Below are 56,886 nucleotides of genomic sequence, written 5' to 3'. Positions count from 1 at the left end.
TACGAAGTAAATTTATTTCAGCATCTATTTGTATTAAACATATCATAAAATTAATAAAATTAAAGGTATGGGTCAATCCTCTGTAATCAGCTGACTCACCGGGTTTTTAATTACATGTAAGCCATCGCTGATCAATTTCGTATGATCAAGCTCCCTGCCAGCTTTTATTTCCAGATAGATCTGAATTTCCTTTTCCAACTGATGATAAATCTTTTTATGGTAAATAATCTCCAGAATTTCCAATGCACAAAGCCAGTCCTGCCTGTGGTTCGTTTTAAGTTGTGTAAAGATTTCGGCAAGCTGATCCAAACCTTCGCCACTTTCCCTAATCGCACGAACCGTTTGATATAAACTATGCAGTTTTAAAGTCTTATCGTCATAAATAATGTGATGCGTTTTCTCATTGCTAATTAAAGTAATCTCCTCGTAGGCGTCTTTATCGGCGGCGCCATTAAAAACTGAAACAATCGTTTCACCTATCGCCATATCGTAAATGCCCCATTCGGGTTTAAACAGGATGTTTCCATTACCTTCTGTAACCGTACAATCTTTAAAGGCAATTAAAAGAAGCTTATCTTTTTCTGTAATAATATCTTTAACTATACCGGTTACTTTAATGCCACTTTCAAATATAAGTTCAGCCTTTTCACCTAAAATTACCCCCAGGGTCTGTAAATCAGTGGGATTGTAATCTTCTAATGTCTTTACGGCATCTTTTAACTTACCCACAGGAGACGAAAAACCGTCAGCATGGTAGTGTTTTCCATGGCCTGCTAATTGCTTTCCATTAAATGCCAGTGCCGAAGGACCAGTTGTTTTAATAAAAGTTACTTCATCTTTTGTACCCACACCAATATCGGTAAATACACCGCTTACCTGCAAGCCCGAGCTATAAACGGCTGTGGCCACATTTTTACAGGCAATTGCTTTCATAATGCTTTCTGTGCCCCCTTTTCTAAAGGCCATGGTGTTGGCAAAAGTTTCCAAAACATCAATCAGATTTTGGAATGTTTCGGTTACAAAAAGCTGCGGTTGCGGTTTGGTAATATCGTAAGCGTAGTTAATCGTATCGATGTTGTACCAAAGTTTCTCTACATCATTTTGCATGCAGGTTGCACTTTCACCGATAGAAGAAAGCAAACCGGCACCATAAATTTTTGGATTTTCTAAAGTACCAATCAATCCATACTCAACCGTCCACCAGTGTAAGCGGCCAAGTAATGTCATTTCAGAAGGTTCACCCATGTTTTCGTTGATGTAACGTAGCTCTTTTTCTGCCTTGGCAATCTGAAACTCATCTGCATCTACGGCTTCCTTCAAAATCGATAGTTTCCTAATGGCCTCGTAAAGTTCAAAATCTTTAGCCGAAAACATGGCTTTTGCACCAATCGAACCAAAATAACTTAAATAATTATTGTAATCTGTATCGGCAATAATCGGCGCATGGCCAGCACTTTCGTGTATAATATCTGGTGCAGGTGTATATTCGATGTGATTAATCTGGCGGATATCAGCTGCAATTACCAGTACACGGTAGGCCTGATACTCCATAAAAGCAGCTGGTGGAATAAAGCCATCAACAGTTACGGCGCCCCAACCAATCTTACCCAGGTTATCGTTCATCGTTTGCAGGTCGGGAATGTGTTCGATACTTAAACCAGCTCGTTGTAAACCTTTTATGTAAGGGTAGTAAGCAACATTTTTAAGATAGCTATAATTCTGACGCATCACGTAACGCCACACCGCTTGGTCGATCGGTGTGTATTTTTCGTAATTCTGGTCAACAATAAATTGCTTTAAATGATTGGGCAATTTTGTTACCTGCGCATTATTAAAATCATTAAAATGGCTCATGGTTAATCTGAAAATAAGTTGGTCGGCAGCTAAGTTAGGATGTTGTTTTTATCTTATCAAGAAAGTGATTGGATAAATTAACAGGTGAAAGTAATAAAGGTTTAGGTGTGTGAAAAAGATAACGTTGACCATCTGTTATTGATTAGGAAAGGTGCTGTGGTATTTCATCGGGAAGCTTCGGTCGGGCTGTTCGCTGTATCTTTTGCTACCCTTCTACTCCGCTCAGGCAAACCGCAAAAGGATGTCGCTTCCATCCCGTTTAGTTAAAAAGGCTTATGCTGATGAATTAGGTTTTTTAGGCAGTTCGCTGCAGAACTAAAATAGCAGCGAATATTAGCCACCTAAACCCGACTGGCGCGTAAAGCCCGGAACGAGGCACGAGTGAGGACTTGAAGCAAAGGCGGGGTTGTTGAAACCGAAGTGCTTGTAGACTGCTTTCCAAAAACTATCGAAAATATTAAGGTTTTGGTGGAAAGGTGCTGTGGTATTTTATTATAGAGGTTCTGTCAGGCTGTTCGCTGTATCCCCGATGAAGAATCGGGGGATGCCGCTTCCATCCCGTTTAGTTACAAAGGCTTGTGCTGATGAACTTGGTTTTTTAGGCAGTTCGCTGCAAAACGAAAATAGTAGGAAATATTGGCCAACTAAACCCGACTGGAACGTAAAGCCCGGAATGAGGCACGAGTGAGGACTTGAAGTAAAGGCGGGGCTGTTGAAACCGAAGTGCTTGTAGACTGCTTTCCAAAAACTATCGAAAATATTAAGGTTTTGGTGGAAAGGTGCTGTGGTATTTTATTATAGAGGTTCTGTCAGGCTGTTCGCTGTATCCCCGATGAAGAATCGGGGGATGCCGCTTCCATCCCGTTTAGTTACAAAGGCTTGTGCTGATGAACTTGGTTTTTTAGGCAGTTCGCTGCAAAACGAAAATAGTAGGAAATATTGGCCAACTAAACCCGACTGGAACGTAAAGCCCGGAATGAGGCACGAGTGAGGACTTGAAGTAAAGGCGGGGCTGTTGAAACCGAAGTGCTTGTAGACTGCTTTCCAAAAACTATCGAAAATATTAAGGTTTTGGTGGAAAGGTGCTGTGGTATTTCATTATAGAGGTTCTGTCAGGCTGTTCGCTGTATCTTTTGCTACCCTTCGACTCCGCTCAGGGTGACCGCAAAAGGATGTCGCTTCCATCCCGTTTAGTTAAAAAGGCTTATGCTGATGAATTAGGTTTTTTAGGCAGTTCGCTGCAGAATGAAAATAGTAGCAAATATTGGCCACCTAAACCCGACTGGCGCGTAAAGCCCGGAATGAGGCACGAGTGAGGACTTGAAGTAAAGGCGGGGCTGTTGAAACCGAAGTGCTTGTAGACTGCTTTCCAAAAACTATCGAAAATATTAAGGTTTTGGTGGAAAGGTGCTGTGGTATTTCATTATAGAGGTTCTGTCGGGCTGTTCGCTATATCCCCGATGAAGAATCGGGGGATGCCGCTTCCATCCCGTTTAAGAACAAAGGCTGGTACTGATGAACTTGGTTTTTTAGGCAGTTCGCTGCAAAACAAAAATAGTAGCAAATATTGACCACCTAAACTGCGCTACAAATATTCCTTGCCTCCATGACAAACAATTACTTAGGATTATTAATGTCTTTTTGCTTTTTTTCTCCGATTTTTTTAACGCTAAACGTAAAATAGTGCTGATAGAGGTAACTGAAAAGCGCCATAAAAACTGAAACCAGTATTCTCGACAGCATTGCCAAAGTTGGATAATCTCTTAAAAGTTCCAGCAAAAACTTTAACAAAACATAGTTGGCCAATATGTTTATGAACTGGAGGTTTAAAAACCTGAAAAACTGCACCCTGCCCTTTAATTCGCTATGTGTAAATATGATGTATTTGTTGAGCAAAAAACTGGTTGGGATGGCAACGGCATAATCAACCAATAATGATGCGGTTTCTCTTTGAAGTACAATAACTCCAAAATTTACCTCTTCTGTTTTAAAAATGAAAAAGTAAGCAAAATAATAACTTAAAATGCCCAACAACAAAGTACCGCCACCAGTGGCCAGATACCTGAAATTATGTAGGGAAATGAATTTTTTAAAAGGCGGGTAAAAAAAATCTATTACGGCTAAAATTATTTTGCGCATTACTTAAAACTGTTCGTTGTTGTTATTGGGCATACATCAAATTGCATAAGCGGTCGTCATCCTGTCCCGAAACTTCTGGATCACGATCTTTTCCTGCGATAAAGATGCTGAAACGAGTTCAGCAGGACGTGGTGGCATTGAAATATGCATTTATTGTGCACCCTTTATTGTTGGGCGCAATTTACAATTATATTTTTATTGCCACAGTAATAAGATCATTTATGCAATTACTCGTTATTGGAGTAATATGCAGGTTGCGCAACAAAATCGATTACTGCGCACCAGGTATAAGAGGGGTGGGGCTGTATGCTTACGCCAACGGTATTGAGCTTGTATTTTTGATCGAGTAAATTAAAACGGTGGCCAAGAGAAGGTACACCACAATCTAACAACAAATGGCAAACAATATCTAAACTGTTCGAGTAACCAAAATCGATATTTTCGCTCATGGCCTTATTGGGGAAGTACCTGGATAATCGTTTCGAAAATTTATCCCCGTTACTGCTTTCATGCGTATCTAGATTATTCCTGTTTAAATCCTGCGCATGGCTCCGGCTTAACGAAGTTAATTTATCATCAGGATAAAACATCTGCAGGTTTTTTACACCACGTAAATGTTTAAGTAAAGAAGTGTAGTAGGAATTATTTCGCGTAATCCTGAGTTCATTGTAATTTCTGTACTTCCGAACTTTAGCATTGTAGTTATTGATGTAGTCTTCTAAAAATGTATAATAAAACTTTTCGCCGTCAATGCGGATCAGGTTCATATACATCACAATATTTTTTTCTTCGTTGGTTAAGTAAGAAGCATTAGCTGCGGTATTGGCTTTACGGAATTCGGCATCAGTCCATTTTTGAGCATTAACCTGGCAGGAAAAAATGAAGAGCAAAAGGGTAGGTAGAAGTATTTTAAACATAGGATGATTTTCATGGATAACGTCATTTAATTTTTTTTATTTCTCGGCTGTTAAAAATAATCTCGCGTAAGCAATTAGTTACAGCCTTTATCTGATAAGGCAATGTGAATATTCGTAATTTTAGTTTTAGAAAACGGTGATGAAAAGAATATTGATATTAGGCTGTTTATTAAATTTTGCGGTTTCTTTAAAGGCGCAGGTAGATACCGCAGCTTATAGAGCGGTTTCAAATCAGATAAAGAAAGAATTTGCCCCAGATAAACGGTCTGTTTATTTTAATATTCAGTTTAAAGGAGATACTGTTTTTGCAGAAAGTACCTCGGCGCAAGTACTTGAGGTGCTAAATAACCAAAGCAAAGATTTTAAGGGTTTCGTTAAGATCAATGCACTCCTTCCTTCAGACAAACTGGCCGGAATGGAATACGGATTAGCCAATCTTTCGGTCTGTAACAATAGGGCAGCCCCTCAAAATGCAGCAGAAATGATGACCCAGATGATTTTGGGCACCCCTGTTCAGGTATTAAAAAAACAAGGCGGTTACTATCTGGTGCGCACACCCGATGGTTACTTATCATGGACTGATGCTACCGCTGTGAGTGTTATGAATAAGACGGCTTTTGAGGAATGGAAAAAATCAAAACGGATTATTTTTACTTCCGATTTTGGTCATGCTTTTAGCAAAGCGGATATGAACTCCCCACGTGTTTCCGATTTAGTAAATGGCAATATCTTAGTATTAACTGGCGAAGAAAAAGCTTATTATCAGGTTATTTTTCCCGATAAACGTATAGGCTACATTAAAAAATCTGATGCGAAGTTGTTTTCGAGCTGGATAAATAGGCCTAATCCAAGTGCTGAAGCTATTTTGGCAACGGCAAAAACATTAATTGGCGTGCCCTATCTTTGGGGTGGTACATCGATCAAAGGGGTAGATTGTAGTGGTTTTACCAAAACAAGCTATTTCCTGAATGGAATTATTATTCCGAGAGATGCCTCGCAACAAGCTTTGGTTGGAGAAGATGTAGATATTTTAGAACAAGATTCGATTAGCCTTACTAAATGCCTTAAAAATTTAAAAGCTGGCGATCTATTGTTTTTTGCTGCGTCAAAATTGAAAGGAACACCTGGAGGAAGAATAACACATACCGCTATTTACATGGGTGATGGCGAGTTTATTCAGTCAGCTGGGATGGTTAGGATTAACAGTTTGAAACCAGATGCAGCTAACTTTGATGAACGTGAAAGCAAAACCCTGGTGAGTGCTAAACGTTTTCTGAACCAGATTGGTACTTCCGAAATTACAAGGGTAAATCGACATGCCTGGTATGAAGCCTCACCTTATTAAGGCTAGGTTTAAAGCAGATGTTCAACAAGTTTTAGCGTCATCCTGAGTTCATCTCAGGGTCTTAACAGTAACAGATACTGAAACAAGTTCAGTATGACGCAAGGGTTTTAATTTATTTTATGACCCTTGCGCTTTAGCGGTTAACTAAATTTTATAAAAACATACCACCCGATGCTTCAATACGCTGCGCATTAATCCATCTCGCATCTTCAGTACATAAAAAGGCCACAACGCCACCAATATCATCGGGTAAACCTACGCGGCCCAAGGCTGTGTTCGAAGCGATTCCGGCATTTACTTGATCGTTATCGCGCACTACGCCACCACCAAAATCTGTTTCTATGGCTCCCGGTGCAACAATGTTCGATCTAATTCCCCTTGCACCCAATTCTTTTGCCTGGTATTTTGTTAAGGTTTCCATAGCACCTTTCATCGATGCATAAGCTGCATAGCCAGGGGTAGCAAAACGTGCCAAACCAGTAGAAAGATTTATAATCCCGCTGCCATCATTTAATAATGCTAAAGCTTTTTGGGTTAAAAAGAAGGCTCCTTTGTAGTGGATGTTTACCAAAGTGTCAAACTGTTCTTCAGTAGTTTCTGCAAATGAAGCATGAATGCCAATACCCGCATTATTAACTAAAAAATCAAATTTTTCGGCATTAAAAACAGATTTCAATACTGTAGCAACTTCTGCGAAAAAAGCATCGAAAGTTTTGGTGTCGGCTACATTTAACTGTATCGCGGCAGCTTGTACACCTAGCTGTTTTATTTCGTTAACAGTAGCATCTGCTTCTTCTTTTTTGGATTGATAAGTGACAATTACCCCAATTCCTTTTGCTGCAATTTTTAAAGCAGCATTTTTTCCTAATCCGCGGCTACCACCGGTTACCAGGGCGATTTTATTTTGTGTTTCCATTTTCTTTTAATTTATTAAACAAAGTTAGATGGAAAGCCGCTGTAAAAATGGTGATAGCTTAAGTAAAAATGGTGACTGTTTAAGTTTTATATGGTGACAATTTCCTTATTTGCGGCCAAAGACTGGAAATAAGCCTCTCTGTACTGTTTTGGTGTTTGGCCAGAGAAGTGTTTAAAAAACTTGGTAAAGTTAGATGGATCGTAAGTTAATGTCCTTGCGATTTCGGCAATAGGCATACTTACATTCTGTAACATCGATTTCGAAATTTCCATTAAACGTTCTTCAAAGAAATAACAAGGGGAGTGACCTGTAGCCGATTTAATGGTATTGCTTAAGTGTGTGGGGTGAACGTGAATAAGCTCGGCAAAATCTCTTACTTCGAACATTTCAGTTGCCCTGCCCGATACCACATCGTCTAAATGTTTATCCAGTTCTTTCAAAAAATCGGCTGCGATTTCGTGTTGACGGGCAAAAAACTTTTGTGGGATTTTCATATTAAAGCGATTGCTGTTTAAACAAATATAATATTCGGATAATGAATATGAAATCCGAAACCTATGGTAATGATATTTGTGACCAAAGGATTACGCAGCATAAGGCAGCTTATGGCATTTATTTAGTTTTTTTTCTTCCTAACCACAATAAGCTGTTGATAATCATTTTGTTCTGTATTTCGTTGCCGAAAGTATAAGAAAGTGTGCTATTGGTTTTACCGTACTTGTGCTCGTAATCGATATCGTTATGCCCCATGTTTACATAAACCATTTTAAATTTTTTATTGCTCCAAACCACCGGGTAATATCCACTGTGCCATATTTCGTGTGCTTTTGGTCCTGTGCCCAACGGAAAGCTAGATGAATCAATAGACAGTAAAATCTGGATGTCGGGGTTTTTTCTTAAATCATTCTGCCAACGGTACCACTCATTGGGTTGTGCATTAAAGGTATTGGGCAGGTTTTTAGTTACGGGATGTTTCTTGTTTTCTACCTTAAGTATTGCTGATGTAGGCCGCCAGGTATTACTGCCATATTCACCCGACCCTAAAAAAGTCTGGTGATACCAGTCCCAGTTTTGATCGAAAGCCGATTTTGAAAGGGCAAAGGCAGAAAAATGAAAACCCATCCAACCGCCGCCATTTTCCATATATTTTTCAAAAGCTTTGCGTTGTTCAGGATCTTCCGGACGGGTATCTAAAAACAGAACAACCTGATATTTAGCCAGAAACCTGGCATTTAAGTTATTCCAGTTTGTGGTTGAGTCGTAACTGAAGTGATATTTTTTGGCCACTTTTGGGAACCACTTATTTGCTTCATGAACAAAACTGATATGCGCCTGATCGTTTTTTGCCGTGTAAAAGGCAATTACATTGAATTTAGCTCGGCTTTGTGCCTTTGTAAGGGCAAAGCTGAAAACAATAAATAAAATAGTAAGTATCGATTTTTTGGTGAAGTGCATTTGGCCAGATTATCTTACTAAATTAATTAAACGCTATTGAATTGAATTTGGCTCAAGAGATAATAAAGTCAAATTGTGGTTTTACAAACCGTTCAATCGATTGATAATATTATCCCAGTTTAAACACATGTAGTTTTTTTACAAATTTTTCCCGCTGGTACCAGTCGTTATAAACCAGTTCTACTTGCTTCACTTCAAAGGTGCCAAAATCAAAGTTCCTGTACTTTTCGATAAGAGTAAGCAAAGCGTTTATATGGATTAATTCCGATCTGAAACGGATTACTGTAGCATGTGCGGTTTGGATGGCATAACGTTTATCGATGCTCTGTTGCAGGTCTGAATTTTTAAAGCCAGCCCGCAAATCATCTCTGATTTTGTTTAAGGTATCGGTTAAAAAACCTTGAATTAAAATGCAGGATGCCGATGCCGTAAGTCCTTTAAACTGAATCTTGAAACGCTTATGCCTGGTTAAAACCTGTTGGATGAGTTGAATGTAATCCTCAACATGGATATTCTTTAAGTCGAAGCCCTCATAACAGGAAATGATAGACATTAGGGTAATGTGTATGTCGGCATGCTGATAATAATATTGTTCAGGTTCAATTGCTTTTGCTTCAGTTAAAAACTGCTGGATTTTACCTTTCGTTGCAGCATCTGGTCTGATTACGAGTGTGATTCCGAAACGCTGATCGGTATCCGAATCGATTAAATGATCTGTTTCATAATTTCCGGCAGATATCTTTGCGATTGATTCGGTATAAAGTTTATGGTAATGCTCGGCTAAATTCATTTTTTATACACAAAAAAGTCGCAGGGATAAACCTGCGACTTGATAAAACGGTCGTCATCTCGACTGAAGCGTAGCGAAATGGAGAGATCTACAAAGGCAGATTTAGCTTCGCTGAGCACTTCGTGGTTCTCGACTACGTTGCACTTCGCTCGAAATGACGACTTTACAGATAATAATCGGCATTTCAACATTTTTGAATAATATCTGATTGCTCAGAAGAACGATTCGTTTTATGCCAACAAAGTTTTCCAGCTTACTGCCGAGCCGATAATGTTTCCTAAATCGGCGATGGCTACACGTTCTTGCTCCATGCTATCGCGATGGCGGATGGTAACTGTGTTGTCTTCTAAACTCTGGTGATCAACAGTGATACAGAAAGGCGTACCAACAGCATCCTGACGGCGGTAACGTTTACCAATAGCATCTTTCTCTTCATAAATACAGTTGAAATCAAATTTCAGGGTATCCATAATTTCGCGGGCCTTTTCGGGTAAACCATCTTTTTTGGTTAATGGGAAAATAGCTACTTTATAAGGCGCCAAAGCTGGATGTAAACGCAATAATGTACGGCTATCCTGTTTATCATCGGTGCTTAAATCCTGCTCTTCAAAAGCATTAATCATGGTTAACAAGAACATACGGTCTAAACCGATAGAGGTTTCGATAACATAAGGAACGTAGTTGCCATAAGGTTTACCTTCTTCATTTAAATCGTTATCGAAATATTGCATTTTTTTGCCAGAGTACTCCTGGTGTTGTGTTAAATCGAAATCGGTACGGCTATGGATACCTTCAACCTCTTTAAATCCGAACGGGAATTCGAATTCAATATCAGTTGCTGCATTGGCATAGTGTGCTAATTTAACGTGGTCGTGGTAACGGTATTTTTCGGGCGAAGTACCTAAAGCTTTGTGCCATTTCAAACGCGCTTCTTTCCAGTATTCGAACCATTTTTTGTCTTCACCCGGACGAACAAAAAATTGCATTTCCATTTGCTCAAACTCACGCATACGCATAATAAACTGGCGGGCAATTACCTCATTTCTAAAAGCCTTACCAATCTGCGCAATACCGAAAGGAATTTTCATCCTACCCGATTTTTGAACGTTTAAAAAGTTTACGAAAATACCCTGTGCTGTTTCCGGACGAAGGTAAACTTCATCGCTTCCTTCAGCCATTGCACCAAATTGTGTGCTAAACATCAGGTTAAACTGGCGTACATCAGTCCAGTTAGAAGTTTTAGAAATTGGGCAGATTACTTTGTAATCAACAATTAAATCTTTTAGCTGTGCTAGATTTTCAGATTTAAGTGCTAGGTTCATTTCCACCTCAAGCGTTAAACCCTTTTTAACAAATCTCCAGCTCGCTTCCTCCACAAAAGGATATTTAGCGTGATCTAAAATCGTTTCCTCATCTTTAAATGTGGGCACCCAGCTCGCCTGACCTTCATCACTTAAGCCCAATATTTCTTGTTGAAATTCTTCGAATTTGGCTTTATTTTCTGCGCTGAAATTAGCCAGTTCCGAATATAGTTCATCAATTTTATTCTCCAATAACTGATCGGCTCGGTAACGTTTTTTAGAATCCTTGTTATCGATCATTGGGTCGTTAAAACCATCAACGTGTCCGCTGGCTTTCCAAACTTTAGGGTGCATAAAAATTGCAGAGTCGATCCCTACAATGTTTTCGTGCATTTGCACCATGGCTTTCCACCAGTAGGTTTTAATGTTATTTTTTAATTCAGCACCCAATTGGCCGTAATCGTAAACGGCACTTAAGCCATCATATATTTCGCTGCTCTGAAATACAAAACCGTATTCTTTAGCGTGTGATATTACATTTTTAAATTGTTCGTCGTTATTCTTTTGAGCCATAATGCAGCAAAGATAATAAATAAGGTAAAAGGTAAGAGGTAAAAGGTAAAAGGTTTTTGATCAATGGCAAAGGAACTGCAGATTTTAGAATTTATGCACTTAACTTCGGTACGCTAAGGTGTCTTAGGTGGTCGAAAACGGGCGAAAGGGAGCCTTGCGAGTCAGCTTATTTGCCCTTAAATCTCTTAAATGGTTCAAATAATATGGAAAGCAATAGTCGTGCTGGTCGGTTTCGGAGCTCCTGCTTTACGCTTTAATTTTTTTATTGCAGTGATTTTTGAGAGGAATCGTCATTGCGAGAAGGCTTTTTCAGCCGACGAAGCAATCTTAAAACGATCGTTACTAGTCTGCGCTTTAAGATTGCTTCGTCGTTCCTCCTCGCAATGACGACCTTTCTGTGGATTCTGTTAATGGTAGCGGAGTCGAAGGGTAGCAAAAGATATAGCAACAGCCCAGGCGAACCCTCCCCATAAAATGCTACAGCACCTTTACTAATCATTTGCATTATCTAATCAGGCCTAACTCAACTATAAAAAAAATCGGTGCAACTAAATGTCGCACCGATTTTAAAATTAAGAGAGTGATTAGGTTTTGCTGGCTTAAATGCTGATGTCCCTTTCCTCTTCAACACTTAAAACGCCATCAATTTTTTTGATATCTGCAAGTTTATGATTGCCCGGAACAATTACGATTACACCAATTGAATCTAAAGCCTCGATATCTTTAACACCGATTTCCTTGAGTTCTTTAACTACTAAATCTATCGTGTTATCCTTTACAGATATTAACCATTTTGTTTTCATCTTATAATTTTTTCAATTGGGCCAATTGGATCGATAGGGAATTTCGGATTAACTAAAATTGGGAGTTTATCAATCGGGAATCTATCAATTGGGAACCTATCAATTGGGTATTTTATCAATCTTGTTTTTGTAGGTGCCTGTACCAATCCGGCCCCTACATCTCTACCTGGTAAAGGTAATGCTTTTGCTGTTGAGGTTAATTTTCTCCATAAATTAATTCCTCTCAAACCCGATGCCTGTGCCCATAGTGCGGCAATACCGGCAACATGTGGGGTAGCCATACTGGTTCCGTTCCAGCTTGCATATTTAGTAGGCAGTTTTGTAGAAGAATACACGTTAACACCTGGAGCAGCAATATCTACAGCACCATAAGTTGGGTAAAGGCCTCCGTTAGAAAAAGCCGCTACGTTCATATTTACATCTACAGCACCCACAGCCATTATTGATGGGCAATTTGCAGGATGCATTACCTGTCTTACAGTGCCTGGCCTTGCCGAATCGTTTCCTGCAGCAGCAATAATTAAAGTACCTTGGGCTAAAGCACGGGCAGCAGCGGTTTCAAAAACAGCAGAATAGCCTGCTCCGGTTACAAAACCCCTTAACGACATGCTTACCACATCGCAACGGTTAGCAATTGCCCAGTTAATGCCGGCCAGAATGCCTCCATCTCCACCAGAACCGCCATTGCTTAAAACTTTTCCGATATAAATACTGGCGGCATAAGCAATACCGTATCTTTCTGTTGCAGATGGCGAGCTAGAAGGACCACAGGCAGTACCGGTACAGTGTGTGCCGTGGCCATGTCCATCCTGTGTGCTTTCTCCGCTAATAAAACTTTGATGAACAACAGGGCGGCCGGCAAAATCAGGGTGATGGAAATCGAATCCTGTATCCAATATGGCAACTTTAATACCTGCGCCATTATATGGGTTGTACCTTAAAAAGCTGGTTGGTACCACATTAGTAGCTTTTAATCCCCAGGTAGCACCAACAGATTCTACTTCCGATTCCTGCTCTTCATAGTTGTAATCTTCCGTTTCGGTTCCAACTAATACATTGGTCATTTGGTTTACCGCATCTCTGTAACCCTCTACATAATTTTGGGTACTTTCATCCAGCATTCCGATAGCATAAACTACCCTTTCTTTTTCTACAATCATTTCGCTTTCGCCTAAACTGCTGATTGAATTTTCAATTTTTGGTTTTTCGTTTACGATAGCAATACCCAGCTTGTCTAAGATGATACCATCGGTTTTTGCGAGGTCTTTATCAGTGAAAAACTCGTTTTCAAATTCTAAAGAGCTTTTTAGGTTTAATCCGCTAATAGAATTAATCTGGTTAATAGAATCGGAGGTGTTGGATCCTTCTGGTAGTAGTACCAGGTATCTTCCTGTATACTCTACTTTTTCTTCTTTTTTCAATGTTTTTGACATGGTTTTAATGTTTTAGGTTTTGCCTACTCTATTCAGGATTTTCGGCTTGTTCCTTTGTGTTAAACAATACCCAAAATTGAAATAGTTACAGTGAAAAAATGGCAGGTAAAACACTAAAAACCAGTAGTAAAAGCAACAAAATAAAAAGCGGTAAAAACAACAGTAAAATATGGGGAAAACCCCATCTGTTATCTATAAAAGTTTTATCACATTTGGGAATAAAAGTTAACTTTAATTAAAACTCAAAAATTATGGAAATGCAACATCTACCTGGCTATGCTATCGTATTTTTATGTGGGGTACTGGTATGTTATCTGTTACTAAAACTAATCGATCTTATGAAAACAAATGAAAGGCGGGGACGTCCAAATACAATGGATCCGGCAATAATCCAACAAATGGTAGATAATTACCGCAACAACCATTTAGCAGCAATTAATAAAGTATTGGGAATAAACGATGCCCATTCTGTTTCTTTCGGTTTAAAAACCCTGAAAAAATTCATTGCTGATATCGAATTTTTCAGTAAAAAAGTAGACCCACGCATTGCTGATGGTGCATTGGGTATCCGTTTCTATTACTCGGCTTATCCAAAAGATAATGAATGGAATGGTTTTGAGGATGATAAATCGATAGGAAAAAATTATGCTCAAAAACATACACTTGTTATGATTCCTACTTTAAAAAAGAAGAGCAGTGATGGGAGTTACCAGGATTACGACTTTAATCCTTTAGACCGTACTACTTTCCCTTTAAAAGAAAGAGAAAAAGCGCAACCCATTACCTTAATGGCCATGAGTTCGGATAGTAGTGACCGTCAATCGCGTGAGGTAATGGCTCAAAACCATGGACAAACCATTCCACCAGCCGATTCAGCAATAGAAACTTATTAATATCTTAATGAAATGAGCGACTTCCAGAAATTTCTGAGCGACATTTTTCTCTGGATTGAAGGAGGGACTGCATTGATTGCGTTAGGCTACTTTAAACAATTAAAGGGACAACATTGGAGGTATTTTATCTATTATCTGATCACTATTTTTATATGTGAAGTAATTGGGAAATGGGGAGGAGAATATATCAGCTTTTCAAAAACTAAATATTATAACTATATCGTTATCCCTTTCCAGTTTATCTTTTTTTACTGGCTTTATGCGGTAAAATCATTTAAGGATAAAAGACTATTTTGGATACTCGCTTTGTTGTACATAATTTCATTTATACTGAGTAGGTTATTCTTTAAGGAAAGTAAAGTATATTTTTCTTTTAGCTACACTTTTGGATGTTTACTCTTAATGTTTTTGGTTATCAAAGAATATTATAATCAGGTAAACTCAATCAACATTCTCAACTTTCAAGAAAATAGAATGTTTTATATTAATTTGGGCGTAACCTTATTCTATATCGGTACATTACCTTTTCTTACGTTTTATTCGTTATTAAGGGCTTATATCCAAATCTGGAATATTTATTTCGATTATTTCCTGGTTTCGGGCATTGTAATGTATATATTATTCTCAATTTCATTCATATGGGGAAAACAGAACTCTTAATTACAATTATCCTTTTTAACCTGTTTTTTGTGCTCTTTGTAGTGGCCATTATGGTTTATATCAAAAAATATAAGGAACGTAAAAGAGAATATCTGAATGAAATTAAAATCACCAACGAAATACATCAAAAGGAACTTTTAACTACCCAGTTAGAAATACAACAGGCCACCATGCAGCAAATTGGCCGCGAACTACACGATAATATCGGGCAAAAATTAACATTGGTGAGTCTTTATACCCAACAATTGGTGCACGAAAACAAAGTGCCTCAGGCAAGTAATAGAATTGAGCAGATTTATCATATTATTAATTCATCACTGCAGGACCTGAGAAGTTTGTCGAAAAACTTAACGAACGATAACATAAGTGAAAATGAAATTGTAACTTTAATACAGGAAGAAGTGAACAACCTCAATGCTTTGAAAAAATGTAAGGTAACCTTTCAATACAATTTCGAAAGTATAGATCTGGAGTTTGTGAAAAAGAATGTATTATTAAGGATAACCCAAGAATTTCTTCAAAACAGCTTAAAACATGCACATTGTAGCAATATTAAAATCCAGTTAAACTCTTCTCCTGAAGTTTTTTTAGTATTAAAAATACAGGATGATGGAGTAGGATTTGATTATGGTAAAATTACTTCTAATGGTATAGGATTAAAAAACATGAAAAAAAGAGCCGAGATTATCGGTGGACAATTTAATTTAGAAAGCAAACCCGATTTAGGCACTACACTTACTATTATTTTAAATGGCCCGGCATGAAAAAAACTATAGTTATTGTTGATGATCATATCCTGATTGCAAAGGCACTTCAGGGCATTATAGATAATTTTGCAGCTTTTGAGGTGATGTATGTTTGTGAGAACGGAAAAGAGCTGATTAAAAACTTCGAAAACAGCAATAAAATCCCCGATATTTTACTTTTAGATATCAGTATGCCCATTATGGACGGTTTTGAAACCGTAACCTGGATAACTGCACACCATCCGGAGGTAAAAGTAATGGCCCTGAGTATGCAGGGTGAAGAAAAAAGTGTAATTAAAATGGTTAGCAACGGTGCCAAAGGTTACCTGTTAAAAAATGCGCATCCTGTAGAACTCGAAAACGCGCTTACAAAGTTGAATATTAACGGATTTTTTTATCCTGACTGGGCATCGAAAATTATTTTCTCCAGCCTGAATAAAAGCAAAGATGTTGAGATCAAAATTTCAGATCGGGAGAAAGAGTTTTTAAAATACACCGTTACCGAGCTTAATTATAAAGAAATAGCCGATAAAATGTTCTGTAGCCCAAGAACTGTTGAAAGCTATCGCGATCAGCTCTGCGAAAAACTCGAACTTAAAACCCGGGTTGGATTGGCTGTTTTTGCCATCAAAAATGGATTTGCGTAAAGGTTAATTGTACATGATGTTTAAAATTGTGGATGAAGCAATTAACCGATTTAAAGAATTAACCATTTAAACACCCCGACAATTAACCGATTAACCCGTTTAACAGTTAAGCAATTTGTTTACTTTTGAAGCATGAAATTCCATCATTTGCTATTTTTGGTTATGGTTGCAGTTTTTACCTCATGCAAACCAGAAGAAAAAAGCCATCAATATATTAAGTTTAATACACTAGCAGAGTTATATCAATTCTTAAAATGGTCGCCAGAAAACCGTTTTCCATTAATCAGTGCCCATCGTGGTGGTCCAATGCCTGGTTTTCCCGAAAACTGTATCGAAACATTCGATAATGCCACCACTTACAATCCGGTAATCATCGAGTTCGACATTGCTTACAGTAAAGATTCGGTAATGGTGATTATGCACGATGATAAGCTCGATCGTACTTCGACAGGAAAAGGGCCGATTGGCAATTATACCTATGAAGAATTGAAGGCTTTTAACCTTAAGGATGATGAGGGCAAAGAAACGACGTTTAAAATCCCGACTTTAGATAGTGTATTAAGCTGGAGCAAAGGAAAAGTTTTATTAACCATCGATTTGAAAAAGGGTGTTTCTTATGCCAAAGTGATCGAAAAAGTCAGACAATACAAAGTAGAGAGCAATTCAATAATCATTACCTATACGGCCAATCAGGCCAGGGAGGTGCATCAATTGGCACCCGAACTCATGATTTCAGCCTCTGTTCAAAAGAAAGCAGAATTGAAACGTTTAAATAGCTTGGGTATTCCCAATAACCGTATTGTAGCTTTTGTTGGTGTTTCTGCCCCAGATAAAGAATTGTATCAATACCTGCACAATAAGGGCATTACCACTATTTTAGGTACCATGGGGAACATCGATAAAAGTGCCATGGCCAGTCCGGTAAAAAATGTTTATTATCATTTGGTTAACAATGGTGCAGATATTTTATCGGGCGATAATTTACCGCAGGCATCAGAAGAACTGGATAAGTTTAGGTATAATAAAAAAATAAGTTCAGCGCATATAAACTAACCACAGATGGAAAGGATGAACACAGATCGGTTTAACCAATGATGAAATCTGTGTTTATCTGTGCAAATATGTGGTAAAAAACATAAAATGAGTATTTCAGTTAAAAACCTTTCTAAACATTACGATAAGCAAAAGGCGGTCGATTCGATTAGCTTTGAAGCCAGGCCAGGTCGTATTTTGGGTTTTCTTGGCCCTAATGGAGCTGGTAAATCTACTACCATGCGTATGCTTACCGGTTATTTGGAACCTACATCAGGTGAGGCTGAAATTTCTGGAAAGAACATTCTTTCAGAAGCTATCGAAGCTAAAAAGCATATTGGCTATCTCCCTGAAAATACGCCGCTTTATACGGATATGTACGTAAAGGAATTTTTAAATTTTGTTGGCCAAACGTATAAACTTGGCAATTTACCTGCGCGGATTGACGAAGTCATCAAAATGGTCGGTTTAACACCCGAGCAGCATAAAAAAATCGGTATGTTATCTAAAGGGTACCGTCAAAGGGTAGGCCTGGCCCAGGCGATCATTCATAATCCGGCGGTTTTAATTTTAGATGAGCCCACTTCTGGTTTAGACCCGAACCAACTGGTTGATATCAGGCAATTGATCAAAACATTGGGAGCGGCTAAAACGGTCGTCATCTCCACGCACATTATGCAAGAGGTTGAAGCCATTTGTGATGATATTATCATCATCAGCAAGGGTAAAATTGTAGCTAACAACTCACTTGAAGGTTTGAAAAAAGCTCACCAACATCAATCATTAGAAGATATTTTCAGAAAACTTACCGTTTAATTTCATGTCTGGCTCAAAAATCGCAGTTTTACTCGTTGCCCTTTTATTTTCAAGTCCCATACTATTAAATGCTCAAAATAGTACTAACATTGGCATCGCTGCAGAAATTGGTTTACCATCAGGTAACTTTTCCAATCTTTCAGGAATTGGCCTGGGCGCATCTGTAAAAGCTGATCTTCCTGTTGCAGAAAATTTGGCCTTAACTTTAAATGTAGGTTTTATGAACTTTTTTGGTCGGCGGAATCAACTTTTCAATGTTCAGGATTTAACTTACATACCCGCTAAAGCTGGCTTGAAATATCAGCTGGGAGAAAGCTTTTATGCCGAAGGGCAGTTAGGCGCAGCATTGCCTTTAAATAAAAATCAGGAAACCTTATTTGCCTGGTCGCCCGGCATAGGCAATCAATTCAAACTTTCAGGAGGAAATAAACTCGATTTAGGCATCCGCTATGAAGCGTGGACAGGAAAGAATAATACGATCGGCTTGAACAGATCTGATACAAAAGGATTTGTGGGAATAAGATTTGCCTATGTTTTTGGGCTGTGAAACAATTGTAGTGTTTAATTGTTTGGTTTATTGGTCAAAAAAATACAATACTCCTAAAACTTATAACTTAATACAACGTTTTAGAATAAATTATTTTTTCCTTAACATTCAGTTAGTCAGTGTTTTGTGCTTTAAAATTTCTTTTTCAGGTTTTATTTGTAACGTTTTTGGCATCATGATTGTCTAAAATGGACAAATAATTAACGAACAATAAATAAAAATCACATGAAAAAAGTATTACTTTCTTTATTAATGGTTGCAGGCCTGGGCTTTGCAGCTTCAGCTCAAACAGAAGGAGCAGTTAACAAAATCAGTGTAGGACCAGAGTTCGCATTGCCAATTGGAGATTTTGGGGATGTTTATAACTTAGGCTTTGGCGGTTCAGTTCAAGGTGAGTTAAATGTTGCTAAATCTTTAAATTTAACAGGATCGGCTGGATATTTGTCTTTCTCTTACAAGAAAGAGTATAAAGATGCTTTTAAAGCATTAGGTGTAGACCTTAAGAATGAAGGTGCTATTCCAGTAAAGGTTGGTGCTAAATATTATTTTGGTGGCAATTTTTATGGCGCTGGTGAATTAGGTGCTGCTTTTGGTACTGGAGAGGGATCAAGTACAGCTTTTGCGTATGCGCCAACCTTAGGTGCATCTTTTTCGGTAGCTGATAAATCAAGTATTGATTTAGGAATACGTTATGAAGGTTGGGCGAGAAATGGCTCTACCTCATCGTTTATTGGTATCCGCGCTGCATTCGCATTCGGTTTGTAATAAAAACCATAATTTATTCCAAAGCCTCCAAGAAATTGGGGGCTTTGTTGTTTATCAGCTGATTAAGGTTTCATTGGTTACAAAATAATTTTAACTATCAAGTTAGTTTGTTTATCATTGTACTGTTTTCGCTTGATAGGTGAAGACACGGAAACTAAAAAATAATTTTCAAAAAAACTCTCAAAAAAATCAGATGAAAAAACTAGTATTATCTTTATTAACAGTTGCAGGTTTAAGCTTTGCAGCTTCAGCTCAAACAAACAAACCTGTAATTTTTGGTGTGAAAGCCGGAGTAGCCTTTCCAAACATGACCATATCATCAGGAAACGCATCAGTAAGTTTCGATGCAAAAACATCTTATTATGTTGGCGGTACAGCCGAATTTGTATTATCTGATGTAATTTCAATTCAACCAGGTTTAACTTTTATAAACAAAGGAACAAAACTGGCCAGTGGTGATATTGATTTCGAAGATAACGATATTAACACTACTGAAGAGGCAACATTAAATTTTAAATATCTGGAGTTACCGGTAAACCTATTGGCGAATTTTAAAGTAGGAAGCGCTGGTAAGGTATTCCTAGGTGCAGGACCTTATTTTGCGTATGCATTAAGTGCAAATGGTAAATATGGCTCGATAAAAGAAGATATTAAATTTGGTGAGGCAGAATCAGAATTTAAACGGACGGATTTCGGTCTAAACTTTTTATCTGGTTACCAATTAAACAATGGTTTTAATATTCATGCAGGCTACGGATTGGGGCTAAGCAGTATAGCAGATACAGATCTTTCGGATGATATTACCTTTAAAAATAAAGTTTTCTCAGTTGGTGTAGGTTTTTCTTTCTAAAAGAACCGGGAAATAAAGAAGTGGTTGTATCATAAAGAAGGTTTCTTTTGAGATTTTGTCATGTTGTCCAAAGGACTTCTGCGGAGAGCCTGTCGAAACACATAAAAGATTATTTAACTAAGTCCTTCGACGGGCTCAGGATGACAATTCTATTTATGATACGGCCTCTTTTTAAATTTAAATATTACTGATTTAATAATACACTCATTTAATCAATTCCTTTTAAATTTGCAGGAATAAATGGTTAACTTCGGCGTTTTAATAGCACATGTACGCAGTTTTTAAACGCGAGTTATTCAGTTTCTTAAGTTCGATGGTTGCTTATATTACCATTGGCATTTTTCTATTGGTTTCTGGCCTGTTACTTTGGTTTTTTCCTGATACTTCAATACTTGATTATGGTTATGCCGAACTTGATGGTTTTTTCAGTTTAGTACCTTATCTTTTCATGTTTCTTATTCCCGCTATTACCATGCGTTCTTTTGCCGAAGAGCGGAGAGAGGGAACCTATGAGCTTTTAATTACCCGGCCCATCCAAATCTGGCAGATTGTTGTAGCAAAGTACTTAGCAAGTTTGGTTCTGGTGTTATTTGCCCTAATCCCAACCTTAATTTATTACTACAGCATTTCAAAACTGGGTTTTCCTGAAGGAAATATCGATTCAGGATCGGTTATTGGCTCTTATATCGGTTTGTTTTTATTGGGTGCTGCCTTTACATCCATTGGCATTTTCTCATCTGCGTTGACTAAAAATCAGGTGATTGCTTTTGTGATCAGTGCGGCTTTATGTGCATTCGCTTTTTTAGGTTTTGATTACAGCAGTCAGCTTGCTGCATTTCAAAGTATGGAGCACATCATTAGCAATTTAGGGATTAATCAACATTATACTTCGATAAGCCGTGGTGTTTTAGACACCAGAGACCTGATTTACTTTATTACGTTTTCTGTGCTGTTTTTATTGTTCACCAAAATAATAATAGGAGGGAAACGATAATGAAGCTGAAGAATAAATGGCTTAATGCTATCATCGTTATAGCTGCATTAATTATTTTAAATGTTGTGGGGCAGTACGCTTTTCATCGTTTTGATTTTACTGCTGATAAACGTTTTACGCTGAGTGGAAAAACAAAAAGCTTACTGCAGAAAAATGAAAAACCGGTAATCATTACTGTATTTTTAGCAGGAGAGTTACCTCCTGCTTTTAAACGGCTGCAGGCTGCGGTGTCGGATATCTTATCTGATTATCAGGCTTATGCTAAGACAGAAGTTAAGGTAGTTTTTGTCGACCCTTTAGCAGGTCTTAATCAGGCCGATCAGGATACCGTAATCAATAATTTGTACGAAAGCGGTATAGAAGCAACCAATTTAAGTGTTAAAACTGAAAGTGGATTAACGCAGAAGCTCGTATTTCCGATGGCCATGATGGAAAGCGATGGCAAGGAATTTCCTATTAAACTTTTCCAGAATTTAGATACCCGAGGAAATTACGAAGACAATATAAACCGCTCAATTGAAAACCTGGAGTATCTTTTTACTTCGGGTTTAAAGAAAGTACTTTCGGGTGATAACCCCCGGATTGGCTTTTCAGAATCAAATGGCGAACTTTCCGATTTACAATTGGCTGATGCCATTCATACCCTATCTAGCAGTTATCTGGTTGGCCGTATTGATTTAAACAGTATCGATAAAGCAGGGCTTGATAAATTGAAAATGTTGATTATCGCCAAACCCAAAAAACCTTTTACCGAAACGGAGAAATACAAAATCAATTATTTCGTAATGAACGGGGGGCGAGTACTTTGGAGTATTGACCAGGTAAATGCCGAATTGGATAGTTTGCGTGGAAAAAGCGGGCAGATGGCCGTTAACAGTAATTTGAACCTCGATGATATGCTTTTTATGTACGGCGCAAGGATTAATTATAATATTATTGCCGATCCGGCAAACAGTGCAGAAATTCCGGTTTCTACAGGTGTTGTAGGGGGGCAAAACCAGATGCAATTGGTTCCCTGGATCTATTACCCGATTTTATTGCCCGATACTGCAGAAAGTGTGGTGAAAAAATTGGATGGCGTGAAATCTGAATTTCCAAGCACAGTAGATACTATTGGGGTTAAAGGTGTAAAGAAATCATATATTTTGGCTACATCTCCTTACAATAAGGTGTATAATGTGCCGAAATTGTTTAGCTTGCAGATGGTAAGCGAGCAGTTAGATCCACGGTCTTTTCAAAGTAAAGTACAGCCTGTTGGTTTAATGTTAGAAGGTAATTTTCCGTCAGTTTTTGCCGGGCGGCCCTTACCGGCTACCATTACGCAACCTTATACCCTGGAAAGTATAAGCAAGCCGGCTAAAATGATTGTAATAGGAGATGGTGATATTTTTAAAAACCAGGTATCGGAGCAAAATGGAACGCCCTTTCCGCTAGGTTTCGACCGTTATTCGCAGCGTACTTTTGGTAATAAGGCCTTATTGCTCAATATTGTTGATTATTTTACGGATAACGACAACTTAATTGCGCTACGAAATAAAGAAGTAAAGATTAGATTGTTGGATAAAGCCAAAATTAAGCTCGAAAAAACGAAATGGCAATTTATAAATGTGGTGGCACCCTTGCTATTGTTAATATTCTTTGCGATTTTTCAACATTATCACCGCAAATACAAGTACGCTAAATAATTTTTATATTTTTGAAGAAGACTAAATAATATCATGAGATTTATTGTATCCACATCAACTCTATTAAAACACTTACAAACCGTAAATGGTGCATCAAGCAGCAGTACGGTTTTGCCTATATTAGAAAATTTTCTCTTCGAAATTAAAGATGGAAACTTAACTATCTCTGCTACCGATCTGCAAACCAGCATGACAACTGCTTTGGCTGTAGAATCAAAAGAAGAAGGTAAAGTAGCTGTTCCATCTAAAATTTTATTAGATACGCTTAAAACATTGCCAGATCAGCCCATCGCATTTAATATCGATGATAGTACTTTTGCGATCGAGATCAGTGCCGGAGATGGTAAATATAAATTAAGTGGTGAAAATGGTGATGATTTTCCGAAGATTCCAGTAGTAGAAAACGCGTCTTCTGTAAACTTACCTGCGTCAGTTTTAACTGAAGCCATTACAAAAACTATTTTTGCTGTAAGTAATGATGAGTTGCGCCCGGCTATGACAGGTGTATTCTGTCAGTTATCCCCTCAGCACATTACCTTTGTAGCTACCGATGCACATAAGCTGGTGAGGTACCGTCGCATGGATAGCAAGGCAGATAAAGCAACATCATTTATTCTCCCTAAAAAGGCTTTAACACTTTTGAAGGCTGCTTTACCTTCAACTGATATTAATGTATCAGTAGATTATAATGCAACAAGCGCTTTCTTTAAGTTCGAAAATATCAATTTAGTGTGTCGTTTAATAGACGAGCGCTATCCAGATTATGAGGCAGTAATTCCAACCAATAACCCTAACAAACTAATTATCGACAGAAGTTTGTTTTTAAATACACTTCGCAGGGTTGTAATTTTTGCTAATAAAACGACACATCAGGTAAGGCTGAAAATTAGTGGAAGTGAATTGAATATTTCTTCAGAAGATTTAGATTTTGCTAACGAAGCACACGAGCGTTTAAGTTGCCAGTATGATGGCGAAGACCTTGAAATAGGCTTTAATGCACGCTTTTTGATCGAGATGTTGAGTAATTTAAGCGGTGATGAAGTTACTTTAGAACTTTCAACACCAAACAGGGCAGGGCTTTTAATTCCGCAGACCAATGATGAAAATGAAGACGTTTTAATGTTGGTGATGCCTGTGATGTTAAATAATAGTTATTAAGAAAAAAACTAATTTATTAGTTTTGTTAAGAAAGTGGCTTGGTTTTTGACCGAGCCATTTTTGTTTACAATCAACTAACACAACCAATGACAATCTATAACAATCTCTCGAAATCACTGATTTTGCTCATTGTCTTATTTAGTATGGGCCTATCATCCTGTAAAAAGGACAACCCGGATGAAGTAGTAAAAGGCCAGGCCAAGGTAAAAATGGTCAATGCAGCGCAGGCCAATGTGTATCAGGATGTTTATTTAGATAATGAAAAACTAACTACTGCTGCTTTAGCCTTTGGCGAAACCAGCGATTATGTAAAAATACCTTCAGGCAATAGAAACGTTTCTTATGCCGGCACAAATAACACCACTACAGATACCTCTTTAAACTTTACACCATCTATTACCTACACTACTTTTTTAGTTACCAATAAAAAAGGAGAGATGGAAATAGTAAGTTATGAAGATAACTTAAGTAATACCGAGTCAGATAAAGCTAAAATTAAACTGATTAATCTTACACCTAATTTTGCCACCGGCATAAACGTTATGGTACAGGGTGGTACCCAGTTTGTTAATGGATTGGCGTTCAAAGAAGCGTCAAGCTATTTTACGGTAGATACTGGATTCAATTTAAGATACACGGTAGTGGGTTCTGGTAATGTTAAAACCATTCAAAGTACAGCTTTAGAAGGGGGGAAGATATATACCATTTGGTTTAGTGGTACAACGGCAGCAACCTTAGAAGCACATATCATTACCGATAATTAATTTCAAAGTTTAATATGCTTTCTGCTATCTTTACGTTTTATTAGCATCAGCGATTAATTATGAAAAACAAAGTATTGTTTCCTAAAATATTTCTTCTTCTTATACTTACCGTTTTAATCAGCTCATGCATCAAAAACGACAATTTAATTGAAGGTGATGCTAAAGTTAGATTCTTTCAGGCTGCTTCGACTGATACTACCCAAACTTTCTATTTAAATGGGATACAAATAGGAACACCTGTTGCTCATGGTACAAATACAAGTTATGTGGTTGTTGCAGGCGATGCTGCTTATAATATAACTACAAGAGATATAAACACGGGTGTTGATGTAGCCTCATTAGGAGAACAAACATTTAAAATCGGACAGAATTATTCTGTTTTTTATTATAAAGAAAAAACAGGAGACCCTGCAAAATTGAAGGTTTATGCCGATGATGTAAAACCAGACCTTGATTCAGCTAAACTAACTTTTTTAAACCTTGGTTATACGCTAGGCTCTAGTGTTGTAATTACCGATAGCACAAATACGGCCAAACCTGTAGAATCTACAATTGCGTATGGAGCGATTAAAACTTTCAAGGTTAAAGTTAATAGAAACATGAAATTTGCCTTTAAATTAACTAGTCCTACTGCAACAAACCCACCGCCTGTGGTACCACGCTTAGATTCTCTTAATATTAATAATGGTAGAGTTTACCTGATATTATTGGATGGCGATAAAAAGGGAGAACTTAAAAATCGAATTATTTCTGCCAACTAATTTTATTGCAATATACTAGCATTTAATCCCTTTGATATTCATACTTTTGCCCAAAATTAGATAAATGGAACTACTACAGCAGCTTATAGATTTTATTCTTCATATAGACGTACATTTAGCTGAAATTGTTAACGAATACCGTACCTGGACTTACCTCATTTTATTCCTGATCATTTTTGCCGAAACCGGTTTTGTTGTAACACCGTTCCTTCCTGGCGATTCGTTGCTATTTGCAATGGGCGCTTTAATTGCTGGCGAACATGAAACCGGCTTAAATATCTGGATCATGCTTATTATTCTAATTGTGGCAGCAATTTTAGGAAATACAGTTAACTATAAACTTGGCAGTGTTTTAGGTGCAGGTGTATTTAAAGAAAAAAATAAGATTTTGAAGCTTAAATATTATCATCAATCTCACGAATTTTTTGAGAAACATGGTGGTAAGGCCATTATGTTGAGCCGATTTCTTCCAATTTTCAGAACCATTGCACCATTTGTAGCTGGCATTGCCAAAATGCCATTCGGTCGTTTTACCTATTATAACATTATTGGTGGAGTAGCCTGGATATTTGCATTATTGTTAGGTGGTTATCTATTAGGGCAAATTCCGGTAATTAAAAACAACTTCGAACTGGTTATTATTTTTATTGCTGTGGTAACCTTTGTTCCCGCCATCTGGGCAGCCATCAGAAGTCGTTTTCAACCTAAAAAGATTGAGGCAATAATTGAAGGAGAGGATATAAAGGCATAATTATAGTTCCCTACCAATTAGGGAACCATTTTGATATTTTCTTTCTACAGCTTCACTTTCTATTTTCTCATCAGGTAATAACGCTGTTTTAATGAGGTTTTTAAGCACTGGCTGACCCGCGTCAACCCAGGCAGAGTACCAGAACGATCCTGTTTTTAATATGGCAGCACGCATTTGCTTTTCTACCATGTTATTCATTTTAGTATGATAGGCTTTTGAGTAAGCTATAGCGTATTGTTTCAGCACAGTATTATTTCTTTCAGAAAAGCTATACTTTTTGTCAGAAGGAAATGATGCGCTCAGTTCAGCTTCAAAAGTTAGTACGGTATCAACCAAACTGTGCGTATGCTTTAGTATTTTCCAGATTTCTTGTAGTGGGTTTTCTATATACGCTGCTTTGCCAACAACAAAATTATAATGAGTTGAAAACAATTCGGGTAAACGGCTTTCCCAAAAGGCATGTATACCTACCTGGTTGGTGAGCTGACCATTATGATTGGCAGTAGTGTGTAAAGGAACATGTGCATCACCAATGTAATGGCCCAGGTCTGCAGAATATTTTAGGATTTTTACCGAATCACGCATTTTAAAGGCTTTAACTAGACCATAATAACTACGCTGTATTTGCCAGGGGATAATGCCATCAGTGTTAAGTTTTTTTAGGCCGTATTTAACCAGGGCATCATCCCATTTTTCGGGAATACTATCGATATTTTTCTCATAGTTCTCCACATCGAGGTAATGCCGTGGTGCTTCAAGCGTATCCGCATACCTGCGTTTGTCTGGGTCAACGGCATGTTCGGTAATGTATTTGATATTCTTTTTATAGAAACCGATCATATCAGAAGGCAAAGTGAAAACAGCAAGGCTATTTATCCTTTGATGTGCAAAGAACCCCCAAGAGGTACAAAGAAATATAGGGATGATTAACGCGGTTAAAATCGTTAATCTTTTCATATAACCTAAGATAAGCAATTTTCTTTGTAACTCAAAGGGTGCAGAAGTTAAAAATTATGCCTCTTCCATTTTTTTCATATCAAGCTTTTTCATTTTCATAACAACATCCATTACTCTTTTTGCTCTTTCGGGCGTTGCCATGAGCTCACCAATGTTTGATGGAACAATTTGCCATGAAAGTCCGAATTTATCCTTTAGCCACCCGCAAACGCTCTCTGCGCCACCATCATTTAGGAAAGTATCCCAATAATAGTCTATTTCTTCCTGGCTGTCGCAGTTTACCATAAGAGAAATAGCTTCATCGAATTTAAACTGTGGACCGCCATTAAGGCCCATAAATTTATTTCCGTTTAATTCGAAAGTAACAACCATAGGGGTTACTTGTGTAATTTTGGAATTTTTAAAAACTGTACAATAATATTTTGCTGCTTCTTCGGCTTGTCCGTCAAACCAAAGGCATGTTACAAGTGGTTTTGCCATTTTATATAAATTTTTTGTGTTACCACAAGTTAGGCAAGATTTTTAGTTTGCGTAAGGTTTAAAAGTGACGATTTAAGGGGGCGATCTGGACAATAATCTGCTCTTATGCTCCTGGCTAAGCCCCAAATTGTGCTAAATGGTGGTCAAGGTGTTTATAAAACATATTGTTCCACTCCGTTTTTGCTAATGGGCCAAACGAATGTGATTCTTTACCGTCGAAATGGACTTCGCCAAGTTGTTGGGTTTGATTAATGTAATCAATTAAACGCCTTTTCTCTTTTTCAAAATCTTTTTCACCCTTAATAATAAACTGTGGTGCCGTCTGATTATTTTTAGGATAAGGTTTCTCGCTCACCACTTTGCTTTTAACTAATTTTTTCAGGATAAATTTCATTATTGGGCCTGGCTTTGGATGAATGTCATCGTAAACCATTTCATAAGTTACATTGCAATGTGCCAGCATCTGTGCAACATTCATTTTACCCCAAAGTTGAGTGGTAGTTGGAGTAAGTTGATTAATTCTTTCAATAATTTCGCTAGTTACTGCGGGTTGGAAAATGTTCTTCATGGTTTGTTTATCTGGTAGTGCGTAATTTTACTTTACTAAATATAAGAATGTATTTTTTAAGTTTTTACCAGTTAGTTAACTCCCCTCCTTATTTTCAAGGAGGGGCCGGGGGTGGTTATTTGTTTTTAAAATGCTCTCTAATAGCTTCACATATCAGTTCTTCAGATTCAAAGACTTCAACATTATCAAATCTAATTACTTTAATTCCTTTGCTGTTTAAAAAATCAGTTCGTTCTTTGTTCGTATATTTATGATGAATAATCATTATGACTATCACCATCAACTTCAATAGCCAATTTTTCTGAAGGGCAGTAAAAATCCAAAATATAATTTCCTACACTGTGTTGGCGTCTGAATTTTTTGCCATCAAGTTTAGAATTTTGAAGATATTTCCACATGGTTGCCTCAGCAGGAGTAAGATTGTTCCTTAATTCCTTTCTGTAATTTTTCAGGTATTTGATATTATGGATCACCATGATTCAATATAACTATTTTAAAATTATTTTTTTTGCTCAGTTTACCACCCCTCGCCCCTCCTAGAATAGGAGGGGAGTAGGGAGTGCTGAGGCAAGATTAGTTCCTGTTGTTGGCGTTTGTAGTTTGAACCCTTTGGCTATACATTTCAAAAGATGAAATAACTCTAATCTTTATTACAAGGATGTGCTGGTTAGATGTTAGTATGAACCTTTTGCTGCTTATAATCTTACTAGATGAATCAGTTCCCCTCCTTATTTTCATGGAATGGTTGGGGGTGGTTTTTTGTTGGATTGTATACACATTAAATTAATTCGCTAATTTTACGGCAAAATCAGCCCTATGGAATTATCTTGCCCGGTATCAGCAGAAAGAATAAATGAAAATGTAGTTAGGATTATTGCCTTTATAGTTGCTGTGATCGCAATTACTTGTGTTGTGTTTTCAAATTATTGGGCAATTGTTTTTCTGCTTTTAGATTTTGCTTTAAGGGCATTTACAATTGGTAAATTTAGTTTGTTGAAATTTATTGCCATTAAAATTTCTAATGCACTTTCGCTTTCGCCGAAAATGAAGGATCTGGCGCCAAAAAAATTCGCGGCAACCTTGGGCTTTGGGTTCTGCCTATTGATTACCGCGGTATTTCTATTTGATTTTTATAATGCAGCGCTGATTTTTACCTCCATCATGATCGTTTTCGCCTTGTTAGAGAGCTTATTTGCCATCTGTGTAGGCTGTTATATCTATTCTTTTTTGCAGATTTTCACTAAAAAGAATGAGGCCTAATTTACTTCTTTAAAGCCTCGCGTACTTTTGGCGCGATTTTGCTTCCAAATAATTCTATTGACTTCATTAAGGCTGTGTGAGATGGGCCTCCTACATCCATATGTGCTGAGAAACGTGTTAAGCCAAAGGTTTCTTCCATAGCTAAAATCTTCTCTACCGATTCGTTTACATCGCCAATAATTAAAGCTCCGCTACTGTTTCGGCCAGCGTCGAACTGATTGCGTTGATAAGGTGCCCAACCACGTGATTTACCGATCCTGTTCATCTGAGCGGAATAAAGTGGGTAATAGTAATCTGCAACTTCGTTACTGTTTTCGCCAAATAAAGCGTGCATATGCACACCTACTTCAAATTTACTCTTGTCATGCCCATACGCTTCATAAACGCTTTTATAATAATCGAAAAGCGGCTTAAACTGTATCGGCTGACCACCGATGATGGCAAACATTACAGGTAAACCTAATCTACCGGCACGTTCTACTGATTCTGGTGTTCCACCAACAGCTACCCATATTTTTAAATTGTCGTTTACAGCTCTAGGCAACACTTCTTGATTGTTCAGTTCTGGCCTGAATTTGCCCTTCCAGCTGATTTTGGGCTCCTTGTTTATTTTGAGGAGTAATTCTAACTTCTCTTCGTAAAGTTCGTCGTAATCTTTTAGGTTATAACCAAACAGCGGAAAAGATTCGATGAAACTTCCACGGCCAGCCATTAATTCGGCCCTGCCATTTGAAATTAAATCTATTGTGGCAAAATTTTGATACAATTTAACCGGATCGGATGAACTTAAAACGGAAACTGCGCTGCTTAGTTTAATGTTTTTGGTTACTGTAGCTGCAGCGGCCAGTATAATTTCAGGACTTGATACGGCGTAATCAGGGCGATGATGTTCGCCGATCCCATAGAAATCTAAACCAACCTCGTCCATTAGTTTTATTTCTGCTATAATTTCCTGAAGTCTTTGCTGAGCGGGTTGGATTTCTCCTTTTGCATTAATCTGCAAATCGCCAAACATACCGATACCTAATTCCATAATGATAAATAATTTCAACAAAGTTAATGGATACAGGGCTAGCCATTTTTGATGTATGTTAAGAAAAGAGGTAAAGAATTATAATTAATCAGTCAGTTTACCTAAAGTTTTAAAAATGCTTTCGAGTTCGTGATTAGGATAATCGAAGTTGGTAGTGTCGATCTTGAACTTTTTACCATTCTGTAAAGTAATATTCATGAATTTGTACCTGTTACGGCTAAATGGTAGATCAGGAATAGCTTTAATCATTTTGATTTCATTCCACTTAAAAGTTCCCAATTTTAAGAGTGTGATCTCATTTTCATCTGCTATAATGGCATATTCCTCTTGTTTGGCTATTAGATTTTTGAAAAAGAATATAAGAAATACCACCAATATTGTCATTGTAATTAATGTTGATTGAAGATAACTCAGGTCACAGATAAAAGTGAGGTTAATTAAAAATAATGGGAAGAAACCAAACACATAGAGTAATGGACCCAAATTGCTATTATCTTTAACTTTTACCGATGTAATCATGTTTGAAACAGGCGTTGGTTTTTACAGCTTCATAGAAATAAGTCAGTTATAAACACCATCAATTACTTTGCTCATCCTTTCGAGTTTAAATTATTCATAGATTAAACATCAGGGCACGTATCCTTAACCGAAGATAATTATTTGGATTAGTTTTATTGGCAGATTAAAATGTATTTTTTTGTTTTGCCTTTGTTAAATTTTCCTATAAAAAACATTGTCTAGGTAGGCTTCTCTAAAAAGCGTCCTCATCTCGACTGGAACGCAGTGGAGTGGAGAGATCTATCTAGGGAGATTTCTCGACTGCGTTGCACTTCGCTCGAAATGACGACTACTCGCTGCTCTCAAAGATTTCGCTCCGAATCTGTCAATTGAAAACTGCCAATTACCGAATGAAAACTGAGCCCTACTCGATCTTCTTACCTTTCATTGCCGTAGAAATCGCTGCATCCATCACGCGTTCGGCAAATGGGCGGGTAAATTCATTCAGCTCGTCTGCTTTCTTCAGAATGGTATCTTTTTCTTGAGTCGCTAAAGCCGTTCTGAGCGCTTCGATATGTACTTTGGTTTCTGCAATTTCTTCTTCGGTTAAATGCTCAGCATGTTTTTCGATAAAACGCTCGGCTGTATAGAGCAATTGTTCACCCTCGCTTCTCGCTTCAATAAGCATACGTTGTTCTACATCACTTTTGGCATGTTCTATACTTTCGAGGAGCATTTTCTCTACTGTATCGTCGCTTAAGCCATAACTTGGCGTAATTTCTATCTCCTGTTTAACGCCCGAACGTAATTCTATGGCCTGAACAGTTAAAATTCCATCTGCATTCAGTAAAAAATTGATGTCTACTTTCGGCAAACCCGCAGGCATTGCAGGAATTCCCTTTAAGTCGAACTCAGCCAGTTTTCTGTTTTCTTTCACTAAATCGCGCTCACCCTGATAAACAGAGATTTTCATGTTTACCTGTCCATCTATTGAAGTGGTATATTGGCGACCGGCTTTAGTAGGGACTTTACTGTTGCGGGCAATAATTACATCCATCAGGCCACCCATGGTTTCGATGCCCAAAGAAAGTGGGGTAACATCTAACAATAGGATATCAGAACGGTTGCCGGCCAAAACATCGGCCTGAATGGCGGCACCAAGTGCTACTACTTCATCAGGATTAATATTATCTTGTGGTTTTTTACCGAAGAAATTTTCTACGGCCTGTTTTACATATGGTGTACGGGTTGAGCCCCCTACTAAAATTACCTCATCTATATCACCGGCAGAGAGATCTGCATCTTTTAATGCATTTTTACAAGCGGTAATGGTTTCTTCAACCTTTTCTGAGATTAACTGCTCAAAAGTTTGTTTATCAAGCGTGCACCAGATTTCGCCAAGCTGTTCGTTGTATAAATTTTGGGTTGATAATGCTTTTTTTGCAGCCTCAGCCTGCAGGCGTAAGGTTTGCATCAAAATATTATCCTGAGCAACAACTGCTACATCAAGGTTGTTTTTCTCCAGCCAGTAATTTAAAATGGCACGATCGAAATCATCGCCACCTAAATAAGTATCGCCGTTTGTGGCCAAAACCTCGAAAATTCCATTCTGGATCTGTAGAATAGAAACATCAAATGTTCCTCCTCCCAAGTCGTAAACGGCAATTGTTTTTTGTTGAGCAGGATCTAAACCAATTCCGTAAGCCAAACTTGCTGCGGTAGGTTCATTTACAATACGCATCACATCTAAACCAGCTAGTTTCCCGGCATCTCTTGTGGCCTGGCGCTGACTATCGTTAAAATATGCCGGAACAGTGATTACAGCTCTGTTAACTGGTGTTTTTAGCGCATGTTCTGCTCTTGCCTTAAGCTCCTTCAAAATTTCGCCTGATAATTCAATCGGGGTATAGAAACGGTCGCCAGCATAGATTTTCACCAAAGCATCGCTATCATCATCTATAATTTTGTAAGAAAAAATGTCTTTGTGTTCAGCTACGTCTTTATAAGAGCGGCCAAGTAATCTTTTAACTGAAAAAATGGTGTTTGAAGGGTCAGTGGTTAAGTATTCTTTAGCCTCGTTACCTACAACGGCTTCATTCTGGCCATTAAAGTATACTACTGATGGCACCAATATACCTTTACCTGCATCGTTAATTACCTGCGGATTCTTATCTGGATTGATAAATGCCACCAAACTATTGGTTGTACCTAAATCTATTCCTACTATAATTTCTTCCTTTTGAAACGAACCTGTAGCAAGGTTAATCGATATTTTTGCCATGGGCACAAAAGTAAGCAAATGTTGTACTAAAATTGTTGAAATGTTGTAAAGTTGAAATGTTATATAGATTAAATTTGATTTCTTTCAAATACGCTTAGCATTAGGAAATGAGCGCTCCGGTAATTCTTCGGTTGCAGCAGCCCTGCTGTCCCTCCCGCCGATTGAAGGATCGGCTCCGTACCATCAGGTTTATTTAACAAGAGTTCTGTTACCTAAGCGAAATTCGTCACGGATAAAATTTACTCCCGAATCTATACTTATTCTTCTTTAATCCACTATACTTCGTGCCTCTGACTCCCAACTTCGGACTAAAGACTCTGGACTATCTCTTATTCTTCTCCTCGATCCACAAACTCATGTATTTGGTGCTCTGGGCGGTATGGTGATTTAATAGCTGTCCGAAAAAATTATTTTGTCGATGTGCAGTTAAATCTGAAGTTAGTTTTTCAACTTTTTGTATGAACTCATCGGCAAAATATTTTGCCGAATACCTTTGGTTAATGATCTGTAAACCATTTTGTTGGGAGATTTTCCAGGCATCTTTATCCTGATAGAGTTTTACCGCTTCATCAATAAATAGGTCTAAATTATCTTCGATGCTACCGTTCCAATCTAAATTGCCTTTCATGGCTTCTGCGCCAACGGATGTGGTAACTGAGGGCGTTCCCACCCGCATGGCATCAATAAATTTACCTTTTACACCTGCGCCAAACTGAATAGGGGCAAGTAATATTCGATGTTTAGCAATGGTTTCTTTGGCATCCAGAGCCCTTCCTTTAATTAAAAACTTTTCGTTTTTGTTATCCAACTGCAGCACTTTTTGCGAGGCATAAGATCCAAATATATTCAAGTATGCATTTGGAAGCCTTTTTCTGAGTACTGGCCAGATCTTCGTTTTTAACACCTGAACGGTATTCCAGTTGGGCTCATGAAGGAAATTGCCAATGAAAACAAAATCAGCACGCTCTTCGAATGAAATCCAGTTTTCGATGGTCTGCTGATCGATTTCTTCTTCGAGAAATGGTAAATAATAAATCAGCGAAGGATCAATTTTGAATTGATTTTTCAGTATGTCCATTTCCACTTCCGAAATCATGATCGCTAAATCGCAGCGTAAAATTGAAGCAATTTCTCTTTTGGCCGTATCTGAAAATAAATCTAAAACTTGTTTTTTCTTGTCGCTTTGTTGGCGGGCACTTCGCAGGCAATGTAAATCTTCGGTATCTAAAATCCTAACTGCATTAGGGCATTCCTGTTGAACCCGCCAGCCATATTGCTCTTCTACCATAAAGCGGTCGAACAGTACTATTTCTGGATTTAATTCTTTCAGAAATACGTTGAAACTTTGTTCGTTTAATTTGATTTGTTCCTCAACAACGCTGGTCTTACTAAAATCGTAACTGAAATCGCTTTTTGATGCTGCCGATGCAAAAGTGATCTGATAACCTTTGGACAGAAATAAATCAACCAATTGGATCATCCTCGTACCCGCTGCTGATGAAGTGGGTTCGGGCCAAACAAATCCAATAATTAATAATTTCTTAGCGCTTGTATTCATTTACCTGCAAAATAAGCTCTTTTTTTTGGCTCCCGCAGATAAATATGATTTTCGCGGAGTGAAATGTAAAATCTGCATGATCTTTTAAAACCGCGGGAGATATTAAACGTATCTTAAATATTCTTAATTTTGCAGCTCAATTACAAGCATTACATGTTAGGATTAAAATTATTGACAGACCCACGTTGGGCAAATATTGCGGAATCAAATTTAGAAGAAATTTTATCTGACCATGCCTGGTGCGAACAAAAGGCGGCAACCAATGCCATTACCTTAATTACTCAAAATTCAGAACATCAGGATCTTGTAGATGAATTAACAGCGATTGCCATCGAAGAAATGCAGCATTTCCAGATGGTAATTGAGATTATAAAAAAACGGGGTTATACTTTAAGTCGCGAGCGGAAAGATGACTATGTTGGCCGTTTGGTGAAGTTTAGCAAAAAAGACGGAAGCCGAAATATGGCTTTTATTGACAGGTTATTGTTTGCAGCAATGATTGAAGCCAGAAGCTGCGAACGTTTCAGGGTACTTTCGTTAAATATAAAAGATCAGGAGCTGGCCAGGTTTTACCACGAACTGATGGTTTCGGAAGCCGGACATTATACCACATTTTTAAATTTTGCGCGTAAATACAGTACCGATGTTGATGTAGATAAACGCTGGAAAGAATGGTTAGATTTTGAAGGAGAACTGATCCAGAGTTTCGGAACGAGAGAGGCTATACATGGTTAATTCAGTTTGCAATTTTCGGTTTTTCATAACCAACTGAAAACATGATTAATTGCGTTGAAGATCTTTAGTGATCCAATTTTCTGATGAACCACGGGATAAGCTTTTTTCTAAATCTTTTTTATGGTAGCTGTATAACCATAGTACGATATCCTGATAGCTATTAATTCCTTTTTTCTGGTTGTTTAGTTTCAATAACCGATCAAAAGCTACGCTCATATATTTCGACATATCAGAATTATTTTTTAGCCAGAATTGGTTTTCAGTTTTAAAATCTGCTAACACTGTAGGAGCAATGCGCTCAAAAATCATTTGGTAATCGTTAGGCGATTTTATTCTGATTTCCCACAAAATACTGCGGAACATACAATAATAACCTGCATATTGGAAATTGATATCATCAATTTTGATGGCCGTGATGTAGCCTAATAAATTGGCTTCATCTTCTTTTGCAATACCTGTTTGATGTGCAATTTCGTGGCAAATGGTAAAAGGTAAAATAAAAGGAGGTAGATTCATATTAATGTTAGCCTCTCCACTTAATGGGTTGTAATAACCTTCAATGCCACTTTTTGCAACGTAATCGGCAAATAAACACGGTTTTACGCTGGTTATAGCGTAGTTAAAGGCAGTATTCTGTTTAGCCTGTAGTTGATAGCTTAGCGATGCTGTTTTAGATAAACCCGCAACCGAATATAACTTTGGTCTGCTATTCATGCTATCTATCTTAAGCTTTAAGTGCGTAATCCTGATGAGAAAGTATTTTCCTAAAGTTACCAGTTGGGTAGTATTGTATTTTTCGTTGGCTATACCCAGTTTTGTTGCTATTGCTGGCCGCGAGTAGTTTAGGCCCCAGCTTAATTTGAAAACAAGATAAAGTACTAAAACAAGGTTGAGGCATTTAATCCCAATCTGTTTTAAGCTGATTGCTTTTGCCCGATACTTTTTGAAGGTTTTGAAAAAATACCACAATAAATATGCAACCAACAGGATGTAGAGTATATCGCCAATTGCGAAGGGGAAAGAAGAACTTAATAACCTTAGCAGTTTGGAAATTAACGGATAGAAGTTGTTGAAATAAATTTTTTCGGTTAAGTTTTCACTTAATCCTATTAGAAAAACTAAAAAAGCGGCTGTTGCAATGATAAACGTTTTAGAACGGACTAACTTTTTAAATGAGATCAAATCACTTGTAGATTATAAAAAACAATAATATGGCAAGCAACAGGAAGAGTAATATTTTTCTGAACCATCGCTGCTGTTCTGCTTTTCTAAGGTATCCATCTTTTTTTAATTCCCAAGAAAAAATAATTTCGATGAAAGTTATCGGTTCAAAGATAAAATCAAAAACTGAGTACGATTCTTTTGCTCTTTTTAATTCTTCTAATCTTACTTTTTGTTTGGATAGGTGTTTGGCCTGTTTGATTTTTGATTCGTCAACCTTCCTTAAAATTAGCACTGATTGAGCTTCCTGTAAAGCTATTTCATTCCATTCATCGGGAGCGCCTACAATTAACAGGAGTTCTTCCGTTGTTCTATCTTTGATAGGAGGGTAGAAAGTAATCATCTTTTAAGTAGTTTCAAACCCTCAATACTTTCGAAATGTTTATGATTAAGTGTATCGAAAGATAAATTGTGCGCCACAGCAGTAGCTGCAATAAATAAATCAGCCTTATCGATGCTTTTACGGAATTTTTTAAGGTTATTTTGAATATCTACAGCTGCTAAAGCTGCGGCACTATCAAATGGAAATACAACCAAATTGGATAACATTGTTTTCCAGAATTCAATCTGTTCGCCTTTTGCTCCTGTATAAATTTCAAATTCTGTAATGCTAGAAATGCATAAGTTTTCAGACTTTTGAGATAAATCAAATAATCTTGTTTTTGATTTATCCATTTTTCTGAAATAATCAATCAAAATTGAGGTATCAACCATTATTATTTGGTCCGCCATTCATTTATGGATTTTCTTGCTTCATCGATTTTTTGAATTTGTGTTTCAGAAAATACTGGGCCATTTAATAAAAGATCCGAAAATTTTGTGCTATATTTTATAGCAGGCTCTTCAACTTTGTTGTCAGAAATTACATTTCTATTCTTCGCTTTTTCTTTCAACTGAGCAACAAAATCCGAAACCTCCTTCTTCATGTTTGAAGGGAGTGAGGAAATTTCCGAAAATAATTGTAAATCTGTCATTGCTAATTCATTAAGCTAAACAAATATAACAAATCTATCTTGCAAAAGTTAGGCGTTTTCCAATCTGATCGGTCGTGAATTTGCCATTTTGGTAAGCCAAATTACCTGATACAAAGGTATGGGTAATACTGGCCTGGAAGGTATCTCCATCAAAAGGGCTCCAACCACATTTGTAGAAATTATTAAGTTTGGTTACTGTCCAGGAGTCTTTTAAGTCTACCAACACTAAGTCTGCCCAATACCCTTCACGGATAAAACCACGTTTTTCGATGTCAAAACAGATGGCCAGGTTGTGCGCTGTTTTTTCAACAATTTTCTCTAAAGAGATTTTACCCTGTAAATGCATTTCTAGTAATGCTGGTAATGCATGTTGTACCAATGGACCACCAGATGGGGCTTGAGCGTAAGGCTGCTGCTTTTCTGCCAAAGTGTGTGGGGCGTGATCTGTTGCAATTACATCAATGTAATCTTCAAGAATACCTTTAAGCACACCTTTCTGATCATCTTCAGTTTTTATCGCAGGGTTCCATTTGATGAAATTCCCTTTTGAAGTATAATCTTTATCGTTAAACCAAAGGTGGTGCACGCAAGCTTCGGCCGTAATCTTTTTATCCTTTAAAGGCGTAATATTATCAAATAGTGCTATTTCTTTTGCTGTAGAAATATGTAAGATATGCAAGCGGGTTTGATAAGTTTTAGCCAGTTCTACCGCTAGTGATGATGACTTATAACAGGCCTCCGCACTGCGGATTAAAGGATGCATCTCTATTGTTAAATCTTCGCCATATTTAGCTTTAAATTCGGCCAGATTATGGCGGATGGTTGCTTCATCTTCACAGTGGGTAGCCACTAATATTGGTGCTTTGCTAAAAATGTTTTCTAAGGTTTTTTCGTTGTCAACCAGCATATTCCCTGTTGATGAACCCATAAAAACCTTAATACCACAAACGTTTTTAGGGTCGGTTTTTAAAACCTCTTCAATATTGTCGTTGCTGGCCCCCATGTAAAATGAGTAATTCGCTAACGAAGTTTGGGCAGCAATTTCATATTTATCGGCTAATAAACCCTGTGTTAAGGTATTGGGCACCGTATTGGGCATTTCCATGAAAGAGGTAATTCCTCCGGCTACGGCGGCCATGCTTTCAGTAAAAATATCGGCTTTATGGGTTAAGCCTGGTTCGCGGAAATGTACCTGATCGTCAATCATGCCTGGTAAAAGGTATTGTCCTGTTGCGTTAATTTCTTGCGCATCAGGTGCAGACAGATTTTGACCGATTTTGGTTATCAATCCATCTTTTATCAATACATCGGCAACAATTTTTTGTCCTTCATTTACAATTGTAGCAGCTTTTATCAGGTAAGTATTCATGGTTTCAAAGGTAGTAAATTAGTATTAAGTAGAGCGTATCAAGTATCAAGTTTGGGAGGATGAAAGGAAGAAATTGAGCTAAGGATTACTGTTTTATGTTTAATAAACCTGATAAAGTGGAAATACTTTTTGGTGCAGGTCTTCGACAAGCTCAGACTGACAATCGCAAAAAGATTGAAACGATAGCAGGACTGCCGGAACCGAAGAATTACGAAAATTGCTTTACTCCTATTCTGATAAAAATAAGCTTAGATTCTACATTGCACTGAAACCTTCTGCCTTACACCTTCAAACCCTCAACCTTAATCACTATCTTTGTGCGCTATGGCAAAATCGTTCGAAGAATTTAAGTTAAACAGGCAAATTTTAAATGCAGTTGCCGATGCAGGTTATACCGTTGCCACGCCGATACAGGAAAAAGCAATTGCACCAGTATTATCTGGACAGGATATTTTTGGTATTGCCGAAACTGGTACAGGAAAAACCGCGGCTTTTGTTTTGCCGATTTTAATGCAATTGAAATACGCTCAGGGCGATAATCCAAGAGCATTGATTTTATCTCCAACACGCGAACTGGCCATGCAGATTGCCGAGCAGGTAAAGCTGTTTTCTACTTATACCGATTTACGTTCTTTGGTGATTTTTGGTGGAATTGGTCCGAAAACACAGAAAGAGCAGATTGCAAAAGGAGTTGATATCCTGATTGCCACACCCGGAAGATTCCTGGATTTATATTTAGCAGGTGATATCAATACTCAGAGCCTTAAATTTTTGGTGCTGGATGAAGCCGATAAAATGATGGATATGGGCTTTATCGGTTCTATTCACCGGATTTTGGAAATCGTTCCGCGTAAACGCCAGAATTTGTTGTTCTCAGCGACAATGAGCGATTTGGTACAGAAAATTGCAGGCGATTTCTTGAATAATCCACTTGTGATTGAGGCATCTGCGCAAGCAACACCTGCTGCAAACGTAACGCAGACTTTGTATTACGTTCCGAACTTCAAAACGAAAATTAACCTATTGCAGCATTTGCTGAAGAATGATGAGGCTTTTAACCGCCTGATCATTTTCTGTAAAACAAAAACCGTTGCCGATAATATTTTCAGTTTTATTGAGCGCAGATATGGTGCGGAAAATGTTCGCGTGATCCATGCGAATAAAGGACAAAACACCAGAATTAACTCTATAAATAGTTTCAAAGAAGGTAATATCAGGGTTTTGGTGGCTACAGATGTAGCAAGTAGGGGTATTGATGTAAGTGATGTAAGTCATGTGATCAATTTCGATGTACCTATCATTATCGAAGACTATGTACACCGTATTGGCCGTACCGGTAGGGCTTTTGCCAAAGGTGATGCAATTACCTTTGCAACAGATGCCGAGAAATATTATATCCGCAAGATCGAAAAATTAATCCGCCAATATATTCCAGTGGCCGAGATCCCGGAAGGCGTTTTTATTGATGAAACCCCTTACGAAGAGCGCCAGCATATTGCAAAGGAAATCGATATGCAGAAACGTAAGGAAGATCCTGATTTTAAAGGGGCTTTCCACGAGAAAAAGCATGCTGCAGCGATAGAGAAAAAGGTAAGAGAAAAAGCCAAGGCAAAGGCTGGCAAACAGGTAAAGAGTTTTAAAAAAGGTAAAAAATTCGACAAGAAAAAGTAATGAAGTTTAGGATTACGCCTTTAAATATCGTTAGTGCCATTGGTTTGGGATTAGTGGCCGTAAATTTAGTTTCAGAGAAAAGTACAGCACCACGCCATGTGGATATGAGTGGCTTTTATCTCCTGATTTTAGGTTGCCTTATCCTTGTAACCTTTATTACTGATATTATTTTTCGCTTCATTTTAAAGGATATTAAACGTATCTGGATAATAGAGTTGATTTTCATCTTCATTGCCACAGTACTCATGTTAATTCTGCAAAAGTTAGCGTAATTAAACCGTAAAAATATCTGTACAATTCTTATCTGTGCAATCTACACATCTGTGTAATCAAATTAAATAAGCATCTTTGCATCCGGAAAAATAAACTGATACCTAAAAATCCCTTTATCGGTGTAATCATATTTAAAAAAAATGAAAAAAGCAGAAATAAAAATAACTGTTGAGTTAGACGAAGGAAATAATCCCGATAATATACTTTGGGAGAGTACAGATGCTGGAAACGCTGATAAAGTGCCAGCCAAGGCGATGTTTTTATCGGTTTGGGACCACAATTATAAAAATACTTTAAAGATAGATCTTTGGACGAAAGATATGCCTGTTGATGAGATGAAACGTTTCTTCTACGAAACTTTGCAAACCATGGGCGATAGCTTTTTAAAAGCCACAAACGAAACTTTGATTGTTGAAGATTTACGTGATTACTGTGCCCACTTCGCAGATAAGATGGGGATTATTGAAGGACAATAGTTCATTAGTCATTAGTCATTAGTCATTAGTCATTAGTCATTAGTCATTAGTCATTAGTCATTAGTCATTAAAAAATGCCAGACAAGTTAGCTATTAAACTATTAACCATCAACTATCAGCCATTAAAGTAATTCACCGATTTATACAGTTAACCGATTAACCAAAAAATATGTTAGTATTAAATAAATTCAGGGCATGGTTAGGCATTTTGTTATGCGTTATTGCAGGTTTCTGCCCAATGTTAAAAGTGCCCATTAAAGGCAATTGGAACTTGTATCAATCAGATGCCCGTTTGTTTTTGATCACTTATGCCATTATTGCCATTTCGGTATTGTTTCTCTTTATCAGAAAAGTTGGTGCCTTTAAGTTTATGAGTTTTGTAATGGCTATCTGGTATGTTTTAGCGGTAGTTGCTGTTTATTTTACTGCAAATAATTATACTAAATATGGCTTCGCCAATAAACTTATTGGTAAAGTTGTTCATTTCCAATGGGGATGGATCGTACTTTTAGTTGGCGTAATATTGATGCTTTTTAGTGTTAAGCGCGGAGAGAAGATTAGCGCTTAAGCCTTTTCGTGCAATTGAGAGGTGAGTTTTGAAACCTCGTATCCCTTTGCCTTACACCTAGCTACAATTTCATCATGGGTTTTCTTCGGCATAGTCTGATTACGGCTCATGATGAACAAAAATTTACGATAGGGGTGTCCTACCACCACATAGGAGTAATCATCTGCCAGTTCAATGATCCAGTAATCAATCTTTATCGGCCAAATAAACTGTGCCTGCAACTCTCCTTTATCTCCCTCTTCCGATGGAAACATTTTAGAATTCCTGGAATAAACTTTATCATCGCCCGGTTTTTTATAGGTAGTTAAAACATTATAATAACCATCTTTATTCAAGGTGTATTTAGTAGTGGTTTCACGGCTCCCTTTATCAAAAATGGTAGGGATTGAATATAATGAGTACCAGGTTCCCGAATATTTTTTTAAATCTAATTTGGCCACAGGAATATTTTTTTCCATTGGCAGGTGGGTTAAAAAAACAAACAGGAATAAGCAGGCCATTTTCATGATATCAGGGGCATTTGATATGATTTACGAAACGGATAAAAAAACAGATTTCTTAGAATTTATTTTTTGCTTTCCAGATGAAGCCATCGAGCACATAATGCGTAGCCTGTGGTAAGGCTAAAAGTGGAACCAGCAGCGATAATAACTCCGTGTTTGTAACCTGCGGCAAGCCGGAAAAAAGTTTGAAAACCGATTGATGTTCTTTCCATACCAAACCATCCCAAAGGCCTTCTTCCATATAGGCGAAAAGTACCAGGATCAATAAGAAATAAAATATCCCGAATTTTCCGAAACAGAGATCCATGATTTTATTCTTAGCGGTTTGGCCTCCGATTTTTTTCTTTTCAAAAAACCAGATAAGTGCCATATACGGAATGCCATGCGAAATTACATTTACGGTAGTAAAGGCCATATCGCCATTAAAATAAACAATGCCGAAATACCAGGCTAAAAATGTTCCGATAACGATTAAGTTGCGCGGAAGGTTAATCCATTTTTTGCTGATGATCAATATAATTTCTTTAACAATATAAATGGCGATGATTAAGATGTATCCCATGCTGGAGTATCTTAATAGCATATCGTTCCTAAAAGTGAAAAAATCGCCTTCGATAAACCAATTGAAATTTCGACCGTTGCTTAAATGCCAAAAAAGCAAAGGATACAAGGTAGCGGCGTAAATGGCAATTTTATCAATTGTAGTTAACAGCCTGGTTGAATTTTCGTTACGGGAATACAGGCGCATAAAGCCATATTGCTGCCTGATAAAATGGTAAACAGCCAAATACGCCAATATTCTCCAAAACCATAAGCCATCGAGACGATAGAGGATAACACCTATAACATAACAGGCCAATGGAATAGAGATGAGCAAGGTATACTGCTTTTTGAAATTACCCCGATTAAAATAAGTTCGGTATAAGGTGCTGTAAACATGTGCAACATCTATAAAAACAATTAAAAATACCCAATAAGCCAATGGAATACCTGATGAGTTTTGAAATTGGCCAGGGAAAAGTAAAACCAGCAATAAAGAGAAGAATGCAGGCGATATAATGAAAATAACATCGCTCCATGCAGTATTAAGCCAGGGCTGAGTTTGTTTATGAGATAACATTTAAAATCTGTTTTGCTGCGTTAATACCCTGATGAAAAGCCTCCTCAAAGATAGATACCCCGCTCAGATCACTGTGGGCAAAGAAAATTTTATGATCTATTGGTGCTCTGGCTTTTTCCAGATTTTCGCTCCAAACAAAATTTGTGGTAGGTGCAATCATCCCATGTCCCCAAACCCAGAAATCGATATTTTCAATCACTTCTGTAATCCCCGGATGAATCATTTCTAATTCAGGAACAACAATGTCAAGCCATTGTTCGTAACTCCGGGCATATGCTGCCAGTCGTGCAATTGCGGGTTCAAAATCGCACAGGGGCAGGTAATAAGTAATTACTTTTTTATCCTCCGACAGTTTTAAATGTTGTTGCGCCGAATTTACATAACCAACAGATGGCGTATTATAGGCCACATTGTCCCAACAAAGATTTATTCCTTTCGATTCTGGTAATTCGTTGATGGTAATATTGGCAATAAGCCATGGCGAATAGTTAAAAGCTTTATAGTCAATATTCCGGTTAAAACGCTCTAGTAAGCGGTTGTTTACAAATTGTGGTGTACATAAAATGATCTTTTCGGCTGTTATTTCCTCCGTGATGTTGGTATGCGTATTGAATATGGAAGCCGTTACATCGCCATTTGCCATCGATTTTAATCCATAACATAGGATTGATGTTTTGATATGATCTTGTAACTGCTTGGCAAGCTGCTTCATGATCCAGCCGTTGCCTTCGGGCCAGGTTAGTATGGCATTCTGTTCTGCATTTGCAGCTTTCCCTCTGCGCGAAGCGAAATAATGTAAACCCGCCCAGGCTGATATTTTATCTGTCTTTTGCCCATAATCATCTTTACACGCATAATTTAAATACCACAATAGGTATTTAGAATCGTATCCTTTTTCTTCGAGGTATGAACGGAAAGAAATCTTATCCAGTTTTCTGTAGCCAGGATCGCTTGATGAAGCGCTTAACGGAATATTAAATAGAAATTTGCCGTCGTTTCCTTTGGTGTTTTTTAACTGATCTACTTCACGTAAAAAGCGCTTAATCTGTTCTTTATCGGTTGTTGGTACACCAAAATCGGGTATCAGACCTTCCTGCCATTCGCCATTGATCAATAATCTTTCCTCAGGATCAAAAGTGAGGTAATAATCGTTGTAATAGGGGAGTTCTTTTTCGAAATGGGTAATTACATTGATTTCCTGCAAAAAATCGATTAGCAGGTTATCATCATTGTTTGCAACGGTAATATAATGTGCACCTAACGGATATGAGGATACTTTATTCGTGCCGAAATAAGAGTTCCCTCCGGTGTGATTTTCCAGTTCCAGAATTTCAAAATCCGTCTCTCCATTCCTTTTTAACCATCTGCCAGCCGATAAGCCTGAAATTCCGCTGCCGATAATCAGTATTTTTACCTTTTTTGTTTTACTTGTGCCCGGTAATTTTATCTTATCGCGCAAAATATGACCAGCTTTCGCATTTGGTCCCTGTAGTGTCCCTTTGATGTTGTATTTAGTTGATCTGATTTTTTTATAACAGCTGTTCAAAAAAATGCCACCTGTTATCAATCCAATCCTCAAAAGAAAAGAACGCCGTTTTAAATATGCCGATAAATCACCTTTATAAAACGTTTGCCCACTCATCTTCGAAATATTTCACTAAAATCTGGTTGTTTAACTTATTTACATCAGTTTCTACCTTGGCCATATCTTTTGGGAAGAAAAGCATCAGATCTAAACTTTCTTTCGAAACGAACCTTAAACCAGGTAAATATTGCTGAGGTTTTTTATAAATATTGTCCGGTGCGGTTGCCATAATATAGCCCCACTCGCCAAAAGAAGGTACATAATTATGGTATGGAATGGTTTTTAAACCCACACTTTCGAGGGTTTTATTAACCGTCCAAAAAGATTTTGGTGCAACGTAAGGTGAAGTTGACTGGACAACCATTAAACCTTTTGGTGCAAGTATGCCTTTAACCAGGTTGTAAAAAGCGTTGGTATAGAGTTTGCCAACAGCATAATTTGAGGGGTCTGGGAAATCGATGACAATGAAATCGAATTTTTTATGCTGCGCTTTGATCCAGCTAAAGGCATCGGCATTAATTACTTTTACCTTAGGCGATAAGAGTGCGTTTTTGTTTAAACCTAAAAGGATCTTGTTCGATTGAAAAAGACTTGTCATTCCTTTATCTAAATCTACCAGTGTTACCGAGTCAATATTGGAGTATTTTAATATTTCCCTAACAGCAAGGCCATCTCCACCGCCCATTACGAGCACATGTTTAGCAAAAGGTAAGGCTTGCAAGCCAGGATGTACCAGTGCTTCATGGTATCGGTACTCATCGTCAGAGCTAAACTGGAGATTTCCATTTAAGAAAAGCCGTAAAACCTTATTCTTTTTCGTCAGGATAATGCGTTGATAAGGTGTGCTTTTCGAATAAATAATGGTATCACTATAGGTCTGACTTTCGGAGAAGCTGGTAATTTTATCTGCGTAAACAAAGCCTGCAAGCAATAAAATAATGCTTACTATTGATGCGCTCTGCAGATATTTGGAAGCCCTGATTTCTTTTTTGAAACTTAAGCATACAATTAAAGCTACCGCAACGTTGAGCATGCCAAACATATATGCTGTTTTTACCAGTCCTAAATGCGGGATAAGCAAAAGCGGAAAAATGAGTGAGGCCAGTAGTGCGCCGATGTAGTCGAATGTAAAAACCTTCGAAACCAGATCTTTAAATTCATAACGGTCTTTAAGGATACGCATCAGCAACGGAATTTCTAGACCCACAAGAATACCCGTTAAGCTCACAAAACCATATAATACAATCCTGAATGAAGCAATACTTTCAAAAACGAGGAATAAAACCGTTGAGCTAAAACCCCCAACCAAGCCGACTAAAATTTCGATCTGAATAAACCAAGAAAGGATATTTTTCTCGAAATACTTAGATATCCAGGAGCCTATACCCATAGAAAAAAGGTAAACGCCAATGATGGTGGAGAATTGGGTAACCGAATCGCCAAGTAAATAACTGGCCAATGTACCCGCAATCAATTCGTAAATAAGACCACAGGTGGCAACAACAAAAACGGAAATTAATAAAAGTGCCGGTAGCTTTTTGTTCATGCTAACTGTGGATGGCTGAACTTATAATAATTGCTATTGCAATAATAAAAGCCGCAAAAACGATTGCTAAAGCCAGGTTTTGCTTTTCCAGGATCTCTTTCCAAAGGTTTTCGGGTGTCATTTTTTCAATAATCCAAAAAGCGATAAAGAGAACAATGATGCCCAATACGGAATAAACCAATGATGCAATAATGTACTTGATGTTAATTAATTCATTTAAACTCATAATGTTTTTATTTATGGTAAAATCTATTTACATGACCAGAATGACTTTTATTGCCATTAAATTCTGTGTTTTTTTCTACTTTATCTGGGAAGTAAGCACGCCCTTTTAAACCACTGTAGCCATAAAACCCAATAAGGGCCAGCAGTACAATAAGATAATATTTTATCGGTTTCAGATTCATTTATTCTCCATTTACAAAAGGTGAGAAATTGCTGTTATTCCATCTTCTTTTTTCATAATCGCGCATTAAAAGCCAGCAAATGGCCGGAAAAATACAAAGTAATAATATAGTGGTTATCGTATTGCCCCACATGGTTACATTGCTCACCGCTTTGATGTAAAGGTTATTTCTAAACACATCTCCTGATGATGGATACACATTTAAATGATATTTTCCCTTAGGTATTTCTGATAACACAACCGATTCTCTTGTGGAACCTTCCGACCAGCTTTCGCCATCTTCAGTACCATGATAATATTCGATCCCTTTACTTACTTCCCATGTTTTGTTATCGCTTTCGTTAACCAGTACAATGGTGGTTTCCAGCCAGTTATTGTCAACTGATGAAGCAATCTCAAATTCGATATTTGATGATTCATCATCAAGCGTAAAAGATGGCGTAATAAATGATTTGAAAGCATCAGGACCGCCTTTGGTATCATAAACAATTAAAAAATCATCGTTTATAAGCTCCTTTTCAGGTTTTACTGTATGGAACAGTATATGGAACAGCAGTACTAAGATAATGGCTACACCTGTTATCTTTAATGAGGCTGTCCACCTGTCAAAAGCTTTTGATGGTTGGTTTGCACCAATCCCAATCTGCTGGGGTAAGTCGTTTTTATCAATGTTGAATGCATTTGCAATAAATTCAGCATCAAGGTATTCGCTAATGTAATAGTCGGTTTTGTGGCTGGTTTTGCCAACCTCCTTTACAACCATAAATGGCGGGGCAATATACTCGGTAGCTTTAACCTTTTCATTCACTACATCCCAATCCACTTCACCAAGCATAGCTGTGACTACTGGCGTGTATTTATTGAAAAGTTTGTACTCAACATCTTTATAACCAATGCTTAACCCATACGATATGGGTTCTTTATAATCTGGAAGAAAATCTTTGCTGGCAATAAAATTCCAATGCCCATCGAATTCGGATAAGGTAACGTAGCCTTTATCATGGCTGGTTAAAATATATTCCCTCCAGTGGTAATCCGTACCTGCTTCCTTTTTTTCGAGATAGGCAATTATCTTGAATTCAGTGCCGTGGATATTTCCTGTTGAGCCCAGTTTTAATACCAAAACTTTTTCAGGTTGATCTAGTTTTCTGTTCAGCCTTGTTTCTGCCCTGGTAAAAATATGTAGGTACGAGAAGCAAGATGAGCAAACTATATACTCGCTTTTAGCTGGCTCGTAAAGCACAATATCTTGTTTGCAAATCGAACAAGTAATTGTCTCTGATAGTTTAAAAAATGATTTTACTGAATTCTCCATTAGCGAACAACTTCAGTTTTCTGTATTTCTATACCCTCAAAGAAATGGAGTACAGCGGCATAAATATCTTTAACCTTTTGAGTATTGTCTTTTTGGTAGTTTGATAAAAAGATATCAAAAGTTGCCAATTTAAATTCAGGCCACGTATGGATAGACAGGTGAGATTCTGTTAAACAGATTACAGCTGTAAAGCCCCCATTAGGAAAATCGTGATAAACCTCGCCAACCTTTTCCAGCCCATTTGTCTTAATTAAGCTGTTAAACAGCGCTTTACAATCATGAAAAGAAGAAAGGTGTTCAGTTTTTTCAGACGAGAACTCTGATAAAATATGTAAGCCAGGATTGTAGTTCATTGAGCGTTTGGTATCTTCCAAAAATATGAATTATTTTAAATGTAAGAATACTTTAATAGCAGAATTTAAAATGGACTATCTGCAATAAAATAATCGTTGGTATCATCTGCCAAAGGAATATAAATCCGTTCCCATTCATTACCTTCTATAACTTGCCAGGTGTGTCCTTCTCCGGCTGTATCATTGGCAATGAGTATAATCCCTGGCTCTATAATAAAAGTTTCGCCATTGCTTACTGTAAACCGAAGTTTACCCTTAAGCGTAATTACATATTGGCGCCTTGGTGCAGGGTGGGGAATTTTCTCTAAAGCGGATACATCAGTTTGTGCGAAAAAATAACTGGCATTGATATGCTGACGGATTGGTATTGTACCCGTTTCAAAGGCACATTTGTTATTTTCAATATTAATTAAACGGATGGCTTTTATGAAATTTTTAGTTGTTTCGGCTTGGTCTGTATTCATCTGCAAAATAAAGTTTGTTTTTTAAAATTTTAATTCGGTTTGTCCTTTTTGGGCAACTTCACGTTCGTGTTGTAGCAGCCATTGCTTACGCCATAAACCACCTGCATACCCTACCAGTTTGCCGTTACTTCCAATTACCCTATGACATGGTACTACAATGGCAATATTATTTTTTCCGTTTGCTGCGGCAATAGCCCGTATCGCTAATGGATTGTGTGCAGAAAATTTGGCATATGAAGTGGTTTCGCCAAAAGGTATGGTCAATAAATGCTGCCAGACTTCCTGCTGAAATTCAGTCCCTTTTTGTTTCATCGGGAAATCGAAATCCTTTAAATCGCCTTTAAAATAGTTATTTAACTGGTTGGCTACCTTTACTGTAAGTGCATTTTCTGATAATCCTGTAATATCCTTTTCAGCAAAAGTAATTACCTGTACAAATTCGTCGTCAGCTAAGATGGTTACTGTGCCAACGGGCGATTCTATAACTGATGCGTAGTTCATATCATAATTACTTTAACCACAGATTCACACGGATGAAGACAGATTGTTTTGCACATTATTTAGTCTTTTATGTTCCGCTCCTAATTTAAACTTTTAAATATCTGTAATCTCATTTGTGATGCTACGAAAAAATATCATCTGTGTTTATTCTCTTTATCTGTGGTTCAAACTTTTTTCTGCACCGCCTAAATCTGAACAAAATTACAACAATACAACAATTTAAGCATGCAATATTTATCAATAAAAGTATCTTTGCGGTTATGCAATTGGCCAAAGAGGTTAAATATTTAATTCACAAGGAAGTATTGTTAGAGTGGCGCTCCAAATATACCATTAACGGCGTATTACTCTATGTGGTTTCTACCATTTTTACGTGTTACCTCTCTTTTGTTAGCCTGGGCGATAAATTAACATGGAATGCCTTGTTTTGGATCATCATGCTTTTTGCCTCAATTAATGGCGTATCGAAAAGTTTTTTGCAAGAAACCAAAGGACAGCAGTTATACAGTTACATTTTGGCAAGTCCGGCTGCGGTTTTAATTTCTAAAACGGTTTACAATACACTGCTCATGTTGGTGCTGACTACAATTGCTTTAGGTTTTTATACATTGGTTTTCGATTCTTTTACCCCGCCCGATTTAGTGATGTATTACATAGCCGTGGTATTGGGCAGCATCAGTTTTTCTACTGTATTTACAATGGTTTCGGCAATTGCAAGCAAAGCGGGAAATGGTGGAATGTTGATGGCTATTTTAAGCTTTCCCATCATTATTCCAGTATTGATCTTATTAATTAAACTGGCCAAAAATGCTGTTGATGGTTTGCCATGGGAAAATAGTTACGATGAAATAGCAATGTTACTGGTGGTGAATGTACTGGTGGTGGCAACGTCTTTATTGTTATTTCCTTACCTTTGGAGGGATTAAAAAATGATTGAATGAGAGATGGATTGAATGATAGAATAGAGAATAACATTCACTAATTCAATCATTCAGAACTCAATAATTATATAGGTATGAATAAAACTTGGTGGAAAATTTTAGGTTCGGTTTTGGTAATTTATACTGCAATAGCAGGTTTGTTGCTTGGTGTACCGCATCTGGCTATTTTGAACGAAACAATCCGTAATCTGTATTTCCATGTTCCGATGTGGTTTGCCATGATCGTACTCTTTTCGATCTCTGTTTTTTACAGTGTAAAGTCATTAAGCAGTAAAAGTGAAATCGACGATATTAAAGCCGTAGAAAGTGTAAACGCTGGGATAGTTTTTGGCGTTTTAGGTTTAGTAACGGGCGCCATCTGGGCAAAATATACCTGGGGACAGTTTTGGAGTTTCGATCCTAAACAGAATTTTGCTGCCATTTCAATTTTGCTCTATTTTGCCTACCTCATTCTTCGCAATGCGATAGACGAAGAACAGAAAAGAGCCAAGATTTCGGCCATTTACAATATTTTTGCCTTCCCAATGATGGTGGTATTACTTTTTGTTTTACCCCGCTTAAAAGACTCATTGCATCCGGGTAACGGTGGTAATCCCGGCTTTAACAGTTACGATTTAGATAGCCGCATGCGTATGGTATTTTATCCTGCATGTTTGGGTTGGATATTAATCGGTTACTGGGTTTATACCATTCGTTTCAGAATACGTAATATAGAAAACAAACAACAACATAACTAAAATGAAAAAAATATTTTTCTCCCTGATATTAATGATGGCCACTATGCAATTATTTGCGCAGGATAATGGCGTAGAAATGGCTGATAGCCTTCGTAGCAATGGAAAGATATATGTTGTGGTAATATGTATCGTAATTATTCTTGTAGGTTTATTGGCCTACCTGTTCTCAATCGACAAAAGATTAAAGAAGATCGAAAGAGAAAACCAAACTGATAAATAACTGCGTAAATAAGAATGCGGGTTAAAATCCTATTTGGCTTTAATGGTCGGTAAATGGATATATTTTAAGACTAAGTTTATCAGTTTTTTGTATTTATCTTTCTGTAAAAGAGGTTTTTATTAATTTTAAAAGCCCTAATTAAAAATACAGCGCAGTAACTACATAAAATACCTACATCACAGTATTGTTTTTTGATTATTTATTGATCAAGTTTGGTTAGTTATAAATTAAATCAACGGGACGATTTAGGTTAACTTTAAGAAGTGATCAATACAATTGGTCACTTTTTTTGTGTGCCATTTTTTACAGGCATTTGCAATATTCGTAATATTGATCTGTTTTTTGGCTTCTATTTGTTTAGTGTTGCAACAAAAGGCTGTTTTGAATATTTTTTTTATAATTTTTTTTAGATCAAAAAATCTGTAATAATACCTATAAAAATAGTCGTTTTTATGGTGTAGGCCAACTAAGATATCTGCATTTAAATGTATTTAGGTATAGTTTTTAGACAATTTTCTCCAATGGGTATAAAAGCTGTTGTTAGGCTAAAATAGAATGGTGTTTGCTTTACACTAAGTCTTTTTGCATTTGGATATGTGCAGTTTTTTTAGGCAATTTTGCATCGAAAACTTATTCAATATAAAAAATAAATAATGGCTAATCTAGCAGACGAGAACAAGTTCTTTGCAGATGTTTGTAAGAACTTTGACAGTGCGGCTCAATTCACCAATCATCCAGAAGGTTTATTGAACCAGATTAAAACATGTAATAGTGTGTATCGTTTCCAATTCCCAATCCGCCGCGGAAACGGTTTTGAAGTAATTGATGCTTGGCGCGTAGAACACTCTCACCACATGAGCCCTACCAAGGGTGGTATCCGTTACAGTGAAATGGTAAACGAAGATGAGGTTATGGCGCTTGCAGCCCTAATGACTTACAAGTGTGCCATTGTTAACGTTCCATTTGGCGGCGCAAAAGGTGGTATTAAAATTAACACTAAACAATACAGTGTTGCCGAGTTAGAAACCATCACCCGCCGTTATACTACAGAATTAATTAAGAAAAACTTTATTGGCCCTGGTATCGATGTTCCTGCTCCTGATTATGGATCTGGCGAACGCGAAATGAGCTGGATTGCCGATACCTATATGACCATGAATCCCGGTCAGTTAGATGCATTAGGCTGTGTAACTGGTAAACCAATTGCGCTACATGGTATCCGTGGCCGTAAAGAAGCTACAGGACGTGGTGTTGCTTATGCTGTGCGCGAATGTGTAGAAGTGGCAGAAGATATGGCTAAAATAGGTTTTAAAGCTGGCTTAGGCGATAAAAGAGTAATTGTACAAGGTTTAGGTAATGTGGGCTACCATTCGGCTAAATTTTTAGCAGAATTTGGTGCTACTATTGTAGGTTTATGTGAGTTTGAAGGTGCTATTTACAATCCTAATGGACTAAATGTGGATGAGGTTTTTGCACACCGTAAAAATACTGGCTCGATCTTAGGGTTCCCTGGTGCTAAAGATTTTAAAAATTCGATGGAAGGTTTAGAGCAAGATTGCGACATCATTGTTCCTGCAGCTCTAGAAAACCAGTTTACCGAGCTTAACATCCGTAATATCAAGGCAAAAATTATTGCTGAAGGTGCAAATGGTCCAACAACGCCAGAAGCTGAAACCATTTTTACCGAAATGGGTGGTATCATCATTCCTGATATGTATTGCAATGCGGGTGGTGTTACGGTTTCTTATTTCGAGTGGTTGAAAAATCTTTCTCACGTGGCTTTCGGCCGTATGGAGAACCGTTATGCCGCTAACTCAAATGCCAATCTGATTAATACTTTAGAAAACCTGACCGGTAAAACGATTCTTCCTGAGCATCGTTTAATGATTGTTAAAGGTGCATCTGAAATGGAATTGGTAAACTCTGGTTTAGAAGATACCATGATTCATTCTTACCACGAAATCCGCGAAACGTTAATGAACAAACCAGCAACTCAAACATTGAGAACAGCTGCTTTTGTAAATTCAATCGATAAAATTGCGGTTTCTTATATGAATTTGGGCGTTTGGCCATAATCAGCTAATCGTCATTGCGAATCCCGATCCTTATTGGGATTCGCAATCTTATTATAAAGCCCTGCAGAATTTAAAACTGCAGGGCTTTTTTGTGCCTAAGTTCGCTATTTGAATCTTTTGCTGGCTGTGTAAGTCACTTCTAGCTTTTTTTATTTTGGAAATGATAGGTCTGCATTCCATAGGAGTGGGCTAGTCCTGCTGTACCTCCTGCCGATGAAGGATCGGCATCCGTCCCATCAGGTTTAGGTACAATGGACAGTTAACCTGCGTAAATCATCCGAATCCATGTTTGGTGGCTCACCAAGTGAATTATCATGTTAGGTAATCTATTAGGATGTTTGTCATTCTGAGCCTGTCGAAGAACTAATGTTATTTTTATTGACACCGCAAACATTATAGTCTGCGTAAATCATCTTCAATCTGCAGGAAAACCATTACTTGTGTATCGAAATATCAAGAGCCGATTTCAGATTTAACTGATTTTGTAAACCATTTTTAAACGTTTTTAAAAGCTGGATCAAAGCGTTGGTATCCTCATTTAAAAATGAAAGTTCAGATTCCAGTTTGATTTTGTCCTTTTCTATGCTTTTTGCTTTGATCTCTAATTGACTAAAAGTACCCAGTTTATCTGCAATTAAGGGCATTGGTATTTGTTTAATCAACTTTTTAAAATCTACTTTAAAATAAAAGAAATCGTCAGATGATACCCTTTTTAGATCAGGTTTAGCGCTTTGCACAGTGCTTAATTGAATATTACCACTATTGCCTTTAAAATAAACCTGGTACAATGGAATCATCGAACTGCTGATCTTTCCGGTAGATTGATCTAATGCGCCCAGCGATTTAAGATAATCACTTACTTCCCGGTCATTGGCAGTCAGGTTCATGGAAATAAAAGGAATCTTCCGGTCCTGAAGTACTTTTTTTTCAACCCTTTCAAAATCATCATTGTATTCATAACCTACAACAGTATCTACCTGTGTAATGGTGTTAATCCATTCAAAATCTACATAATCTTTGTAAAATCTGAAAAAGCTATCTTTTGAAAGGAGAGAAGGACTTACCGTCTGATTTTTCTTCATTAACTCGGATTTAAATTTTCCGTTTAGCCACATACTTATTGTGCTTTCTGGATTTAAGACCCGGTGCTGTGGCTTAGCTGATGGTTCAAACATCTTATTTATAAACTCATTGCTGAAATTAATTTTTCCATCAGTAAAATTAATTTTGCTAAAGTTCTCGGTATTTTGAAACGAAATATGATCAGAAAGGTTTATAAGGTCGTTAAATCGACTTTCGCCAACTTTAATCATGTTTTTGCGGTTCAGTATTTCTACCAGCGTAGTTTTTATCTGTTCTTTTTTTGGTGTATAAGCTAAAGCGACAGTTGTTTTGTTAAATAAGATATAAAAGGTCGAATCTTTGGATTGAAAGAAATTTTTATCCTTTTTAATCAGCGGCAAAGCAGATTTTTTTTGAATAAAACGGTTAAATGCTAGCGTATCTGTTATTTCAAAAGTCGAAAAAAAAGTAGTTTTTGCTTTTCCGTTTAAACTATATAGGTAAATGTTTGCCGGAATTTTCAATCCTGTGTTTAAGTCGTCTACCTTTTCCTTAATCCCTTTTTTATCTGCTCCCGAATATTGACTTGGATGTTTTATATAACTAACCGCAATGGTTTTGTATAGCTCATCAACATTAATTTTAAGCAATGCATTGGTAGACCCAGGGATGGATATATTATTGGCCTGTATTTGCCTGTATTTGAAAAAGCCAAAATAACAAAGCAGCAGCAATATTACTATTGCTGCTGCTATTTTTAAAAATTTCTTCATAAAGTATAGTTAACTGTTTAAATTGGTTAATCGGTTAACTGTAAACTGCCAACTGATCATTGCCAACTAAACTACTTAGCTGCATTTTCAATTAAAGAAAACAGATATTTCAAAGCGTTTTCATGTCCGTTCGGAATTTCTGCGCTAATATCTGCTGAAACCAATCTGCCCTTAATCGGGTTCGATTTCATGTATACATTGCCCATTTTTTCTAAAGTGCTGTTAAATTTCTTAGCGGTTTCTTCACCCCCAATTTCCGAATCTGGTACTTTGCCCACAAGGTTTTTGGCATTAAATAAAAAGCTGAAATTGTTTTTGCTCAATAGCTGTTTGTGCAGTTTGCTTAATTTGTTGTTGTATTGATTGTTGCCAATACCCTGCATTTCAGTTAACGAATTACCGAAAAATACAATACCATCTTTAATCATAAAGTAAATATCAATCGGGCTTTTCTTTTCCAATATTTTATAAATGTTGTTCTCAACAGATACATAATTTTTGTTTACGCCATATTTAATCAGTTTGTTAATCAATCTGTGATCTTCTGATGAAAACATGAAAAGGAAATCAGGCAACGTTTCTTTCTTGGTTTTAACTATTTCTTTTTGTTTGTAATCATCATCATATTCGTAAGTGGTGTAAGTAACGTCTTTGGTGTTTAATCCATTGATTACGAATAACGCATCACCTTTAATTACATTACTTACCGCTTCTTCATCTAGCAAAAGACTGAAGAGCTCAGCGCCAAGATCAATTTCTTCATCCATT

Annotated in this window: 62 protein-coding genes (1 of these 62 running past the window's edge); 26 read left to right on the top strand and 36 right to left on the bottom strand. The window is 37.4% G+C overall.

Annotated features, from left to right (window positions below):
• Positions 1–72: 72 nt before the first annotated feature.
• From AC07VK_RS19420 to AC07VK_RS19410, 3 genes are all read right to left on the bottom strand, one after another.
• Entirely contained in the window at positions 73–1,854 is a 1,782-nt protein-coding gene (locus AC07VK_RS19420; protein ID WP_492962613.1) for an aromatic amino acid hydroxylase, read from the bottom strand.
• Positions 1,855–3,471: 1,617 nt separating this feature from the next.
• On the bottom strand, positions 3,472–3,993 hold the full coding sequence (locus AC07VK_RS19415) for a GtrA family protein (RefSeq protein ID WP_492962607.1): 522 nt from the start codon (positions 3,991–3,993) through the stop codon (positions 3,472–3,474).
• Between the two features lie 227 nt (positions 3,994–4,220).
• Positions 4,221–4,910: a CAP domain-containing protein gene (locus AC07VK_RS19410; RefSeq protein WP_492954596.1), complete on the bottom strand. Its 690-nt coding sequence runs from the start codon at positions 4,908–4,910 to the stop codon at positions 4,221–4,223.
• Between the two features lie 139 nt (positions 4,911–5,049).
• Between AC07VK_RS19410 and AC07VK_RS19405 the strand changes: the two genes are divergently transcribed.
• Entirely contained in the window at positions 5,050–6,255 is a 1,206-nt protein-coding gene (locus AC07VK_RS19405) for an NlpC/P60 family protein (protein ID WP_492962605.1), read from the top strand.
• A gap of 151 nt (positions 6,256–6,406) precedes the next feature.
• Here the strand turns inward: AC07VK_RS19405 and AC07VK_RS19400 are convergent, their stop codons facing one another.
• The 7 genes from AC07VK_RS19400 to AC07VK_RS19370 form a co-directional block, all read right to left on the bottom strand.
• Positions 6,407–7,171, bottom strand: coding sequence for an SDR family NAD(P)-dependent oxidoreductase (locus tag AC07VK_RS19400; protein WP_492962604.1), 765 nt, complete (start codon positions 7,169–7,171; stop codon positions 6,407–6,409).
• Positions 7,172–7,257: 86 nt separating this feature from the next.
• The gene (locus AC07VK_RS19395; protein ID WP_057932418.1) at positions 7,258–7,665 is read right to left on the bottom strand and encodes a helix-turn-helix domain-containing protein; all 408 of its coding nucleotides are present in this window, start codon (positions 7,663–7,665) and stop codon (positions 7,258–7,260) included.
• Between the two features lie 118 nt (positions 7,666–7,783).
• Complete coding sequence (locus AC07VK_RS19390) at positions 7,784–8,626, bottom strand: ThuA domain-containing protein (RefSeq protein ID WP_492962602.1); 843 nt, start codon at positions 8,624–8,626, stop codon at positions 7,784–7,786.
• 109 nt (positions 8,627–8,735) lie between these two features.
• On the bottom strand, positions 8,736–9,416 hold the full coding sequence (locus AC07VK_RS19385) for a 2'-5' RNA ligase family protein (RefSeq protein ID WP_492962600.1): 681 nt from the start codon (positions 9,414–9,416) through the stop codon (positions 8,736–8,738).
• A 230-nt stretch (positions 9,417–9,646) separates the two neighbouring features.
• Entirely contained in the window at positions 9,647–11,290 is a 1,644-nt protein-coding gene (locus tag AC07VK_RS19380; RefSeq protein ID WP_492962598.1) for a glycine--tRNA ligase, read from the bottom strand.
• A 599-nt stretch (positions 11,291–11,889) separates the two neighbouring features.
• Positions 11,890–12,093 (bottom strand): hypothetical protein, encoded by a 204-nt coding sequence (locus AC07VK_RS19375; RefSeq protein WP_492962596.1) that lies wholly within the window; start codon positions 12,091–12,093, stop codon positions 11,890–11,892.
• Positions 12,090–13,526: a S8 family peptidase gene (locus tag AC07VK_RS19370; protein WP_083505339.1), complete on the bottom strand. Its 1,437-nt coding sequence runs from the start codon at positions 13,524–13,526 to the stop codon at positions 12,090–12,092. The genes AC07VK_RS19375 and AC07VK_RS19370 overlap by 4 nt, the downstream gene beginning before the upstream one ends.
• A 338-nt stretch (positions 13,527–13,864) precedes the next feature.
• On the opposite strand from AC07VK_RS19370, the gene AC07VK_RS19365 reads away from it, so the two are divergent.
• From AC07VK_RS19365 to AC07VK_RS19295, 15 genes are all read left to right on the top strand, one after another.
• Positions 13,865–14,419: a hypothetical protein gene (locus AC07VK_RS19365; RefSeq protein WP_493053033.1), complete on the top strand. Its 555-nt coding sequence runs from the start codon at positions 13,865–13,867 to the stop codon at positions 14,417–14,419.
• Between the two features lie 12 nt (positions 14,420–14,431).
• On the top strand, positions 14,432–15,079 hold the full coding sequence (locus tag AC07VK_RS19360) for a hypothetical protein (RefSeq protein WP_492954604.1): 648 nt from the start codon (positions 14,432–14,434) through the stop codon (positions 15,077–15,079).
• Positions 15,058–15,843 (top strand): sensor histidine kinase, encoded by a 786-nt coding sequence (locus AC07VK_RS19355; RefSeq protein ID WP_492962592.1) that lies wholly within the window; start codon positions 15,058–15,060, stop codon positions 15,841–15,843. The genes AC07VK_RS19360 and AC07VK_RS19355 overlap by 22 nt, the downstream gene beginning before the upstream one ends.
• Positions 15,840–16,472, top strand: coding sequence for a response regulator transcription factor (locus tag AC07VK_RS19350; protein WP_492962590.1), 633 nt, complete (start codon positions 15,840–15,842; stop codon positions 16,470–16,472). Before AC07VK_RS19355 ends, AC07VK_RS19350 begins: the two co-directional genes overlap by 4 nt.
• 132 nt (positions 16,473–16,604) lie before the next feature.
• On the top strand, positions 16,605–17,525 hold the full coding sequence (locus tag AC07VK_RS19345) for a glycerophosphodiester phosphodiesterase family protein (protein WP_492954607.1): 921 nt from the start codon (positions 16,605–16,607) through the stop codon (positions 17,523–17,525).
• An 87-nt stretch (positions 17,526–17,612) separates the two neighbouring features.
• Positions 17,613–18,320, top strand: coding sequence for an ATP-binding cassette domain-containing protein (locus AC07VK_RS19340; RefSeq protein WP_492962588.1), 708 nt, complete (start codon positions 17,613–17,615; stop codon positions 18,318–18,320).
• A gap of 4 nt (positions 18,321–18,324) precedes the next feature.
• Positions 18,325–18,867 (top strand): hypothetical protein, encoded by a 543-nt coding sequence (locus AC07VK_RS19335; RefSeq protein WP_492962586.1) that lies wholly within the window; start codon positions 18,325–18,327, stop codon positions 18,865–18,867.
• A gap of 225 nt (positions 18,868–19,092) precedes the next feature.
• On the top strand, positions 19,093–19,632 hold the full coding sequence (locus tag AC07VK_RS19330) for a hypothetical protein (protein ID WP_492962584.1): 540 nt from the start codon (positions 19,093–19,095) through the stop codon (positions 19,630–19,632).
• A gap of 193 nt (positions 19,633–19,825) precedes the next feature.
• Entirely contained in the window at positions 19,826–20,482 is a 657-nt protein-coding gene (locus tag AC07VK_RS19325) for a porin family protein (protein WP_492962582.1), read from the top strand.
• 268 nt (positions 20,483–20,750) lie between these two features.
• Positions 20,751–21,476, top strand: a complete 726-nt coding sequence (gene gldF, locus AC07VK_RS19320) for a gliding motility-associated ABC transporter permease subunit GldF (protein ID WP_492954611.1) — start codon at positions 20,751–20,753, stop codon at positions 21,474–21,476.
• Positions 21,476–23,161 (top strand): gliding motility-associated ABC transporter substrate-binding protein GldG, encoded by a 1,686-nt coding sequence (gene gldG, locus AC07VK_RS19315; RefSeq protein ID WP_492962580.1) that lies wholly within the window; start codon positions 21,476–21,478, stop codon positions 23,159–23,161. The genes gldF and gldG overlap by 1 nt, the downstream gene beginning before the upstream one ends.
• Before the next feature lie 33 nt (positions 23,162–23,194).
• Entirely contained in the window at positions 23,195–24,319 is a 1,125-nt protein-coding gene (dnaN, locus tag AC07VK_RS19310) for a DNA polymerase III subunit beta (RefSeq protein ID WP_086545224.1), read from the top strand.
• Between the two features lie 86 nt (positions 24,320–24,405).
• Positions 24,406–25,083, top strand: coding sequence for a DUF4397 domain-containing protein (locus AC07VK_RS19305; RefSeq protein ID WP_492962578.1), 678 nt, complete (start codon positions 24,406–24,408; stop codon positions 25,081–25,083).
• A gap of 59 nt (positions 25,084–25,142) precedes the next feature.
• Positions 25,143–25,844: a DUF4397 domain-containing protein gene (locus AC07VK_RS19300; RefSeq protein WP_492962576.1), complete on the top strand. Its 702-nt coding sequence runs from the start codon at positions 25,143–25,145 to the stop codon at positions 25,842–25,844.
• A gap of 64 nt (positions 25,845–25,908) precedes the next feature.
• The gene (locus AC07VK_RS19295) at positions 25,909–26,595 is read left to right on the top strand and encodes a DedA family protein (protein WP_492954615.1); all 687 of its coding nucleotides are present in this window, start codon (positions 25,909–25,911) and stop codon (positions 26,593–26,595) included.
• Here AC07VK_RS19295 and AC07VK_RS19290 read toward each other — a convergent pair whose 3' ends face one another.
• The 5 genes from AC07VK_RS19290 to AC07VK_RS19270 form a co-directional block, all read right to left on the bottom strand.
• Entirely contained in the window at positions 26,596–27,552 is a 957-nt protein-coding gene (locus tag AC07VK_RS19290) for a zinc dependent phospholipase C family protein (protein ID WP_492962574.1), read from the bottom strand. It lies immediately after the preceding gene.
• 54 nt (positions 27,553–27,606) lie between these two features.
• Complete coding sequence (locus tag AC07VK_RS19285; protein ID WP_492954617.1) at positions 27,607–28,032, bottom strand: VOC family protein; 426 nt, start codon at positions 28,030–28,032, stop codon at positions 27,607–27,609.
• 115 nt (positions 28,033–28,147) lie between these two features.
• The gene (locus AC07VK_RS19280) at positions 28,148–28,600 is read right to left on the bottom strand and encodes a DUF1569 domain-containing protein (protein WP_492962572.1); all 453 of its coding nucleotides are present in this window, start codon (positions 28,598–28,600) and stop codon (positions 28,148–28,150) included.
• Positions 28,601–28,715: 115 nt separating this feature from the next.
• Positions 28,716–28,865 (bottom strand): DUF559 domain-containing protein, encoded by a 150-nt coding sequence (locus AC07VK_RS19275; protein ID WP_492962570.1) that lies wholly within the window; start codon positions 28,863–28,865, stop codon positions 28,716–28,718.
• Positions 28,849–29,076 (bottom strand): endonuclease domain-containing protein, encoded by a 228-nt coding sequence (locus AC07VK_RS19270; RefSeq protein WP_492962568.1) that lies wholly within the window; start codon positions 29,074–29,076, stop codon positions 28,849–28,851. The genes AC07VK_RS19275 and AC07VK_RS19270 overlap by 17 nt, the downstream gene beginning before the upstream one ends.
• Positions 29,077–29,416: 340 nt before the next feature.
• Here AC07VK_RS19270 and AC07VK_RS19265 point away from each other — a divergent pair, with 340 nt between their 5' ends.
• Positions 29,417–29,860 carry a DUF4395 domain-containing protein gene (locus AC07VK_RS19265; RefSeq protein WP_492962566.1) on the top strand — a complete coding sequence of 148 codons (444 nt, stop codon included), beginning with the start codon at positions 29,417–29,419 and terminating at the stop codon, positions 29,858–29,860.
• A 1-nt stretch (position 29,861) separates the two neighbouring features.
• On the opposite strand, the gene AC07VK_RS19260 is transcribed toward AC07VK_RS19265, so the two are convergent.
• The 4 genes from AC07VK_RS19260 to AC07VK_RS19245 all read right to left on the bottom strand — a co-directional run bounded on the left by AC07VK_RS19260 (position 29,862) and on the right by AC07VK_RS19245 (position 35,230).
• Positions 29,862–30,914 (bottom strand): Atu2307/SP_0267 family LLM class monooxygenase, encoded by a 1,053-nt coding sequence (locus AC07VK_RS19260; protein ID WP_494939815.1) that lies wholly within the window; start codon positions 30,912–30,914, stop codon positions 29,862–29,864.
• A gap of 63 nt (positions 30,915–30,977) precedes the next feature.
• Entirely contained in the window at positions 30,978–31,412 is a 435-nt protein-coding gene (locus AC07VK_RS19255; protein WP_492962562.1) for a hypothetical protein, read from the bottom strand.
• 403 nt (positions 31,413–31,815) lie between these two features.
• Positions 31,816–33,672 (bottom strand): molecular chaperone DnaK, encoded by a 1,857-nt coding sequence (dnaK, locus tag AC07VK_RS19250; protein WP_492962560.1) that lies wholly within the window; start codon positions 33,670–33,672, stop codon positions 31,816–31,818.
• Positions 33,673–33,994: 322 nt separating this feature from the next.
• Positions 33,995–35,230 (bottom strand): glycosyltransferase, encoded by a 1,236-nt coding sequence (locus tag AC07VK_RS19245; RefSeq protein ID WP_492962558.1) that lies wholly within the window; start codon positions 35,228–35,230, stop codon positions 33,995–33,997.
• A gap of 153 nt (positions 35,231–35,383) precedes the next feature.
• On the opposite strand from AC07VK_RS19245, the gene AC07VK_RS19240 reads away from it, so the two are divergent.
• Positions 35,384–35,965, top strand: a complete 582-nt coding sequence (locus AC07VK_RS19240; protein WP_492954627.1) for a MiaE family protein — start codon at positions 35,384–35,386, stop codon at positions 35,963–35,965.
• A 45-nt stretch (positions 35,966–36,010) separates the two neighbouring features.
• On the opposite strand, the gene AC07VK_RS19235 is transcribed toward AC07VK_RS19240, so the two are convergent.
• The 5 genes from AC07VK_RS19235 to AC07VK_RS19215 are packed head-to-tail and all read right to left on the bottom strand — an operon-like array spanning position 36,011 to position 39,529.
• The gene (locus tag AC07VK_RS19235) at positions 36,011–37,147 is read right to left on the bottom strand and encodes a DUF3810 domain-containing protein (protein WP_492962556.1); all 1,137 of its coding nucleotides are present in this window, start codon (positions 37,145–37,147) and stop codon (positions 36,011–36,013) included.
• Position 37,148: 1 nt separating this feature from the next.
• Entirely contained in the window at positions 37,149–37,529 is a 381-nt protein-coding gene (locus tag AC07VK_RS19230; RefSeq protein WP_492962554.1) for a hypothetical protein, read from the bottom strand.
• Entirely contained in the window at positions 37,526–37,918 is a 393-nt protein-coding gene (locus AC07VK_RS19225; RefSeq protein ID WP_494939814.1) for a type II toxin-antitoxin system VapC family toxin, read from the bottom strand. Before AC07VK_RS19225 ends, AC07VK_RS19230 begins: the two co-directional genes overlap by 4 nt.
• A complete protein-coding gene (locus AC07VK_RS19220) occupies positions 37,903–38,160 on the bottom strand; it encodes a hypothetical protein (protein ID WP_492962552.1) in 258 nt (85 codons plus the stop codon). The genes AC07VK_RS19225 and AC07VK_RS19220 overlap by 16 nt, the downstream gene beginning before the upstream one ends.
• Positions 38,161–38,194: 34 nt before the next feature.
• Positions 38,195–39,529: a dihydroorotase gene (locus AC07VK_RS19215; RefSeq protein ID WP_492962550.1), complete on the bottom strand. Its 1,335-nt coding sequence runs from the start codon at positions 39,527–39,529 to the stop codon at positions 38,195–38,197.
• Between the two features lie 324 nt (positions 39,530–39,853).
• On the opposite strand from AC07VK_RS19215, the gene AC07VK_RS19210 reads away from it, so the two are divergent.
• The 4 genes from AC07VK_RS19210 to AC07VK_RS19195 all read left to right on the top strand — a co-directional run bounded on the left by AC07VK_RS19210 (position 39,854) and on the right by AC07VK_RS19195 (position 42,517).
• Positions 39,854–41,200: a DEAD/DEAH box helicase gene (locus tag AC07VK_RS19210; RefSeq protein WP_492954631.1), complete on the top strand. Its 1,347-nt coding sequence runs from the start codon at positions 39,854–39,856 to the stop codon at positions 41,198–41,200.
• Positions 41,200–41,472, top strand: coding sequence for a hypothetical protein (locus AC07VK_RS19205; protein ID WP_492962548.1), 273 nt, complete (start codon positions 41,200–41,202; stop codon positions 41,470–41,472). The genes AC07VK_RS19210 and AC07VK_RS19205 overlap by 1 nt, the downstream gene beginning before the upstream one ends.
• A gap of 141 nt (positions 41,473–41,613) precedes the next feature.
• Entirely contained in the window at positions 41,614–41,949 is a 336-nt protein-coding gene (gldC, locus tag AC07VK_RS19200; protein ID WP_057932380.1) for a gliding motility protein GldC, read from the top strand.
• 169 nt (positions 41,950–42,118) lie between these two features.
• Positions 42,119–42,517, top strand: coding sequence for a hypothetical protein (locus AC07VK_RS19195; protein ID WP_492954633.1), 399 nt, complete (start codon positions 42,119–42,121; stop codon positions 42,515–42,517).
• On the opposite strand, the gene AC07VK_RS19190 is transcribed toward AC07VK_RS19195, so the two are convergent.
• The 10 genes from AC07VK_RS19190 to AC07VK_RS19145 all read right to left on the bottom strand — a co-directional run bounded on the left by AC07VK_RS19190 (position 42,514) and on the right by AC07VK_RS19145 (position 50,310).
• Positions 42,514–42,975: a lipocalin family protein gene (locus AC07VK_RS19190; protein WP_492954634.1), complete on the bottom strand. Its 462-nt coding sequence runs from the start codon at positions 42,973–42,975 to the stop codon at positions 42,514–42,516. The genes AC07VK_RS19195 and AC07VK_RS19190 overlap by 4 nt on opposite strands.
• Positions 42,976–43,075: 100 nt before the next feature.
• Positions 43,076–44,140, bottom strand: coding sequence for a hypothetical protein (locus AC07VK_RS19185; protein ID WP_492962546.1), 1,065 nt, complete (start codon positions 44,138–44,140; stop codon positions 43,076–43,078).
• Positions 44,127–45,686 carry an NAD(P)-binding protein gene (locus AC07VK_RS19180; RefSeq protein WP_494939813.1) on the bottom strand — a complete coding sequence of 520 codons (1,560 nt, stop codon included), beginning with the start codon at positions 45,684–45,686 and terminating at the stop codon, positions 44,127–44,129. Before AC07VK_RS19180 ends, AC07VK_RS19185 begins: the two co-directional genes overlap by 14 nt.
• A gap of 73 nt (positions 45,687–45,759) precedes the next feature.
• Positions 45,760–47,271, bottom strand: coding sequence for a polyamine aminopropyltransferase (locus AC07VK_RS19175; RefSeq protein ID WP_492962542.1), 1,512 nt, complete (start codon positions 47,269–47,271; stop codon positions 45,760–45,762).
• Between the two features lies 1 nt (position 47,272).
• Positions 47,273–47,497 carry a DUF350 domain-containing protein gene (locus AC07VK_RS19170; protein ID WP_108200717.1) on the bottom strand — a complete coding sequence of 75 codons (225 nt, stop codon included), beginning with the start codon at positions 47,495–47,497 and terminating at the stop codon, positions 47,273–47,275.
• 7 nt (positions 47,498–47,504) lie between these two features.
• On the bottom strand, positions 47,505–47,678 hold the full coding sequence (locus tag AC07VK_RS19165) for a hypothetical protein (RefSeq protein ID WP_492954638.1): 174 nt from the start codon (positions 47,676–47,678) through the stop codon (positions 47,505–47,507).
• Positions 47,679–48,992 (bottom strand): DUF4178 domain-containing protein, encoded by a 1,314-nt coding sequence (locus tag AC07VK_RS19160; protein ID WP_493053032.1) that lies wholly within the window; start codon positions 48,990–48,992, stop codon positions 47,679–47,681.
• A complete protein-coding gene (locus AC07VK_RS19155; RefSeq protein ID WP_494939812.1) occupies positions 48,992–49,366 on the bottom strand; it encodes an S-adenosylmethionine decarboxylase family protein in 375 nt (124 codons plus the stop codon). The genes AC07VK_RS19160 and AC07VK_RS19155 overlap by 1 nt, the downstream gene beginning before the upstream one ends.
• A 44-nt stretch (positions 49,367–49,410) precedes the next feature.
• Positions 49,411–49,809, bottom strand: a complete 399-nt coding sequence (locus AC07VK_RS19150; RefSeq protein WP_492962536.1) for a cupin domain-containing protein — start codon at positions 49,807–49,809, stop codon at positions 49,411–49,413.
• Positions 49,810–49,830: 21 nt separating this feature from the next.
• On the bottom strand, positions 49,831–50,310 hold the full coding sequence (locus tag AC07VK_RS19145; RefSeq protein WP_492962534.1) for a methylated-DNA--[protein]-cysteine S-methyltransferase: 480 nt from the start codon (positions 50,308–50,310) through the stop codon (positions 49,831–49,833).
• A 260-nt stretch (positions 50,311–50,570) separates the two neighbouring features.
• On the opposite strand from AC07VK_RS19145, the gene AC07VK_RS19140 reads away from it, so the two are divergent.
• The 4 genes from AC07VK_RS19140 (at position 50,571) to AC07VK_RS19125 (ending at position 54,283) form a co-directional block, all read left to right on the top strand.
• Positions 50,571–51,236: a heme exporter protein CcmB gene (locus AC07VK_RS19140; protein WP_492954643.1), complete on the top strand. Its 666-nt coding sequence runs from the start codon at positions 50,571–50,573 to the stop codon at positions 51,234–51,236.
• A gap of 89 nt (positions 51,237–51,325) precedes the next feature.
• Positions 51,326–51,988, top strand: coding sequence for a cytochrome c biogenesis protein CcsA (gene ccsA, locus AC07VK_RS19135; protein WP_230143634.1), 663 nt, complete (start codon positions 51,326–51,328; stop codon positions 51,986–51,988).
• Position 51,989: 1 nt separating this feature from the next.
• Entirely contained in the window at positions 51,990–52,208 is a 219-nt protein-coding gene (locus AC07VK_RS19130; protein WP_492962532.1) for a CcmD family protein, read from the top strand.
• Positions 52,209–52,861: 653 nt separating this feature from the next.
• Positions 52,862–54,283 (top strand): Glu/Leu/Phe/Val family dehydrogenase, encoded by a 1,422-nt coding sequence (locus AC07VK_RS19125; RefSeq protein ID WP_057932370.1) that lies wholly within the window; start codon positions 52,862–52,864, stop codon positions 54,281–54,283.
• 434 nt (positions 54,284–54,717) lie between these two features.
• On the opposite strand, the gene AC07VK_RS19120 is transcribed toward AC07VK_RS19125, so the two are convergent.
• Complete coding sequence (locus AC07VK_RS19120; protein ID WP_492962530.1) at positions 54,718–56,118, bottom strand: hypothetical protein; 1,401 nt, start codon at positions 56,116–56,118, stop codon at positions 54,718–54,720.
• A gap of 71 nt (positions 56,119–56,189) precedes the next feature.
• Positions 56,190–56,886: the 3' portion of a hypothetical protein gene (locus AC07VK_RS19115; RefSeq protein WP_492962528.1), read on the bottom strand. Its footprint extends 1,328 nt past the window's final position; only the last 697 of its 2,025 coding nucleotides appear in the window; its start codon lies beyond the right edge, outside the window — the gene reads right to left on this strand; it ends in the stop codon at positions 56,190–56,192.

The organism is Pedobacter sp. GW821-FHT01D05, from assembly GCF_059422505.1.
The sequence above is the reverse complement of the archived record's forward strand: the minus strand, read 5'-3'. Positions and strand labels throughout refer to the sequence as shown.

Coding starts and splice junctions, on each gene's coding strand:
- AC07VK_RS19410 (WP_492954596.1), bottom strand. CDS start 4,910: ATGTTTAAAATACTTCTACCTACCCTTTTGCTCTTCATTTTTTCCTGC.
- gldF (WP_492954611.1), top strand. CDS start 20,751: ATGTACGCAGTTTTTAAACGCGAGTTATTCAGTTTCTTAAGTTCGATG.
- AC07VK_RS19330 (WP_492962584.1), top strand. CDS start 19,093: ATGAAAAAAGTATTACTTTCTTTATTAATGGTTGCAGGCCTGGGCTTT.
- AC07VK_RS19160 (WP_493053032.1), bottom strand. CDS start 48,992: ATGGAGAATTCAGTAAAATCATTTTTTAAACTATCAGAGACAATTACT.
- AC07VK_RS19360 (WP_492954604.1), top strand. CDS start 14,432: ATGAGCGACTTCCAGAAATTTCTGAGCGACATTTTTCTCTGGATTGAA.
- AC07VK_RS19270 (WP_492962568.1), bottom strand. CDS start 29,076: ATGGTGATCCATAATATCAAATACCTGAAAAATTACAGAAAGGAATTA.
- AC07VK_RS19415 (WP_492962607.1), bottom strand. CDS start 3,993: ATGCGCAAAATAATTTTAGCCGTAATAGATTTTTTTTACCCGCCTTTT.
- AC07VK_RS19420 (WP_492962613.1), bottom strand. CDS start 1,854: ATGAGCCATTTTAATGATTTTAATAATGCGCAGGTAACAAAATTGCCC.
- AC07VK_RS19185 (WP_492962546.1), bottom strand. CDS start 44,140: ATGTTATCTCATAAACAAACTCAGCCCTGGCTTAATACTGCATGGAGC.
- AC07VK_RS19280 (WP_492962572.1), bottom strand. CDS start 28,600: ATGAAGAACATTTTCCAACCCGCAGTAACTAGCGAAATTATTGAAAGA.
- AC07VK_RS19405 (WP_492962605.1), top strand. CDS start 5,050: ATGAAAAGAATATTGATATTAGGCTGTTTATTAAATTTTGCGGTTTCT.
- gldG (WP_492962580.1), top strand. CDS start 21,476: ATGAAGCTGAAGAATAAATGGCTTAATGCTATCATCGTTATAGCTGCA.
- AC07VK_RS19285 (WP_492954617.1), bottom strand. CDS start 28,032: ATGGCAAAACCACTTGTAACATGCCTTTGGTTTGACGGACAAGCCGAA.
- AC07VK_RS19340 (WP_492962588.1), top strand. CDS start 17,613: ATGAGTATTTCAGTTAAAAACCTTTCTAAACATTACGATAAGCAAAAG.
- AC07VK_RS19130 (WP_492962532.1), top strand. CDS start 51,990: ATGAAAAAAATATTTTTCTCCCTGATATTAATGATGGCCACTATGCAA.
- AC07VK_RS19210 (WP_492954631.1), top strand. CDS start 39,854: ATGGCAAAATCGTTCGAAGAATTTAAGTTAAACAGGCAAATTTTAAAT.
- AC07VK_RS19205 (WP_492962548.1), top strand. CDS start 41,200: ATGAAGTTTAGGATTACGCCTTTAAATATCGTTAGTGCCATTGGTTTG.
- AC07VK_RS19140 (WP_492954643.1), top strand. CDS start 50,571: ATGCAATTGGCCAAAGAGGTTAAATATTTAATTCACAAGGAAGTATTG.
- AC07VK_RS19150 (WP_492962536.1), bottom strand. CDS start 49,809: ATGAATACAGACCAAGCCGAAACAACTAAAAATTTCATAAAAGCCATC.
- AC07VK_RS19380 (WP_492962598.1), bottom strand. CDS start 11,290: ATGGCTCAAAAGAATAACGACGAACAATTTAAAAATGTAATATCACAC.
- AC07VK_RS19120 (WP_492962530.1), bottom strand. CDS start 56,118: ATGAAGAAATTTTTAAAAATAGCAGCAGCAATAGTAATATTGCTGCTG.
- AC07VK_RS19125 (WP_057932370.1), top strand. CDS start 52,862: ATGGCTAATCTAGCAGACGAGAACAAGTTCTTTGCAGATGTTTGTAAG.
- AC07VK_RS19195 (WP_492954633.1), top strand. CDS start 42,119: ATGTTAGTATTAAATAAATTCAGGGCATGGTTAGGCATTTTGTTATGC.
- AC07VK_RS19240 (WP_492954627.1), top strand. CDS start 35,384: ATGTTAGGATTAAAATTATTGACAGACCCACGTTGGGCAAATATTGCG.
- AC07VK_RS19225 (WP_494939814.1), bottom strand. CDS start 37,918: ATGGCGGACCAAATAATAATGGTTGATACCTCAATTTTGATTGATTAT.
- AC07VK_RS19255 (WP_492962562.1), bottom strand. CDS start 31,412: ATGATTACATCGGTAAAAGTTAAAGATAATAGCAATTTGGGTCCATTA.
- AC07VK_RS19305 (WP_492962578.1), top strand. CDS start 24,406: ATGACAATCTATAACAATCTCTCGAAATCACTGATTTTGCTCATTGTC.
- AC07VK_RS19400 (WP_492962604.1), bottom strand. CDS start 7,171: ATGGAAACACAAAATAAAATCGCCCTGGTAACCGGTGGTAGCCGCGGA.
- AC07VK_RS19300 (WP_492962576.1), top strand. CDS start 25,143: ATGAAAAACAAAGTATTGTTTCCTAAAATATTTCTTCTTCTTATACTT.
- AC07VK_RS19170 (WP_108200717.1), bottom strand. CDS start 47,497: ATGAGTTTAAATGAATTAATTAACATCAAGTACATTATTGCATCATTG.
- AC07VK_RS19245 (WP_492962558.1), bottom strand. CDS start 35,230: ATGAATACAAGCGCTAAGAAATTATTAATTATTGGATTTGTTTGGCCC.
- AC07VK_RS19215 (WP_492962550.1), bottom strand. CDS start 39,529: ATGAATACTTACCTGATAAAAGCTGCTACAATTGTAAATGAAGGACAA.
- AC07VK_RS19265 (WP_492962566.1), top strand. CDS start 29,417: ATGGAATTATCTTGCCCGGTATCAGCAGAAAGAATAAATGAAAATGTA.
- AC07VK_RS19390 (WP_492962602.1), bottom strand. CDS start 8,626: ATGCACTTCACCAAAAAATCGATACTTACTATTTTATTTATTGTTTTC.
- AC07VK_RS19370 (WP_083505339.1), bottom strand. CDS start 13,526: ATGTCAAAAACATTGAAAAAAGAAGAAAAAGTAGAGTATACAGGAAGA.
- AC07VK_RS19165 (WP_492954638.1), bottom strand. CDS start 47,678: ATGAATCTGAAACCGATAAAATATTATCTTATTGTACTGCTGGCCCTT.
- AC07VK_RS19395 (WP_057932418.1), bottom strand. CDS start 7,665: ATGAAAATCCCACAAAAGTTTTTTGCCCGTCAACACGAAATCGCAGCC.
- AC07VK_RS19365 (WP_493053033.1), top strand. CDS start 13,865: ATGAAAACAAATGAAAGGCGGGGACGTCCAAATACAATGGATCCGGCA.
- AC07VK_RS19190 (WP_492954634.1), bottom strand. CDS start 42,975: ATGGAAAAAAATATTCCTGTGGCCAAATTAGATTTAAAAAAATATTCG.
- AC07VK_RS19230 (WP_492962554.1), bottom strand. CDS start 37,529: ATGATTACTTTCTACCCTCCTATCAAAGATAGAACAACGGAAGAACTC.
- AC07VK_RS19350 (WP_492962590.1), top strand. CDS start 15,840: ATGAAAAAAACTATAGTTATTGTTGATGATCATATCCTGATTGCAAAG.
- AC07VK_RS19325 (WP_492962582.1), top strand. CDS start 19,826: ATGAAAAAACTAGTATTATCTTTATTAACAGTTGCAGGTTTAAGCTTT.
- dnaN (WP_086545224.1), top strand. CDS start 23,195: ATGAGATTTATTGTATCCACATCAACTCTATTAAAACACTTACAAACC.
- AC07VK_RS19145 (WP_492962534.1), bottom strand. CDS start 50,310: ATGAACTACGCATCAGTTATAGAATCGCCCGTTGGCACAGTAACCATC.
- AC07VK_RS19295 (WP_492954615.1), top strand. CDS start 25,909: ATGGAACTACTACAGCAGCTTATAGATTTTATTCTTCATATAGACGTA.
- AC07VK_RS19375 (WP_492962596.1), bottom strand. CDS start 12,093: ATGAAAACAAAATGGTTAATATCTGTAAAGGATAACACGATAGATTTA.
- AC07VK_RS19335 (WP_492962586.1), top strand. CDS start 18,325: ATGTCTGGCTCAAAAATCGCAGTTTTACTCGTTGCCCTTTTATTTTCA.
- AC07VK_RS19275 (WP_492962570.1), bottom strand. CDS start 28,865: ATGATTATTCATCATAAATATACGAACAAAGAACGAACTGATTTTTTA.
- AC07VK_RS19385 (WP_492962600.1), bottom strand. CDS start 9,416: ATGAATTTAGCCGAGCATTACCATAAACTTTATACCGAATCAATCGCA.
- gldC (WP_057932380.1), top strand. CDS start 41,614: ATGAAAAAAGCAGAAATAAAAATAACTGTTGAGTTAGACGAAGGAAAT.
- ccsA (WP_230143634.1), top strand. CDS start 51,326: ATGAATAAAACTTGGTGGAAAATTTTAGGTTCGGTTTTGGTAATTTAT.
- dnaK (WP_492962560.1), bottom strand. CDS start 33,672: ATGGCAAAAATATCGATTAACCTTGCTACAGGTTCGTTTCAAAAGGAA.
- AC07VK_RS19345 (WP_492954607.1), top strand. CDS start 16,605: ATGAAATTCCATCATTTGCTATTTTTGGTTATGGTTGCAGTTTTTACC.
- AC07VK_RS19220 (WP_492962552.1), bottom strand. CDS start 38,160: ATGACAGATTTACAATTATTTTCGGAAATTTCCTCACTCCCTTCAAAC.
- AC07VK_RS19355 (WP_492962592.1), top strand. CDS start 15,058: ATGGGGAAAACAGAACTCTTAATTACAATTATCCTTTTTAACCTGTTT.
- AC07VK_RS19175 (WP_492962542.1), bottom strand. CDS start 47,271: ATGAACAAAAAGCTACCGGCACTTTTATTAATTTCCGTTTTTGTTGTT.
- AC07VK_RS19290 (WP_492962574.1), bottom strand. CDS start 27,552: ATGAAAAGATTAACGATTTTAACCGCGTTAATCATCCCTATATTTCTT.